General features: G+C 41.8%; 43 protein-coding genes (1 of these 43 running past the window's edge). 23 read left to right on the plus strand and 20 right to left on the minus strand.

Annotation, left to right across the window (positions count from 1 at the left end):
• Positions 1-126: 126 nt before the first annotated feature.
• The 3 genes from phoU to HWQ23_RS26250 are packed head-to-tail and all read right to left on the minus strand — an operon-like array spanning position 127 to position 2,949.
• Positions 127-795 carry a phosphate signaling complex protein PhoU gene (gene phoU, locus HWQ23_RS26240; protein ID WP_292834984.1) on the minus strand — a complete coding sequence of 223 codons (669 nt, stop codon included), beginning with the start codon at positions 793-795 and terminating at the stop codon, positions 127-129.
• Between the two features lie 28 nt (positions 796-823).
• Positions 824-2,143 carry a sensor histidine kinase gene (locus tag HWQ23_RS26245; RefSeq protein WP_292834987.1) on the minus strand — a complete coding sequence of 440 codons (1,320 nt, stop codon included), beginning with the start codon at positions 2,141-2,143 and terminating at the stop codon, positions 824-826.
• Between the two features lie 53 nt (positions 2,144-2,196).
• Complete coding sequence (locus tag HWQ23_RS26250) at positions 2,197-2,949, minus strand: winged helix-turn-helix domain-containing protein (protein WP_292834990.1); 753 nt, start codon at positions 2,947-2,949, stop codon at positions 2,197-2,199.
• A gap of 383 nt (positions 2,950-3,332) precedes the next feature.
• Here HWQ23_RS26250 and HWQ23_RS26255 point away from each other — a divergent pair, with 383 nt between their 5' ends.
• Together HWQ23_RS26255 and HWQ23_RS26260 are read left to right on the plus strand one after the other, a co-directional pair.
• Positions 3,333-4,316, plus strand: a complete 984-nt coding sequence (locus tag HWQ23_RS26255; protein ID WP_292834993.1) for a hypothetical protein — start codon at positions 3,333-3,335, stop codon at positions 4,314-4,316.
• Between the two features lie 53 nt (positions 4,317-4,369).
• A complete protein-coding gene (locus tag HWQ23_RS26260) occupies positions 4,370-5,449 on the plus strand; it encodes a coiled-coil domain-containing protein (RefSeq protein ID WP_292834996.1) in 1,080 nt (359 codons plus the stop codon).
• A gap of 1,006 nt (positions 5,450-6,455) precedes the next feature.
• On the opposite strand, the gene HWQ23_RS26265 is transcribed toward HWQ23_RS26260, so the two are convergent.
• The 7 genes from HWQ23_RS26265 to HWQ23_RS26295 all read right to left on the minus strand — a co-directional run bounded on the left by HWQ23_RS26265 (position 6,456) and on the right by HWQ23_RS26295 (position 18,478).
• A complete protein-coding gene (locus HWQ23_RS26265; RefSeq protein WP_292834999.1) occupies positions 6,456-11,861 on the minus strand; it encodes a trifunctional serine/threonine-protein kinase/ATP-binding protein/sensor histidine kinase in 5,406 nt (1,801 codons plus the stop codon).
• An 89-nt stretch (positions 11,862-11,950) separates the two neighbouring features.
• Entirely contained in the window at positions 11,951-13,594 is a 1,644-nt protein-coding gene (locus tag HWQ23_RS26270) for a sensor histidine kinase (protein WP_292835002.1), read from the minus strand.
• Positions 13,595-14,008: 414 nt separating this feature from the next.
• Positions 14,009-15,157 carry an amidohydrolase family protein gene (locus tag HWQ23_RS26275; RefSeq protein WP_292835005.1) on the minus strand — a complete coding sequence of 383 codons (1,149 nt, stop codon included), beginning with the start codon at positions 15,155-15,157 and terminating at the stop codon, positions 14,009-14,011.
• 18 nt (positions 15,158-15,175) lie between these two features.
• Entirely contained in the window at positions 15,176-16,525 is a 1,350-nt protein-coding gene (locus HWQ23_RS26280) for a glutamine synthetase family protein (protein WP_292835008.1), read from the minus strand.
• A 267-nt stretch (positions 16,526-16,792) separates the two neighbouring features.
• Positions 16,793-17,566 carry a 1-(5-phosphoribosyl)-5-[(5-phosphoribosylamino)methylideneamino]imidazole-4-carboxamide isomerase gene (gene hisA / locus HWQ23_RS26285; protein WP_292835011.1) on the minus strand — a complete coding sequence of 258 codons (774 nt, stop codon included), beginning with the start codon at positions 17,564-17,566 and terminating at the stop codon, positions 16,793-16,795.
• A gap of 280 nt (positions 17,567-17,846) precedes the next feature.
• Positions 17,847-18,146, minus strand: coding sequence for a DUF3593 domain-containing protein (locus HWQ23_RS26290; protein ID WP_292835014.1), 300 nt, complete (start codon positions 18,144-18,146; stop codon positions 17,847-17,849).
• Entirely contained in the window at positions 18,143-18,478 is a 336-nt protein-coding gene (locus HWQ23_RS26295) for a DUF2499 domain-containing protein (protein WP_292835017.1), read from the minus strand. The genes HWQ23_RS26290 and HWQ23_RS26295 overlap by 4 nt, the downstream gene beginning before the upstream one ends.
• A 206-nt stretch (positions 18,479-18,684) precedes the next feature.
• Here HWQ23_RS26295 and csaB point away from each other — a divergent pair, with 206 nt between their 5' ends.
• The 3 genes from csaB to HWQ23_RS26310 all read left to right on the plus strand — a co-directional run bounded on the left by csaB (position 18,685) and on the right by HWQ23_RS26310 (position 22,103).
• Positions 18,685-19,728 (plus strand): polysaccharide pyruvyl transferase CsaB, encoded by a 1,044-nt coding sequence (gene csaB, locus HWQ23_RS26300; protein WP_292835020.1) that lies wholly within the window; start codon positions 18,685-18,687, stop codon positions 19,726-19,728.
• A gap of 363 nt (positions 19,729-20,091) precedes the next feature.
• Positions 20,092-21,567, plus strand: coding sequence for a glycosyltransferase family 87 protein (locus HWQ23_RS26305; RefSeq protein WP_292835023.1), 1,476 nt, complete (start codon positions 20,092-20,094; stop codon positions 21,565-21,567).
• Between the two features lie 83 nt (positions 21,568-21,650).
• A complete protein-coding gene (locus HWQ23_RS26310; RefSeq protein ID WP_292835026.1) occupies positions 21,651-22,103 on the plus strand; it encodes a retroviral-like aspartic protease family protein in 453 nt (150 codons plus the stop codon).
• Positions 22,104-22,363: 260 nt separating this feature from the next.
• Here the strand turns inward: HWQ23_RS26310 and pgeF are convergent, their stop codons facing one another.
• Complete coding sequence (gene pgeF, locus HWQ23_RS26315) at positions 22,364-23,149, minus strand: peptidoglycan editing factor PgeF (RefSeq protein ID WP_292835029.1); 786 nt, start codon at positions 23,147-23,149, stop codon at positions 22,364-22,366.
• Positions 23,150-23,228: 79 nt separating this feature from the next.
• Here pgeF and HWQ23_RS26320 point away from each other — a divergent pair, with 79 nt between their 5' ends.
• Positions 23,229-24,047 (plus strand): biotin--[acetyl-CoA-carboxylase] ligase, encoded by an 819-nt coding sequence (locus tag HWQ23_RS26320; RefSeq protein ID WP_292835032.1) that lies wholly within the window; start codon positions 23,229-23,231, stop codon positions 24,045-24,047.
• A 90-nt stretch (positions 24,048-24,137) separates the two neighbouring features.
• Positions 24,138-25,700 carry a peptidoglycan DD-metalloendopeptidase family protein gene (locus HWQ23_RS26325; RefSeq protein ID WP_292835035.1) on the plus strand — a complete coding sequence of 521 codons (1,563 nt, stop codon included), beginning with the start codon at positions 24,138-24,140 and terminating at the stop codon, positions 25,698-25,700.
• A 62-nt stretch (positions 25,701-25,762) separates the two neighbouring features.
• On the opposite strand, the gene HWQ23_RS26330 is transcribed toward HWQ23_RS26325, so the two are convergent.
• Entirely contained in the window at positions 25,763-26,443 is a 681-nt protein-coding gene (locus HWQ23_RS26330; RefSeq protein WP_292835038.1) for a riboflavin synthase, read from the minus strand.
• Between the two features lie 341 nt (positions 26,444-26,784).
• Here HWQ23_RS26330 and HWQ23_RS26335 point away from each other — a divergent pair, with 341 nt between their 5' ends.
• Together HWQ23_RS26335 and HWQ23_RS26340 are read left to right on the plus strand one after the other, a co-directional pair.
• Positions 26,785-27,282, plus strand: coding sequence for a bifunctional nuclease family protein (locus HWQ23_RS26335; RefSeq protein ID WP_273768592.1), 498 nt, complete (start codon positions 26,785-26,787; stop codon positions 27,280-27,282).
• 107 nt (positions 27,283-27,389) lie between these two features.
• On the plus strand, positions 27,390-28,520 hold the full coding sequence (locus HWQ23_RS26340) for an aldo/keto reductase (RefSeq protein ID WP_292835103.1): 1,131 nt from the start codon (positions 27,390-27,392) through the stop codon (positions 28,518-28,520).
• A gap of 657 nt (positions 28,521-29,177) precedes the next feature.
• On the opposite strand, the gene HWQ23_RS26345 is transcribed toward HWQ23_RS26340, so the two are convergent.
• From HWQ23_RS26345 to HWQ23_RS26355, 3 genes are all read right to left on the minus strand, one after another.
• Entirely contained in the window at positions 29,178-29,510 is a 333-nt protein-coding gene (locus HWQ23_RS26345; protein ID WP_292835047.1) for a DUF5615 family PIN-like protein, read from the minus strand.
• Positions 29,507-29,737, minus strand: coding sequence for a DUF433 domain-containing protein (locus tag HWQ23_RS26350; protein ID WP_190742120.1), 231 nt, complete (start codon positions 29,735-29,737; stop codon positions 29,507-29,509). The genes HWQ23_RS26345 and HWQ23_RS26350 overlap by 4 nt, the downstream gene beginning before the upstream one ends.
• Positions 29,738-30,350: 613 nt before the next feature.
• Positions 30,351-31,394 (minus strand): hypothetical protein, encoded by a 1,044-nt coding sequence (locus tag HWQ23_RS26355; protein WP_292835053.1) that lies wholly within the window; start codon positions 31,392-31,394, stop codon positions 30,351-30,353.
• Between the two features lie 268 nt (positions 31,395-31,662).
• Between HWQ23_RS26355 and HWQ23_RS26360 the strand changes: the two genes are divergently transcribed.
• From HWQ23_RS26360 to HWQ23_RS26370, 3 genes are all read left to right on the plus strand, one after another.
• Positions 31,663-31,941: a tyrosine-type recombinase/integrase gene (locus tag HWQ23_RS26360; protein ID WP_292835105.1), complete on the plus strand. Its 279-nt coding sequence runs from the start codon at positions 31,663-31,665 to the stop codon at positions 31,939-31,941.
• Between the two features lie 246 nt (positions 31,942-32,187).
• Positions 32,188-33,996 carry an ABC transporter ATP-binding protein gene (locus tag HWQ23_RS26365; RefSeq protein ID WP_292835108.1) on the plus strand — a complete coding sequence of 603 codons (1,809 nt, stop codon included), beginning with the start codon at positions 32,188-32,190 and terminating at the stop codon, positions 33,994-33,996.
• A gap of 179 nt (positions 33,997-34,175) precedes the next feature.
• Entirely contained in the window at positions 34,176-34,817 is a 642-nt protein-coding gene (locus tag HWQ23_RS26370) for a Uma2 family endonuclease (protein ID WP_292835056.1), read from the plus strand.
• A gap of 40 nt (positions 34,818-34,857) precedes the next feature.
• Here the strand turns inward: HWQ23_RS26370 and HWQ23_RS26375 are convergent, their stop codons facing one another.
• Positions 34,858-35,088: a type II toxin-antitoxin system HicB family antitoxin gene (locus HWQ23_RS26375; RefSeq protein WP_292835059.1), complete on the minus strand. Its 231-nt coding sequence runs from the start codon at positions 35,086-35,088 to the stop codon at positions 34,858-34,860.
• A 295-nt stretch (positions 35,089-35,383) separates the two neighbouring features.
• Here HWQ23_RS26375 and HWQ23_RS26380 point away from each other — a divergent pair, with 295 nt between their 5' ends.
• From HWQ23_RS26380 to HWQ23_RS26395, 4 genes are all read left to right on the plus strand, one after another.
• The gene (locus HWQ23_RS26380; protein WP_292835062.1) at positions 35,384-37,801 is read left to right on the plus strand and encodes an AAA family ATPase; all 2,418 of its coding nucleotides are present in this window, start codon (positions 35,384-35,386) and stop codon (positions 37,799-37,801) included.
• Between the two features lie 111 nt (positions 37,802-37,912).
• Positions 37,913-40,591 carry a U32 family peptidase gene (locus HWQ23_RS26385; protein ID WP_292835065.1) on the plus strand — a complete coding sequence of 893 codons (2,679 nt, stop codon included), beginning with the start codon at positions 37,913-37,915 and terminating at the stop codon, positions 40,589-40,591.
• 106 nt (positions 40,592-40,697) lie between these two features.
• A complete protein-coding gene (locus HWQ23_RS26390) occupies positions 40,698-41,474 on the plus strand; it encodes a class I SAM-dependent methyltransferase (RefSeq protein WP_292835068.1) in 777 nt (258 codons plus the stop codon).
• Between the two features lie 61 nt (positions 41,475-41,535).
• On the plus strand, positions 41,536-42,081 hold the full coding sequence (locus HWQ23_RS26395) for a hypothetical protein (RefSeq protein ID WP_292835071.1): 546 nt from the start codon (positions 41,536-41,538) through the stop codon (positions 42,079-42,081).
• A 130-nt stretch (positions 42,082-42,211) separates the two neighbouring features.
• Here HWQ23_RS26395 and HWQ23_RS26400 read toward each other — a convergent pair whose 3' ends face one another.
• On the minus strand, positions 42,212-42,583 hold the full coding sequence (locus tag HWQ23_RS26400) for a DUF2237 family protein (protein ID WP_292835074.1): 372 nt from the start codon (positions 42,581-42,583) through the stop codon (positions 42,212-42,214).
• A 1,345-nt stretch (positions 42,584-43,928) separates the two neighbouring features.
• Here HWQ23_RS26400 and psbA point away from each other — a divergent pair.
• The 4 genes from psbA to HWQ23_RS26420 all read left to right on the plus strand — a co-directional run bounded on the left by psbA (position 43,929) and on the right by HWQ23_RS26420 (position 47,863).
• The gene (gene psbA / locus HWQ23_RS26405; protein WP_104905973.1) at positions 43,929-45,011 is read left to right on the plus strand and encodes a photosystem II q(b) protein; all 1,083 of its coding nucleotides are present in this window, start codon (positions 43,929-43,931) and stop codon (positions 45,009-45,011) included.
• Positions 45,012-45,249: 238 nt separating this feature from the next.
• Positions 45,250-46,338 carry a chorismate synthase gene (gene aroC / locus HWQ23_RS26410; RefSeq protein ID WP_292835077.1) on the plus strand — a complete coding sequence of 363 codons (1,089 nt, stop codon included), beginning with the start codon at positions 45,250-45,252 and terminating at the stop codon, positions 46,336-46,338.
• Between the two features lie 97 nt (positions 46,339-46,435).
• Positions 46,436-46,702 (plus strand): hypothetical protein, encoded by a 267-nt coding sequence (locus HWQ23_RS26415; RefSeq protein ID WP_292835080.1) that lies wholly within the window; start codon positions 46,436-46,438, stop codon positions 46,700-46,702.
• Between the two features lie 390 nt (positions 46,703-47,092).
• On the plus strand, positions 47,093-47,863 hold the full coding sequence (locus HWQ23_RS26420) for a DUF928 domain-containing protein (protein WP_292835082.1): 771 nt from the start codon (positions 47,093-47,095) through the stop codon (positions 47,861-47,863).
• Between the two features lie 330 nt (positions 47,864-48,193).
• On the opposite strand, the gene HWQ23_RS26425 is transcribed toward HWQ23_RS26420, so the two are convergent.
• Positions 48,194-50,863 (minus strand): CHAT domain-containing protein, encoded by a 2,670-nt coding sequence (locus HWQ23_RS26425; protein ID WP_292835084.1) that lies wholly within the window; start codon positions 50,861-50,863, stop codon positions 48,194-48,196.
• A 46-nt stretch (positions 50,864-50,909) separates the two neighbouring features.
• Here HWQ23_RS26425 and HWQ23_RS26430 point away from each other — a divergent pair, with 46 nt between their 5' ends.
• Both HWQ23_RS26430 and HWQ23_RS26435 read left to right on the plus strand, forming a co-directional pair.
• Positions 50,910-51,068 (plus strand): hypothetical protein, encoded by a 159-nt coding sequence (locus tag HWQ23_RS26430; RefSeq protein WP_292835086.1) that lies wholly within the window; start codon positions 50,910-50,912, stop codon positions 51,066-51,068.
• A gap of 49 nt (positions 51,069-51,117) precedes the next feature.
• Entirely contained in the window at positions 51,118-51,861 is a 744-nt protein-coding gene (locus tag HWQ23_RS26435) for a chromophore lyase CpcT/CpeT (RefSeq protein WP_292835089.1), read from the plus strand.
• Positions 51,862-51,973: 112 nt separating this feature from the next.
• Here the strand turns inward: HWQ23_RS26435 and HWQ23_RS26440 are convergent, their stop codons facing one another.
• Positions 51,974-53,917 (minus strand): sensor histidine kinase, encoded by a 1,944-nt coding sequence (locus HWQ23_RS26440; protein ID WP_292835092.1) that lies wholly within the window; start codon positions 53,915-53,917, stop codon positions 51,974-51,976.
• Between the two features lie 53 nt (positions 53,918-53,970).
• Entirely contained in the window at positions 53,971-54,639 is a 669-nt protein-coding gene (locus HWQ23_RS26445) for a response regulator transcription factor (RefSeq protein ID WP_292835095.1), read from the minus strand.
• Between the two features lie 261 nt (positions 54,640-54,900).
• On the opposite strand from HWQ23_RS26445, the gene HWQ23_RS26450 reads away from it, so the two are divergent.
• Positions 54,901-57,671, plus strand: the 5' portion of a protein-coding gene (locus tag HWQ23_RS26450) for a two-partner secretion domain-containing protein (RefSeq protein WP_292835098.1). Its footprint extends 268 nt past the window's final position; 2,771 of the gene's 3,039 nt are visible here — the first part of the coding sequence; it begins with the start codon at positions 54,901-54,903; its stop codon lies beyond the right edge, outside the window.

Genomic DNA, 57,671 nt, shown 5'->3' on the forward strand with positions numbered 1-57,671 from the left:
CTTATAACTTTATCTTGGAAGCTCTATTCTATGCAGCTTCATATTAAATTGGTATAAGTAAGTATGTAGGTGCAAATAATTATGAAGATAATAGGGGAATGGCGCTTACTAAATCGCTGGATTTATTTAAGAGCGTTGACCGGTGACAATATATGCTACCCTTTGACCGATATTAGTGGCATGATCTGCCATGCGTTCCAGACAACGAATTGCCAGTGCCAGCAGCACAATTGGCTCGACGACACCTGGGACATCGCGTTGTTGGGCTAAAGTCTGATAAACGCGATCGTAGGCATCATCTACAGTATCATCTAGGTGCTTTAAACGGCGTCCGCCGGCTTCATCAAAATCTCCCAAAGCCTTCAAGCTAGTTGCTAGCATCGCCTGCGCGTGAAGGGACATAGCTTCAATGTCGGGCATTGACGTATGAGGCGGATAAGGAAAAATTTTAATCGCAATCTCACCTAAATCCTCAGCATAATCGCCAATGCGCTCTAAGTCTCGCACCAGCTGCATAAAGGCACTCAAGCAGCGCAAATCTTGAGCCGTAGGCGCTTGCAGCGTCATAATCGCCGTACACTCTGATTCTATTTGTCTATAGAAGCGATCAATCTTTTTATCTAATCGGGGAAGTTCCTCAGCTGCTGTTAAGTTACGGGCAAATAACGCTTGGTGGCTGAGGCGAAATGATTGTTCGACTAAAGCACCCATGCGTAATACATCCCGTTCTAAACGCCTAATGGCGCGTGCGAGTTGAGGTCTTTGAGGATTGGGACTATAATCGATAGCTTTCACACTTGTTGTCTCAAAGGTGAAGATATTACTAACTATAGTCTTGGCTTAGGAAGTTTGCCATAACTTCACGAAATTGGAGTTGCATCCACGCACCACCAGTTTCTGGATGGTTCATTGCTTTGATTGAACCACCGTGGGCGATCAGAATTTGCTCAACGATCGCTAAACCTAACCCATTTCCAACGATCGCCCCTATGGAGTTACCATCTTGGGGGGAATGCGATCGCGCTTTATCTCCTCGATAAAATCGCTCAAAAACGTGGGGTAAATCTGCCTCAGAAAACCCGACTCCAGAATCAATAAGATTTATTTCGACAATTGGGGAAGCAGTATCATCCCCATTATTGGTTGATAGAATTTTCGCTTCGACTTGAATGCTTGTATAAGGTGGACTGTACTTAATGCTATTGTCTAGCAAGTTCAGAAAAACTTGGTAAATACGGGCTTTATCTGCCTTAATCCACAGATTTTCTGGGCCAGAATAAGAAAAAGACAGATGTTGGCGCCCTGCCAAGGGTTCTAGTGTTTCCCAAACAGATGCAATCAGCGATCGCAATTCTACAGCTTTGGTTTGCAATTGGATGTTTGGGTTTGCTTCGATTTGGGTAAGTTCTAACCAGCTTTGCACCAAGTTAATCAGCCGATCAACTTCTTGCATTAGGCGGTTAACCCAGCGATTTAAAGGTGGTTCCAAACGGTTTTGTAAGGTTTCCACAACTAAGCGAATCGAAGTCAGGGGCGTTCTGAGTTCGTGTGCTAGATCAGAAAAAGAGCGATCGCGTACTTGATTTATATCTAATAGGGGTTGACGATTTTCTAAAAAGACTCCCACTTGTCCATTGGGTAAAGGCAAGCTAGATGCCCGCAAAGCCAGAGATTTTATTGTTGGCATCTCTGCGGCATCCTCACAAGATGGATGAAATACCCATTCTCCCGTCTGTGGTTTTTGCCGATCACGAGTTTGTTCAATTAGATGGTCAAGTTCGTAAGACCGTACCAACTCTAGTAACAAACGCACCTGTTCTGGTTGCCAATGCAGATACAAAATTTCCTGCGCCTGCCGATTACACCACAGCAGTTGATTTTCCTCATCCACCTGCAAATATCCCACTGGTGCAAAATCTAGCAGGTTTTGGTAAGTTTGCAACGACTGCTGCAAATCTTGCCGTTGCTGTTTCACCATCGCTATTTCCTGCCGCAACCCAGGAATCAGCAGCAGTCGCATCTTGTAAAAATGCGAGGTTAACGGTCGAAGTAAGCGCCCCAGGTAGCGGTTAAGTTGAACCTGTTGCCAAACCCAAAACCCAATGCCTACCGCTAAACCCAGAAAAAATCCCAATAAGAGCATTTGAGTTGTTAGTTTCTTGGTGACTACTAAAAACTAACAACTATCTAAACTAATTATCCAAACCTATAGCCAAAACCTCGTACAGTCACAATATATTCAGGATGACTGGGGTCTTGCTCTAATTTTTCGCGCAACCAGCGAATGTGAACGTCTACAGTTTTACTATCGCCCACGAAATCTGGCCCCCAAACCTGATCGAGCAATTGTTCCCGTGACCATACCCTACGGGCATAACTCATAAACAATTCCAGCAGGCGGAACTCTTTAGGGGAAAGGCTCACCTCTTGACCACGAACTAGCACACGACATTCTTGGGGATTCAAGGTAACATCTTTGAATTTTAATACTGGTACTGGGGGTAAATTACTTAGGCGTTGGCGGCGGAGTAAAGCGCGACAGCGAGCCACTAACTCGCGCATACTAAATGGTTTGGTCAGGTAGTCATCTGCTCCCACCTCTAAGCCCAGAACGCGGTCAGTTTCAGTACCCTTAGCACTGAGCATTAAAATAGGTACTGGGTTTCCTTGATGACGCAACAAACGGCAAATATCTAGCCCATTGATTTGAGGCAGCATCAAATCAAGAATGATCAGATCAAAGGGAAGTTCCCCTGAGTTGGTTTCAAAACTTTTGAGATACTCTAGAGCAGACCGCCCATCGGGTGCAGTTATCACCCCATAACCTTCCTCTTCCAAGGCTACAGCTAGCATTTCCTGGATTAATTCTTCATCTTCTACTACTAGAATACGGCTGGTTTGTCCAATGTCCGTTCTGGCAGAATATTTGGTCGATTCACTGGTATACATTGATATCACAAAAGTCTAGGACTGTGCTTGTATCAATTAAGATGATTGAATCTATTATCTAGCCTTACTGTAACCACGCTTCTACTAGGGTTAATTCTTTTCGGTTTTCTTTACAAAAATTAATATATACGACAGCAGATGCTCCCCTTGACAAGAGCAGATGAAGTTGAGTATATTTACTTTAGTACACATTTACTATAAAGTAAAAACACAATGACACTTGTGTGGAAAAATCGTTCCCAATTAAGTGTGAGATGGGGAAAATTTCAGTATTACCACTGAGCTAAAAATGTTGATTCAAAGGCTACTCTGATGTCTGCATGGGTAGTATTTGGTATGGCTTGCTACCCAATAAATCATTGCTTATAGAAGGGGGTTGGAAGATGACTATAGTTGGAGTCAAGGACACCAAACAACAACTACTGCAAGCATTTCAACAAATTATTATCCAAAGAAAAAAGCTGGAGTCTAAAATAGCAACCAAACAAGAGGAAGCAGAAAAGGCAAAAAGTCAAGAAATTCTGCAAGCAGCTTCTGCATATACAGTTGATAGTATTGTCAAAGGTTTAGCTGATTTACAATTGGAGTTTGGCAGTATTCTCAATGCATTATCTGAAAAACTAGCTCAAGAAAATTCCAAGTTAGATGAATTGAGCCGAGCTATAGAAATTGAAACTCAACGCTTACAAGAGTTTCAAGAAATCAGAGTTGTAGCGGATACTCTAGACATTTTAAGTCAAGAACACCAAGAAAAATTAAAAACCCTAGAACAAGATACTATCAGCAAAAGGGAAGCACTAGAGAAAGAAATTACAATCAGGCGGAAAGAATGGCAAAAAGAGCAAGCAGAATATGCGGAAGAACTCCAAGCATATAACGATTTATTAGTCAAAGATCGCCAGCAAGAACAAGAAGAATCTCAGTATAAGTTAGAAACTACTCGTAAACTCAATACAGACAGCTACGAAGGGATAAAACGTCAACAAGAAAGGGAAATACAAGAAAAATCTGCAAATAAAGAAAAAGATTGGACAGAACGAGAAAAGATATTCGCCGAACGTCAACCACTCTTTGCAGACTATCAAGAACAAGTAGCTACATTTCCTAACGAATTGGAAGAAGCCGTTAAGAAAGCTAGGGAAGAGGCAATTAAAGAAACAAGTCAAAAAGCTAAAATTGAGGCTGATTTATTTGATAAAGAGTGGGAAGCTAATAAACAGAGCTATGAACTAAAAATTCAATCTCTGGAAGAAACAATTAAGAAACAATCTGAGCAGATAGAAGGTATTTCTGATCAATTGCAAACTGCATTAAAACAATCACAAGACTTAGCGATGAGAGCTTTTGGTAGTTCTAATCCTAAATAGTTGTGATTCTGGAGAATCTTAATCATTTTTAATTCCTGAAGATGAGGTTTATTGTGGTGGTAAAAAAACCGACTGATAAGAATACTAAAGTAGAAATTCTTCAGGCGTATGAGGAGTTAGCTAAAGAAAAAGTAGCGCTGAAATTGCAACTCGATGAAGTTGCCAAAGAAAACCAGTCTCTAACTAAAGAACAGCCTAAATTAGAACAAAAAACAGCTATGAATCAGCTTTCTAGTGTCCAAGAAAAGATGAGCAATACAATTGGAAGCTTGGCGAAGATTCAATTAGGTTTTGGCAGCGCTGCTAATGAATTATCAGAGCAGCTAACCACAAAAGCCTCTAAATTAAAAGAAATTAGGCGAACTTTAGAAGAAGAAATCCAACAATTAACACAGATGCACAATTTGGAAATTTCTGATGATATCTTGGATACTCTCATCCAAGCTTATGAAGATAATACTAAAGCTTATCAGGAAGAATATAGCCAGCGTTCTGAAGTGTTATTCCAAGAAATATTAGAGCGAAGGAATACTTGGGGAAAAGAACAAGAGGAACAGCAACGCGCGATAAAAGAACGGAATGAAAACTTGGATAAAACTCGGCAACGGGATGCCTCAGAGTATAAGTATAATTTAGAACTCCAGCGACAACTGGCAAGTGGCGAATACGAACAAGAGCAGAAAGCACTATATAAGCAACTCGAAGAATTACTACAAGAAACAGATAAACAGTGGGCTGAACGAGAGAAAGCAATTTCTGAGAGAGAGAAACAATTTGAAGAATTAAAAGCCAAGGTAGAGGCTTTTCCGAAAGATAAAGAAGCAGCTATAAAAAAAGCTACAGAAGAGGGCAAAGGCATCGCCCACTACCAAGCTAAAGTAAAATCAGATTTATATTCTAAGGAAGTGGAAGGGCAAAAGCGTTTCTATGAACTAAGACTGCAATCTCTAGAACAAACTATTAGTAATCAAGAGATGCGGATTCAAAATCTTTCTAAACAACTTGAATCGGCTCTCAAACAAGTTCAGGATTTGGCAGTTAAAGCTATTGAAGGTAATTCAAATGTTAATTCATATCAGGCAATTAAAGAAATAGCTTTAGAACAAGCAAAAACTCAAGTTAAAAATAAATAAGCTGATTTCGTCAGAATTCAGGAGTCAGAATAGTTAAAGAATCAGGATAACATTTGATGAATCAATATACCAATTATACTGGATTCCTTCTAAATTCTGACTTCTGACCAGAAATACAAAGGTACAGAGCAAGTAAATTTATTTATGGGGTTCAAAATTTTTGACTTTTGAATGCGTGACTTTTCACTTCCCCGTTCGCGCAGCGTCCCGTAGGGAAGGGGCTGACTCCTGCGTGCTGAATTCTTATCTGATTTCTTTTTGATCACAATTGTAGAGATTTCAAATTAATTGAAGTCTCTACAATCAACTATAAAGCTTTTTAGTCAGTTTTCTCTGGTTTTTTGATGTCTTGTGGAGGTTGTATTTTCTTCTTCTTTGTTCCGCTAGCTTGTGTTTGCTTAAATCCTTTGTTGGAATTTTGTTCTTGACTGGACATAATAGTAAATTTTAAGGTCTAATACAATTTAATCTACATTACGGGTATTGTCGATTACTGAAATATCTCAGAGAAAATTTAAGTAAATAGATCAGGCGGTGGGATAGCACATCTGTCATGGGTGTCAGCTTAACGTGAAAGCCAGTCTATAAGCAGCTTTTAAGATTGTCTCGAAAAGAAGTCTCCGACTGGGAATGCGTATTGGGGGGCTGCCGCCTCAAGACTTGCGGCAGAGCAGCAATTGAAGAGCATTTCCAGCCAGAGGCTGTTAACGAGGTTTGAAAAGGGTTTTGGCTTAAGTTGACACCAATGCACATCTGTGCTGTAGCTTACGACAGATGTGGTTCAAATACATGGAAACTGCTGTAAGCTAATTGGCATTTAAGTTGCTCCCATTAGGGCGGGCTTTCCGGCCCACCCCACAAGATTTTGATGAAATCGAAATATGCTTTCTTAGATATGTTTTAGCTTAATTGCATGGAATACAGACCTAACAAGAACAGCCCCTTAAGAGCTAGCGTTGGGGAGTAAGTCTCAAATCCGTACTTCTTTAAATCGAAGTAGTAGCCATTAAGATACTGGAATCTCAATGATAAATTCTGTTCCTTCGCCAAGCACAGAATTGCAACTCAACCGCCCATCGTGGGTTTCCTCGACAATTTGACGAGCGATCGCTAATCCTAATCCTGTTCCTTTCCCCACCTCTTTAGTTGTAAACAGGTGGTCAAAGATCCGCGATCTAATCTCCTCTGGCATACCCTGACCGTTATCTTTAATACGAATTGTTACCGTGCGTTGGTCACTGGATACTTCGGTGTGAATCAGTATTTGTTGATGATCGGCTCTGACTTGGGCAAAAGAACGCCCTTGAATGGATGTATCGAAGGCATCAATTGCATTAGCGAGGATGTTCATAAATACTTGATTTAGCTGTCCTAAAAAGCACTCGACAGGCGGTAAATTTCCATATTCGGTGATGACTTCGATCGCTGGACGTTTTTCGTAAGCTTTAAGGCGATACTTCAAAATCAACAGCGTACTCTCAATCCCTTCATGGAGATTACAAGCAACTTTTTCGGCTGTATCGGCTCTGGAGAAAGTGCGGAGACTGTTACTAATGTCTTCAATGCGATCGCTTGCCATCTTCATGGAAGTTAATAGCTTTGGTAAGTCTTCAGTTAAGAATTCTAGATCAATTTTTTCGCCATGCTTAATGACTGCGATCGCACCAGTGGGATAATGTTGTTTAAGCAATTGGATATGGGCGAGTAAGTCTTCAGTATAGTCTTCGGCATTGTCGATGCTGCCTTTGAGAAATCCGATGGGATTATTAATTTCATGTGCTACACCTGCAACCAAATTGCCCAAGGTTGCCATTTTTTCATTTTGCACCATTTGTAGTTGGGCTTGCTCAAGTTCTTGCAGCGATCGCTCTAACTGTTGTCCATAATTTTGAGATTCTTGATAAAGACGGGCATTTTCTAGAGAGATGGCGGCTTGGGCGCATAGTAGTTGGATAACTTCAATGCGATCGCTCGTAAATGCACCAATTGTCAGCGTATTTTCTAGATATAGCAGCCCAATGATTTTACCCTGATTTAATATCGGCGTACACAACACACTCTTAGGTTGTTGCTGCATGAAATATGGGTCGGCGATAAAATCAGTTTGTGCTGTTACATCATCGAACACAACAGTTTTTAAGCTGCGTTTGACAGAGTTTACCAGTGTAATCGGAATGCCTTCACTGGTTGACAATGGTACAGATACCAGCGTCACTCCTTGATTAATAGTGGCTACAGCTTCAACCACTAAGTTGTCTTGTTGGAGTACAAGCAGGGCAGCTTTTTGTGCGCCAGCATTTTCGATCACCACTTGCAAAAGGGTAGTGAGTAATTGCTCTAATTGAATTTCACTGGAGAGAGCTTGTGAGGCTTTAAAGATGGTGGCAAAATCGAAGCCTTCAGAAATATTGCTGCTCGAGAGGTTTGTGTGAATGGTTTGATATAATGTATCGATATTTGAACTCAGTTGAAAGCCATTAAATTGCCCTTGTAAGATGGGAGCTAGGAGTTGGGGATAGCGTTTTTCTAAGTCCTCGATTTTGGCTTTAGCGCCCCAACGGGCATAGCAGTAATAAGCTTCTTGCATGTAAGCTTGGGCGATTTTTTCTTTGCCCCAGTCGAGGTAGAACTTGGCAGCTAGTTCATTGCTCAAAGCTTCTTCTTGGATGTATTTGTTTTCTTTAGCAAGAGAAATGGCGCGATCGTAGAATTCCATTGCTTTGTTTTTTTGCAGCAAAACCCGATGCCGTTCTGCTTCGACTAAGTAAAATTTGTGTTGATGATTCATTGGGGTATGATGCGCCCATTTTTTCAGCTTTTTCTGATGAGATGTTACTTTTTTAAGAATCTGTTTTTGCTCAGTAAGCGTTGCTGTTGGATAGAGAATCAGTTGAGTTAGTGCCTGATAAAAATAAACTATTGGTACAACTGCCGCCGATGTTACCCCGTCTAAATAGGTTATTGCCTTAATTGATGCCTCAGATGCTCCGGTATAATTTTCAAACAGGTAGCAAAGTATCAGTTCATTGGTGTAGCTAAAGCACAATCCAGTGCGATCGCCTGCTTGTTCTTGTAATGGGCGAATAGTTTGTGCATCATAAACAGCACCCGATAAGTAACTGGGATTTGTAGACGGTTCCAACAAATTCAAGATAGCTTGACGAAATGAATTAGTATAGGTCAGAGGTTTTTCTTGTCTAAAATTGCTGTAGACTTCAGCATAGCCACCCATCTGTTTTTCTAACTCCGCCAATTCCTGCCCGATAAAGTATCCATGAAAACTACAGACAAAGCTAGCCCAAGCAGCATATTCAATATCTCCTGTTTCTAACCCCACTTGATAGGCTTCGATTAACGGTGCAATTGTATCTTGAAGGGGTTCATGCCAGTGATTAATAAATGTTTGAACAATGAAGACGGTTCTAGCTTTGAATTCCTTGCTATGGAATTTTTCCAGAATTTGTAATGCTAATTGACCAAATTCATAACCTGTCTGAATATTTCCCAGCATCCCACATTCGATCAATCCATACCAGGCATAGCCAAATGCAGATGCTGCCGCATTCCCGTACTGCATGGATAAATTGACTTCGCTCAAGATTATTTGTGGCAGTAAATCTGGACGACCAATATAAGCCGTTGAATTCGTACTAGCTAGAATTCGGATTGCTGCCAGTTGTTTGTCCCCCATCATGTCAGGTAAATCAATCAAATTTAAAGGAGATTTACCTAAAAGTCGTAATTTTGTTTGGGCTAAAGTAAGGAATGTTTGGGTTTGATTTGCTTGATCAGATAGTTTGACACCTAAGAGATTTAGTAGTGCGATCGCAGTCCGAATCGAATCATCAAAACGACTCTGAGCTAAATAAGATTGGATTTGGATCTCAATCGATTTCACTTTATCTAGTAAGACGTTAGTATGGTCTTGCACTTGCTTAACAAACTCTTCTACCTGGTCAAATTGACCCATGAAATAGGCTGCCGAAGCAGCTTCTTCATACAAGGCTAATGTGAGTGAATATTGTTGTTGCCAGCTATCTGTTCTCAATAGCTGAATCCCGCAACTGATATATTCCACTGTATTCGCATAAGCAGTAGATAGTTTGGCTTTTTGCCCAGCCAGCAAATTTAACTGTGCTAATTGTTCTTTGTCAGACTGCTGAGTGATTAGTTTTACACCAATATTCAACTGATTAACAATCTCAAAAATTCTCTCTTCCTGCTTTTTAATCGGTATTTTGCTTAATAATAGTTGGCCAATTTGCAGATGGATGGATTGCTTTTTTGACTCTGGGATTAACGCATAAGCCGCTTGTTGAACGCGATCGTGTAAAAATTTATAGTTTACAGTTAGCGAACTTTCTACTAAATCCTGTGTTTCCCGCCCGACATAGAATTTGTAAACTTCGCTTTGCGGCAGGATTAATCCCTCTTGTAATGCTTTCCAGAGGTATATTGCTGTTTCGGTTTCGGAATTTTCCGAAACAATTGCCAATGTTGCCAAATCAAATTGATTCCCAATACAAGCCGCTAATTTCAAAACATCTTGCGTTGATTCTGGCAGTTTTCGCAACTGTAACACCATAAAATCAACCACATCATCTGTTAAGGCTAACGTCTTCAAATGGGCAATATTACACTGCCAGCTTCCGCTATCTAAATCAAATTTAATTAGCTGGTCTTGATGCAGCGCTTTGAAAAACTGTGTACTAAAAAATGGATTTCCCTTGGTTTTTTGATAAACTAATTGTGTGAGTATTTCTGTAGTTTTTAGTGAACAATTTAGGGTGTCAGCAACCAGTTGATTTAAACTTGCTTCACTCAGAGGAGATAATGTAATTTTGTTAATCCTAAAATTAGCTTTGGCAATTTCATCTAATGTCAACATCAATGGATGAGCAGCAGAAACTTCATTATCCCGATAAGCTCCAATTAAAAGTAAAGCTCCACTTCCTGACTCGTTTATGAGCAACTGCATCAATTTGAGTGATGTAGAATCAGCCCACTGCAAATCATCGAGGAAAATTACTAATGGATGTTCTTTTGTGGTGAATATCTGAATGAACTTTTGGAAGAGTAAATTAAACCGATTCTGGGCTGCATTGGGTGAAAGTTGCGTTGCTGGTAGTTGTTGACCAATAATTTGTTCTAGTTCGGGAATTACCTCAAGAATGACTTGCCCCTGATCACCCAGCACTTGTAAAATTTTATTTTTCCAAGTTGACAATTGTTCATCACTTTCACTCAGCAATTGCCCCATTAAATCTCGAAACGCCTGCACAAAAGCAAAGAAGGGAATATTACGATTAAATTGGTCAAATTTGCCTTTGATGAAGTAGCCCCTTTGCCGGACAATGGGTTTATGAACCTCATTGACCAAAGCAGTTTTACCAATACCAGAAAAACCAGCCACCAGCATTAGTTCCGTCTGATTGTTGGTAACGCGGTCAAATGCTTTTAGCAGAGTTTCAACTTCATGCTCACGACCATAGAGTTTTTCTGGGATAATAAAGCGATCGCACACATCCCGTTGAGCAATTGGGAAACTTGCAATTTTCCCCGTTTCTTTTAGCTGATGTAAACAAATTTCTAAATCATCTTTCAGCCCAAATGCACTCTGATAGCGGTCTTCGGCATTTTTCGCCATCAATTTGCTGACAATAGATGAGAGTACAGGCGCAATTTGCGGATTAATCTCATTTACTAAACGCGGAAGTTTGGCAATATGACAATGTACCAATTCCATCGGATCGTGCGATTGAAATGGTAATTCCCCTGTTAGTAACTCGTAAAAAGTTACACCCACAGAATAAAAATCAGTCCGGTAATCAATTCCTCGATTCATTCGTCCAGTTTGCTCTGGAGATAAATAGCCGAGTGTCCCTTCTAGCACATTAGGACTCATCAATATTTGAGTTTCCCGTGGCAGCAAAGATGCAATACTAAAGTCAATTAACTTAACTTCTTTAGTTTCTGGATTAATTAAAATATTGGCGGGTTTAATATCTTTGTGAATGATCCGATTACGAATTAGAATATCTAATGAATTACACACAGCGATCGCAATTCGTAAAAACTCAATAAGACTTTGTGCTGTTCCCCCCATTCCCCCATTCTCTCCTCTCCCTTGCCATTGGTTGAGAGAAATTCCTCCAAAGTCCTCCATCACTAACGCATAGCCATTCTGATAGGGTTCCAGGCTGTAGGTTTGGATGATTCCAGGTAGATTTAGATTTTTGGCGATCGTGAACTGGTTGCGAAACTGTACCAATTCACTGAAGTTGGGATAAGCAGTTTTCATCAGCTTTATCACCACAGATTTTTGGTCAGTTTCTCGATTAGCGCGATAAACTAAAGTTCGAGAACCGTTGTATAGTTCTTCGCTAACGTGATATCCAGGAATGCTGACCATACGGCTTAATTTTTGAGACCTTACTATCTAGGGTTCCCAAAAAGAGGGCAGGATTTACAACTATAATTTAGTGATACCAAGTAGCTGCGTCATCTCGCCATTGATTCAGGTTGATGAACTGGTATCTCAATCATAAATTTGGTACCCTCTCCTAATGTGGAATCACACCACATCTTGCCATGATGTTTTTCTATGACTATTTTGTAGGTGATGGATAAGCCCAAGCCAGTGCCTTTACCGACGGGTTTGGTGGTGAAAAAAGGATCGAAAATGCGCGACCGCACTATTTCAGGTATCCCGGAGCCATTGTCGGCGATCGCAATCTGCACCCGATTATCAGCCGTAACTTGAGTAGAAATCCAAATTTTACCGGGTTGTGTTTGTTGAGCAGATTCCTCCAGCGCATCGATCGCATTCGCCAGTATGTTCATAAATGCCTGATTTAGTTGTCCGGGATAGCACTCAACCAATGGCAACTGACTGTAATCTTTAACAACTTCAATTGCCGGAGACTCTGGTATTGCCTTGAGGCGATGTTGCAAAATCAGCAGCGTATTGTCAATCCCCTCATGAAGATCAACAGCTTTGAATTCGGATTCATCCAGGCGGGAGAAGTTACGAAGAGATAAAACAATTTCCCGAATCCGTTGAGTGCCAACTTTCATTGATTGCAGTATCTTGGGCAGGTCTTGATTCAGAAAGTCGAGATCCACGTCATCCAAAGTTGCCTGGAGCGTTTGGGGCGGATTGGGGTAGTGCGCCTGATACGCCTGAACCAATTTCAGTAGGTCTTTACTGTAGCTATTAATATAAGTAATGTTGCCATGAATAAAATTGACAGGGTTGTTGATTTCGTGAGCAACTCCAGCGACGAGTTGCCCCAGACTCGACATCTTTTCAGTTTGAACAAGTTGCTGTTGAGTACTGTGAAGCTGAGTTAAAGCTTGCTGAAGTTCTGTTGAACGTTGTTCTTTTTCAGTCAGCAGTGTTTTCACGCGTTCGATCAAATGGTTGAATGCAGTCGCTAAAATACCGATTTCATCCTTGGTCGTCACGGGGGCTTGCAGGTCAAAGTTGGACTCTTGGGTGACTTGCCGCGCCACCTCTGTCACGGATTGCAGTGGTTTAGCAATGCTGCTCGAAATTCTCAATCCGATGATCAATGCCAAAATAACACAGCCTAAACTGGTGATACTAATCACAATCATTGTCGGTCTGGCTTGGGCGATCGCGTTGTCATACAGCGATGACCACTCTAGAATCACAGCACCAGTCACCTGTTTTTGATTGTTTGTCAAGGGAATGACAATTAATTTAATTCCTTGAGGATAATCAACGCTCTTTTCCAAAAAACTTCTGAGGTTATTATCCTGCATCGTTTTCTGGATTTCATTGCCCTTGTCATGATCAAAAATCGTGCCGACATTTTCGGGAACAGCGTCCGCTACAATCAGCTTTTGCCGATTGACCACCACAATGTCACGCTTTTGCACATCATGCAGCGAATTGGCGAAGTGTTGCAGTTCCTCCGAACGTTGAACAGAAATCGATTCGTGATCATCAGAGATATGGTGGACGATTGAAATAGCAAGCACTTGGGCAACATTTTCAGCTTCTGCGATCGCCAGAGTTTCAGCAATTTTCTGGTTTTGGGCGATCGCAACCGCACCAACAAGGCTTGTTAATAAGGAAATACCAACAAAACTTCCAAGCAGTTTGTGAGAAATTTTCATTGCGATAAATCAGCCATAACCATGTCAACCTAAAGTTAGTATTCCCAGATATTTGAACCACAAAGTTTTGAAAACTGGATGATCTTGGTAAAACTGGTAAAATTTCTCTACTGTAGGCTTTTAATTTGGCGAAGGTATTGCAGATATCGCGGGTTAAGCTCAACGTAAGGGATCTTACGGGGAGGCAAAAAGGGCTAGTACAGCACGGCGTAAATAAACCACCCATTCAAAATCAATGAAACGCTTACTCTGTATTCATTTTGAATTTTGAATTTTGAATTTTGAATTCCGCCTTGCGGTACTAGTAGTCTGTCCCATTAATTCTGATAGGTGAATCAAATTTCAATTTCTCTTCTTTCCTTCTTCCTTTGCGCTCTTTGCGACCTTTGCGGTTCGTTCTCTTATCCCTCAGATTTAATCGGACAGACCACTAGTATCTATTTCGGGGATTGATTGGTAGAGAACTAAGGCATTTTCGCGTAAAATTGCGACAGCGATCGCCTCTGCTTCAGCCACAGTAATGTCAGAATCTGCAATTGCTTGCTCTAGCACTTCCCCTAAAAGCTGGCGACCCCATTTTGCACCCAAATAGTACAATTCTGGAATTGAGTGTGCATCAGAAGAATACATTAATTTAGTAGTGGGAGTTAATTCTAACAGCTGCCTAATTACTTCCCGCATCCCGGACACGCTTAAAAAAGGTATTGCCAAACCGAAATCTAAATAAACTTGGGGATATACAGAAGCCAAATAACCAGCCTGCTGCATATAAGGATAGGAAGCGTGTAGCAATACTAATGGTACACGGCGGTACTGGGGTAACTCTAGTAAATATCGCAGATTTAGGGGATTCGCCAATCGTAAATCCAAGTCTGGATCACCATAGCCAGTATGGAATTGCACTGGTAGGCGATATTTCGCTGCTACTAATAACGCCTGTTGTAACAGAAAATCAATCAGGGATTTATCAGTCAGTCGCAGAGGTTGATTTTGCAGTTGTTGTTTGAGTAGGTCAAAGTGAGCCGCCGCCACCTCGTCAGCTACAGGTTGAATATCCAAGCCACTCCGGTAACAGGCAATACTTTTAAAAGCCACCACTCCAAACGGTGGTGGATCAAGTTCGCTGTTGAATCTTGCTAAGAATTGTGCAAAATCTTCTGATTGCGGAATTAGCTGTTCTGCTAATATTTCTAATCTCAGAATTCGTCGCACAGAAATAAACCTTTCATGCCACGATATCGGTAGGATAGTTTCTGGCTGCAAACCATCATCTAAGTAAATCGCCTCCAGGTTAGCGGCTCGAAAATAAATCTGCGTCAGTTCTTCTAACCCTAAACTTTCCCGCCGTGCCAAAATTGCTGCTTCTTCAGGTTCGCAGTTTAATAAAGCTGCAATCTCGCGTAAACTACGCCGATAAAAGAACGTATGACGCGCATGGTAGTTGATAATTTCTGGATCAGAGCTTTCAGTGAAGGCAGCCGCGTAAGGGTACTGGGCAAAAACTTCTGGTCTTAAGATGTTGTGGGCGTGTTGGTCAATTAAAGGAATGTCAGCTAGATTCATTGGTAATTAATGATATCGCTAGTATTTCTCTAATAAGGTTTTCACTTCTGCCGTTAATTCCCAATCTTTCATTGCTAGCCACTCTGCTTGACGCACTGCTAAGAAAGCTTTCGCTAACTGGGGATTTAAAGCTGTTAATAGGATATCGTCTTGCTGAAGGTGAGCGATCGCTTGCCCCAGATTATCTGGTAATCGGTCTATTTGATTAGCATTGCGTTCTGCAATTGATAAATATCCAGGGTCTTGATTCACCGGGTTTCCAGGTGTTAGACCACGCTGCACACCATCAAGTCCGGCGGCAATCACTGCTCCTAAAGCTAAGTAAGGATTAGCTGAGGCATCCACAGTTTTCAATTCCAAGTTGCTCGGACAGCCTAAACCAGGGTCACTGGGGACTCTCACGGCTGCCTCTCGATTATCTAATCCCCAACAGCGAAAAGCACCACTCCAACTATGAGGAAGAAGGCGGCGGTAAGAATTAGTACTTGGGGTAGTTAGTGCCATCAGTGCCGGAAGATGGTGTAAAATGCCAGCAATAAATTGTAATGCTACCTCAGAAAGACCACAGATTCCCTGTGGGTCAGGTAACAAGTTTTTCTCGCCATGCCAAAGGCTCAGATGGATATGACAACCACTACCAGCCGCATCCGGGAAGATTTTGGGTAAGAAGGAAGCGATCAGGTTGTGCTTGTAGGCGATCGCTCTGACGGTTTCTCGAAAAGCAATTTGCCAATCAGCTGCTTGCAAAGCATCGGTATAGCGGATGGAAATTTCCTGCTGACCGGGGCCCGCTTCAGGATAATACTGTTCTACAGGTATGCCTTGAGCGATCAGTGCATCTGCGATCGCATCAATTACTTCTCGGTTAATATCCATTGCCTGAGTTGAGGCAAAAACTGTGGAGTCAGCAGGAATGATTCCATCAGGTGTTTGCCGAAGTAAGTAAAACTCATTTTCAAATGCTGCCCGAACTTCCCAGCCATTAGATTCGGCTGCCGCAATCATCCGCTTCAAGAAATTTCGCGGGCATAATGGCCAAGCAGAACCATCTAATACCATATTGCCCATAACACGAGCATGACCAGGAGCATAAGGTAAAAGCTTGAGGCTAGACCAATCTGGTACTAAGCGAATTTCACCTACTGGCCCTAAACCAGTTTCTGGTACAACTGCATCATACATCACAGGAATTCCCTGCTGCCCTACAGAAATACCCACCCCATGCTCAAAGTAGTGATCTAGCATCCCCAGATGTACGGCTTTGCCACGGATAATGTTGGCATTATCGCACCAAAGAACTCGCACGAATTTTACACCAGTTTCTTCAAAAGATTTACGTGTTTTTTTCCAGTTATTTTTTTCGACCATTGCTAGTTATTTTCTCTGCATTTAGGTCTAAAGTTGAGATATTAGGGACTAATACGGTTGGGTTAAGGCTTAACTCTTTGTCAAAGTAAATTTTTTTAACGAACCGCGAAGGACGCGAAGGAAGAGAAGAAAGAAATGCTTAGGGACTTCCAAATAAAAAAATATCCCAAAACTGACGCAAAAATCCTCTCTATTTCTCTTCTCTCTGTGTTCTCTGTGTCTCTGTGGTTCGTTTCTTTGGATTTATTTCTTGGAAGTCCCTTAATCTCAAGCAAAAGTAGAAAAACCTAGATTTGGTGGAATATCCTGAATCCGCCCAGGCCCGATCGCTCGTAATGCTTCTTTGAGTAAAATATCCCCAGTATACAAAGCACGTCCGACAATTACGCCAGTCACGCCTTGAGGTTCTAACGCCAACAAACTCAACAAATCGGTGAGAGAACTTACCCCGCCTGAAGCAATTATCGGGATGGAAATTACTGCTGCAAGTTCTCGCAAAGCTTCTAAATTGGGGCCTGTGAGCGTACCATCACGGTGGATATCTGTATAAATTATGGCGGCTACACCCAATTCTTGCATTTGTACAGCCAGTTGGGTTGCTAAAACTTCTGAGGTTTCTAACCAACCGCGAGTTGCTACGCGTCCGTTACGGGCATCAATGCCAATAATAATCTGTCCAGGAAATTCTTCACACAGTTGTTGCACTAGCTGAGGCTGTTCTACGGCGATGGTGCCGAGAATTGCCCAGTGTACGCCTAGATTAAATACTTGTTGCACGCTGGTGCGATCGCGCAATCCTCCACCAATTTCAATCGGCACTGACACTGCTTGAGCGATCGCTTCAATTGCCCCCAAGTTTACTACTTTACCTGCTTTGGCACCATCTAAATCAACTATATGCAATCTGGTAGCACCTTGATCTACCCACTGTTTGGCAACATCAGCAGGATTTTCGCTAAAAACTTGTGAGCGATCGTAGTCTCCCTGATACAGTCGCACACAGTGACCTTCTAGTAAATCAATCGCTGGAATTACATCCATTTACCTTTACCTCATAACTTAATAGAATCAAACACTAGTAGGACTTACGCAAAACTACACGCCGTAGGGGCAATTCATGAATTGCCCCTACCTGAAAATCGGGGTTTCGGCTATTGTTTGCGTAAGTCCTGACTAGCTATAGCTGAATACTATTTTTATATTAGACAAGAAAGCAAAAATCCCTAACACTCCACCCCCAACCCCTCCTCGCTTGCGGGGAGGGGAGACAAAGCGTAGCTTTGGCGGGGTGGAGTTCTTATTTTTGATTTATGTAAGAGGTCTATTTTTCATTTTTCATTTTTAATTGCCTTACAGCTTGTCCAAAACCCAGCACAAGCAAAATATTAGAAAGCGTCAAAAATACTTCTGCACCACCGTGCAACCAATCTACATTGGCCAAAGACTCGCCATAATGCAGTTGGGCGTAAATTCCGGCTGGGATGGTGATGGCAACAAAGACGAGAGTGCCGTAAAATCCATACAGCGCTAAACGCGGCATTTGCGGACTGCGGCTAATAAACCACAAGAAACCCAAATAGGGAAACAGTGAAAGTGCAAACAGGGTTTCTTTAGAAATCATTGCTCTAATTTGATCGGTTTTGGTTCAACAATGTTAGGAGATTTCGTAGAACGCCAAATCAAAAACGCCGCTCCCCAAAGCGTAAAATTACCAACTAAGGTCATGGTAGCTTGAAGCGTCACCAGCCATTCCAGAGATTCGGCGTTGTCGAAATAATGCCAGGTACAAGCACACATGGCGCTGACTAAAGCTGGTAACATGGCAAGGGATAATCCCCACCAACTGCGGTTATTAGTGAGTTCGCCATAAGTCCAAATTAACCAAATGGCGACAATCCACTCAATAACGCTAGAAATATGAATAATCCAGGTGGGAATCGATAGGGCTTGCATAAGAAAGTTAGAGACGCGATTAATCGCGTCTGTACAGGATTTGGGAGAGACGCGATTAATCGCGTCTGTACAGGATTTGGGAGTCCTTTTTATCTTCCTTTGTTACGAAGTTTGAAAATAGAATTTGTGAATGAGTCTAGTATCTGTAGTAATCACAGATATTCTGTATAAAAAAAGTTGTTAATCTAAAATCCAAAATGGTCAAAATGCGGGCATTATTGTCTGGATATTACGGTAAAGGTAACGGTGGTGACGAAGCTTTGTTGGCAACGCTTTTGCAAATGTTACCATCTCACGTAACGCCTGTGGTGCTTTCTGGTAATCCAGAGGAAACGCGCGATCGCTACAATGTAGAAACCTACGATCGCATGGCTCCCTTACTTGTGCTGCAAGCTTTACGCTCAAGTGATGCCTTGATTTGGGGCGGCGGGAGTCTCATTCAAGATGTTACCAGTACTATCAGCCCATTTTATTATGGGGGACTGATGGCATTGGCGCAGAAAATGGGTTTGAAAACCATTGCTTGGGCGCAGGGTATTGGCCCTTTGGTGCGTCCGCAAACTCGCTGGTTAGCACGGCAAACCTTTGGTAATTGTACCAAAATTAGTGTCCGCGATCGCGCCAGCGCTGCTTTATTATCTGATTGGCAAATTCCTTGTATTATAGCTCCTGATCCGGTTTGGGCATTGGAATCTAAACCAGTACCAGGACTTTGGGATTTACCGGCACCGAGAGTTGCGGTAACGTTGCGATCGCACCCCCTACTTACAGAAACACGTCTGGCAAACTTGACTCGTGCTTTGGTGGACTTTCAAAAAGCTACGCAGGCTTTTATTTTACTACTGCCGTTTCAAAAAAGTGAAGATTTAAGTATTGCCGAAGCTATTCAACCCCAACTTAAAGATGTCAGCAAGATTTTATGTCTAGAAGATCCGCAACTTTTAAAAGGTGTGTTTCGCGGTGTCGAGATGGCAATTGGGATGCGTCTACACAGCTTGATTATGGCTGCGGCTGTTGGTTGTCGCTGCTTTGCTCTTAGTTATGATCCGAAAATAAATCGGCTCATGGAAGATTTGGAAATGCCTGGGTGGGATTTGGCGAGTTTACCAGATGACCCCAATTTGATTAGTCTGGCTTGGATGGAGCATTACGCCAATGGCGAGCCGTTATCACCAGAGAAAATCCAATATTTGGTGGATAGGGCATTAATACACCGCGAGTTATTGAGCCAAGCTTTATGTAATAATTAAGACCAAAAAATCTAGCCCGAAGAAAATACAAAACTTCATTTATTTACTATTTGGATAAAATCGACCGGACAATGGTGGCTCATGTCCCTGAGGGACTGACAAATAAAACAATACTCAACTACTTCTTGTGGGGTGGGCGTCTCGCCCGCCCGTATACGTATACAAAGGCGGGCAAGATGCCCACCCCACAAGATTGGGTAATTTATTTGTTGTCAGTCCCTGAGAGCAAGCTTGGTTATGGCCGGAAGGGAGTAATTGTCAAAGTTTTGTAAATTGAGAATGAAAATACTTAAGTATCGTTTATAACGACTGTTTAGGCGATATTATTTACGATATCCAGAAATAATTCTTGAGATAATTACGATGATAAGCTTTGGCTTTTGGAACCTACTTATAGTAATTGTAGTTGCTTTAGTTCTGAAAAATAATTGGCAATTAGATGATGAAAAGGCAGCCTGGAAAAATTCTTTATTCTTAAAATCTTTGGTGATCCAACGGTTGATACAATTTTTTCGTCAACCAATTGTTAACTTTCTCGTCCAAGCAGGTGTTGTATTAATCGTTACAAGATTACTCTGTTATACAGGTTGGCTAGTTTATTTCCTAAATCAACCAAATCCACCTTTCTGGGATTTTAAGTGGTATTATGTGGCGAGTAAATTGGCTCATCAGCATTTGAGTCCTTTTAATGTCGAGATTTTTAACCAAAGTTTCTGTACCCTAACTAAGGTCTGTGGATTTATTCCACCGTTTGTCTATCCACCTAATATTATTCCTCTCATCTGGTTTCTCGATTATTTTTCGATCAATACTGCATTTACAATCTGGGTTGTAATGCATATATTAGCAATCGCTTTGGTTTTATGGGGAGCGAATATTCTCTTGAAGTCGAGATCACTAGCTCTAAGAACTATTTGCACAATCTCAGCAGCCTTGATTTATGGCTTAGTTTACGATCTTCAAGTTGGTAATGTTGCCATTTTCATTGCAGCTCTAATCTTATGGATGTTTATCTTGGCTAGAAAACATCAGGATATTCTAGCAGGAGTTTGCTTGGGGCTTGCCCTTTGTAAACCAACATTAGCTGCATTATTCGTTCTATATTTTCTACTAAAAAGACGGTTTTCTCTAGTTTTTGTATCTCTGATCACAGTTACTTCTCTAGTATTTTTAGGTCTAGCCTTGACGGGTAATTCTTTGACACAATTCATGTCGGATGCAGCTCGGGGATTTTCACTGTGGCTAAATGATCCATCAGTTAGCCCCGATATTTCGATTAGTCGCCTCGATTTGATGGTTGTGGGGCCGAGATTATTACCCAATAACCCATTCTTTGCCAAGCTTTTGTCAGACTTAATTGTTCTGATACTTATTGGTTGGGCGGGTTGGTATTGGTATCTACAACAATCTCTCACAGCCTGGTCAAAGAAAATCTACTTAGCAGAAATGGTTCTAATTTCTTGCTTAAGCATTGGCATCAACTATTCGCAGGAAACTAGTTCTGTGATGTTAGTACCTGCTGTTGTTTTTTTACTAAATGATTTGCTCTATCAGATTAGGCATTGTACATTCTCTATGAAAAGAATGTCTGTTTGGTTAGCAGGAGTTTGCTTTCTTGCAGTGCAAACAGCAGTTATTCATGGCTGGCTCATCGGTTCTCTAGCAAAACGATGGAATGTGAAAGCAGGGGAATTGCCCTACATTATGAAAGTAACTATCTTCGCCCTACCGAGTTATGCGATTTTAGGAATTACCGTGAGTATTTTAGTCTTAGCAATTAGTTCCCTGCGTCAAAAACAGGTTATGAAATTGGAACCTTTGAGTCGGGTGTCAAATTAGAACATCAGGAGTCATAAGTAAGTACTTGGGAAACACAGGATACTCTAGAAGCAGATTAAAGAATTTTCCCAAACATACAGATTATGGTAAATCTCAATCGTTACAATCTTGCCAGCAATCAACCTATGGGTGCAGTTCGAGTCAAAGTCAAACTCACTAATGCCATTGATGAAGCGCTTGTTAGCCGAGGAATGCTCAATCCAAATATGCTGCGGGTATATGAAACTGAAGCATTAGTAGACACTGGGGCAGTACGTACTGTACTACCGATGTCGATTGCCCTGCAACTTGGTTTGAGAATTCGAGGACAGCAAATTGCTCAATACGCTAACGGTAGTGAAGAATCTATAGGCGTGACTGAACCCGTAATTATTGAATTGACAGGACGGGAAACTACTGAAGCCACATTAGTTACAGGTGATATAGTCTTGATTGGACAAACGGTGCTTGAGACGCTGGATTTACTAGTGGACTGTAGAAATCAGCGACTTATTCCGAATCCTGATCATCCTAACTATCCTGTAATGAGAATATAGCCCAATACGCTTGGGTTAAGGATAATTGTAAGGTTGGGTTGAACGTTCGCCAACAGCGTCCCGTAGGGAAGTGAAACCCAACAAACTCTTGATAATGTTGGGTTACCCTGCGGGAGGAAAGCTCCGTTCCTCAAACGCCACTTGCTTCTCCTGTCGGAGACACACAATTTCCAAGTCGGGAAACCGCACCTGTAGCAGTGGCTCCCCAACCTACGCAGTTTAAGGTTTTTGGCTCTAACCCAAGCGTATTGGAATATAGCCTAGTGATTCTTTTTGCTGCTAACAATTCCTGACCACTGAACTTTTTTCTCTTTCTCTCGGCGGTAAGAAAAGAAATGCTCTGGAGTTTGGAAAGTACAATAAGGTGCGATCGCAATTTGTTCTGCACTAATTCCCATATTTTCCAGTTGTAAGGTATTCACTCGCCTGACATCCAGCCGTACCTTACCTGCATTTGGGTCTTCTAGCAAAGGTGAATTTGGTAGCTGATGTAATGCAGTTATAATTTTTTGTTCGTCATCATCTGGTATAATACTAGCCCCGATTTCGGCAGCTACATCGATAGAGACTTGGTAAACCTCACCAGCGATCGCCGGGCCCATCGCAATGCGTAAATCATCGAGTTTGCTGCCTTGAGATTGTAATCGAGCGATCGCCAGGGGCACAATCTTTTTAGCAGTCCCCCGCCAGCCTGCGTGTAATGCTGCCACCTGTCCAGTTTTCACATCCCCAATCAGCACAGGTGTACAATCTGCACTAGCCACCCAAACAGCTTGTAGAGGCTGTTCGCTAATTAAACCATCTGCCAATGCTAAATCCTGATCATCAGTGCTTAAGAGGCTGTCAATTTCTTGAGGGGTGAGAACAGTATTGCCATGAACCTGCTTTAAGCGATAGACTGATGCCTCTGGTTGCAATACTTCTGTGATAACTTGTGGCGATCGCGGCCAAAACTGCTGGGTAAAGAAGCCGTGCTCCCAACGTTCCAGAATACTACAAGTTAGATAGGGCAGTCCTTGCCAATTGCGCCAGTACCAAGTGTGCATCTTCAACCAAACCTAAACGGAAAATCACTTCATCAGCCAATCAATGCTAACTTGAACAACGGAATTTGGGTTAACTGCTGTGGAATTTAATCTGCAAAACTTGGAAGCAGCCTTGAAAACAGGGCGTAAGTATACACATATACCATTTTCCCTCCACTTTTTTGAAAGCGTCTCCTCAACTAACCAAACCCTCTGGAACTTACTCAACCAAGGAGCTATTTCAGGAACAGTAGTAATCGCAACTGTGCAATCTGCTGGGCGGGGACAATGGGGACGGCAGTGGATTTCTGCTGTTGGGGGATTATATCTTTCCGTGGCGATTTCTTTCGACCACAAAATAGAAGCTACTGACAGCTACCAGCTAACTTTTGCTACTGCTTGGGGAATTGCCTCTCAATTGCGCCAATGCGGTGTTGATGTTGGGATAAAATGGCCCAACGATTTAGTTTTAAATGGCCGCAAACTAGGCGGCATTTTGACAGAAACCAAAGTAAACAAAGGACAAATCACCCAAGCAGTAATTGGTGTTGGTATTAACTGGACAAACCCAGTACCGGAAACTGGAATCAATCTGGAATCGTGGCAAGCTTCTCAAGATTTCAAACCAATTTCTTGTCTGGAAATGCTAACCTCTAAAGTCTTGCTGGGAATAGAATCCGGTATGGAGTGCCTTTGCCAAGAAGGAGTAAAGGTACTCTTGTCTCGCTATTTAGATTTGCTTATAAACATGGGCGATCGGGTCTACGTCAACAATCTTTCAGGTAAAGTAGTTGGGGTGACTTCTCAAGGAAATTTACGAGTTGATTTGGAAACAGATGATACAAAGGAACTAAATACACCGGAAATTTATATTCAACCCGGTACAATCAGTTTGGGGTACCATAAATCTTCCGTTTAAATTTGAGGTTTGTTCAAAATTCCGCTCTTTGGGCAAGACAAACCACTAGCATCATCTCTTTAGACTAATTACACACAACTGAGAGAACAAATGACGCAGCGCAATAATTCTGCCCCTCATCGTTTGCATTACTTATGGCAACAAGGTCTGACAAAAAAACGCTTTGCCTCGACGCTACCAGCTCAGAGCCTCTGTTGGCTGAGTAGCATCAGCCTCCTTAGCGGCGGCTTTGTGTTTGCCCAAACGGAAACACAAATAGACAACATCGTTCCCACTGTTGAAAGTTCCCAACCAACAGCAGTTACAAATCCAGTTAAAAAACAGGCTATTGCGCCCGAAGCAGCCCAAGCGCAACCGGAATTTTCCCAACGGCGAGCCAGACTCAGAAAGAGATTAGGCAAGCCAGAGGTTGCTCAATCAAAAGAGCCAGTTAGGCAGTCTACACCCAAAATCGAAGCTGCCCAACCTGTTGTGATTATCAGACAGTCTTCAAACCCCAAAGTAGAAGCCTCTCAGGTTACTCCTGCAAGGGCGAGACAGGAAAAACCCAATACCCCTGCCCGCTATGCACCTGAAAAATTAAGAGAAGTTGCTCAACCATCAAATAACTCCAACAGTACTGTCAGTGCAACGGCACAGAAAACCAAGGATTATAATAACGCCTATATTGATCCTAATAGTTATGACAGTGGTGCCACAGCTACTTATCAAGCACCAAATTCCGTAATTCTCACAGACCGTTCCAGTGGTTGTCGAGCTATCTTGCCGTCAGGGCAAAGTCTATTAGGCGGCGTTTGCGCCAAAGTACCCCAAAGGAATGTAGCTGATTCTAATGGTAAACCAGCACCTACTTGGCTCAGAAGAAGTCAAAATGCACAATTAGCAGTAGTTCCACCCGTGCGGCAGATTGCATCTTCTACTGGCAACACCAGCAGATGGCGTCCTACTCAAAGTGGTTCTAGCGGTGTCACCAAGAACGCATTGCGCCCTAATCGGTTTATCCCCAATCCTGGCGAGTTCAGCCCCACAAGAGTGAGTGCAACTCCGATTGCGCCGAGTGGCGGTACTTTACCTCCACCAATGGCAGATGGCAACATTGCACCCCGCCCCAGCAGCGTAGCTTACGACTTCTCACTGGCATCAGTATTGCCGCAAATCCCCTACACTGGGGCGGTCGCCTATAGTGGTACGGGAATGATGTATCCACTGTCTATTCCCGCTCCCATTACCTCGTTGTTTGGTTGGCGAGTTCATCCAATCACAGGAAACCAACGCTTCCATGCTGGTACAGACTTAGGTGCGCCTACGGGAACACCAGTTTTGGCAGCTGCTGCTGGTCAAGTGGAAACTGCTAACTGGGTGGGTGGTTATGGTTTAACCGTTATCCTAAATCACAAATCCGCCGAACAAACTCTCTACGGTCACATGTCAGAAATCCTTGTTCAACCTGGTCAGTGGGTACAACCTGGAACTGTCATCGGGCTAGTTGGTAGCACCGGGAACTCCACAGGCCCTCACCTGCACTTTGAAGTCCGTCACCTGTCACAAGATGGGTGGGTTGCTACCGACCCAGGTGTGGAATTACAAAGTGCCCTCAGCCAGTTAGTGCGAGGCTTGCAGACCGCCCAGGTAAGCCAACAACCAGGCAGCTAAATTGAAAATTTTGGATTTTGGATTTTAAATTAATCTAAAATCCAAAATCTAAAATCTAAAATTCAGAGATACCCGTGTTCTGCTAAGAATCCGGGTGTAATGCCATCTATACTATTATTATCAGGGGCTGTGGTGTGTGGGTTCCCAGAGTAAAGGAATTTTTCCACGTATTTGCCGAGAATATCCCCTTCTAGATTCACTAAACTCCCAGGAACCAAATAGCGAAGATTTGTCTCGGCATAGGTGAGGGGAATTACTGCCACCTTGAATTGGGAAAGTTCTGGCTCATATGCGGCTACTGTGAGGCTGATGCCATTGACAGCAATGCTACCTTTAGGGACAATGTAGCGTGCGATCGCCTCGGATGCAATAAAGGTCATTTCCCAAGAAGTAGCCGTTTGTTCTGTCACTAGCAATCGACCGATGCCGTCTACATGACCCATCACAAAATGACCGCCAACTTTGCTGCCCACCCTTAGCGACGCTTCTAAGTTGACATATCTCTGTTGCGTTTGCTCACCTCCCAAAGTCGTGCGGCGTAGTGTTTCCGGTGAAGCAGTGGCGATAAACCCGTCTTTTAAAACTTTTTCCACTGTCAGGCAAACACCATCTACAGCAACACTGTCACCATAAGCCAAATCTTGCCTAATTACTTCACCCGACTGGCTTACACAAGTAATTTGCCAAGAATCGCCCCCTAAGGGTTCCATCGTTCCTAATGTCTGGATTAATCCTGTAAACACGGCTTTTTTGTCAAACTAACTCTATTTATTGCCTACTTTTGCCTGAAATCAATTGGTAATTGTCACAGAAATCTAGAACATCCAAGTATATTTTCTGACTTTTTTTTCGTATGGGGATATTAACACATTAGCATCCTTCACAAGGCATACTTGGGTAAGAAGGTTATTCTCTAAGAAGACCAATTTGACTTACTCTGGTTTTCACCACAAGTTCGGAGTTTAATAGAAGCAATTATAGAGAACAAATGCTTATGTTTATTACTGTCACTCAACCGCCTAAAAAGGGGTACTATTTGTTACACAGCATCCAAGGCTCTCGAAGCATTGTAGAGGCTTAGGCAATGATTGAAATGAAAGTCGCTGGCATAGCATTAGATGCCATAACCCGCAGCCCGATCGTACTTTTGAAAGATTCTTCAGATCGGCGGGCTTTGCCAATTTACATCGGTCAGGAACAGGCAAGGGCAATTATGGGTGCGCTGGAGAATCAAAAGCCTCCCAGACCCTTAACCCACGACCTGATTGTGAATCTTCTAGAGACTTGGAACATGACTCTAGAAAAGGTAATTATTCATTCCCTGCAAAAGGATACATTTTATGCAGCTTTAATTGTCCAGCAAGGTGATGTTAAAAAAGAAATTGACGCACGTCCTAGCGATGCGATCGCCATTGCCCTCCGTACAAATACCCCCATCTGGGTAATGGAAGAAGTGATTGCCGATGCTTCTATCCCTGTTGACCGCGATGCAGATGAAGCTGAACAGCAAGCCTTCCGTGAATTTATTTCCAATCTCCGTCCTGAAGATTTGATTAAGCGCTTTGGTAATGGCGACAGCTAGGCAATTTTAGATTTTGAATTTTGGATTTTAGATTAAAGGAAAAATCTAAAATCTAAAATCTAAAATCTAAAATCTAAAATTGAATGACTTCTAACTCTTTGTTAAAGATGCAATACCGACGCTTTGGGAAAACGAATCTGCGCCTCTCGGTTTTTTCTCTGGGAACAATGCGCTATTTGGCTGATTTTGAAAATGCTTACCAGACTATCGAACAAGCCTTAGCGCTAGGAATTAATCATCTAGAAACTGCCAGAGGTTATGGTAAAAGTGAGGAGTATCTTGGTAGGGCGCTAAAAGCTGGGTTGTCACTACCCCGAACGAAGCTTCACGTCACTACCAAAATCTCACCCACAGCAGATGCTGACACCATGCGTCGGTGCATCGACGAATCCCTAGAACGTTTACAGCTAGATTATTTAGATTGCTTAGGCGTTCATGGTTTGAACACTTGGCAACATTTAGAGTGGGTGCAAGCCAAAAATGGCTGTATGCAAGCCGTAGAGGAAGCTGTTGCTGATGGTCGAGTGCGACACGTTGGTTTTTCTACCCACGGGCCATTAGAGGTAATTCAGGCAGCAATAAATACAGATTTTTTTGAATTTGTCAATCTGCATTATTACTATTTTTTCCAAAGAAACGCACCAGCGATTCAGCTAGCAGATGAGAAAGATATGGGCGTTTTCATAATTTCTCCTGCTGATAAGGGAGGACGCCTCTACACGCCACCCCAAACTCTAAAAGACCTATGTCACCCGTATTCACCCTTAAAATTAAGTTATCGATTTTTACTTGCTGACAACCGTATTACTACTTTGAGTATAGGGCCAGCCAACCCAGATGAATTAATGGAACCTTTGCGAGTTGCTGACCATGATGGAGAGTTAACATCAGCAGAAATTTCTGCTTTTCAGCAATTAGAAAATCACCAAAAAATTGCTTTGGAAACTGATAATTGTAGCCAGTGTTATGCTTGTTTGCCTTGTCCAGAAAATATCAATATTCCAGAGGTATTGCGGTTACGTAATCTCGCAGTCGCATACGACATGAAAGACTATGGCCAATATCGTTACGGAATGTTTGAAAATGCCGGTCACTGGTTCCCTGGAATGAAAGGCAACCGTTGTACAGAATGCGGTGACTGTTTGCCTCGCTGTCCAGAAAAGTTAGATATTCCAGCTTTGTTGGAAGATACTCACGAAAGATTAAATGGGAAAGTAGGTAGGAGATTGTGGGGTTGACACTCTCCGGTCTAAAGACTTACTGTGTACACACAAGTCGGAAAACCTCATCCACATTGGCTTGAATCTGGTAGGGTGCGTTATGGACATTAGTCCTAATGCACGGAAAATCTGAGATGGTGCATTAGTAGGGTGTTGACTTTGTAGAAAATGCGCTAAAAAAAATTCATGCAATTTTTGTGTCATCATCCCAGCCTGAAAACACAGTTCTTCTTTGCGATAGTATGGACTGACCAAAAACTTGGGATGACCATGCTTTCAGATCAAGGTATCGAACAGTTTCTAGTGCTTGCTTAACTACAGAAGTTGTTAGGGATTTTGATTTGTTCCAAAAATATTCAATTAATTTTGCTCAGGTACTTAATGATTAGGGCATGTTCAAGAGAACGCGAAAATGAGTGTTTATGCCTAATCCAGGGTCAAATTCGCTATCAGTCCCTCTTCTGTGCAACTACTTTGACCTGTGCAATTGCACCCTCTGGAGCTATATGTATAACGACGTATAACATTGCCCATCACCCGACGCAGATAACCTATCAATTCCAACAAATAACTTCTCGGTGGTTGGCGTGCATGGGCGTTGTTATGCAGCGATAAATAACCATTATGTTTTCTCTATTTCAAAAAACCTGGAAGAGATCCAAAATCATCGGCGCATTATGATAAAGCAAGCAGCGATAAGTTCTCATCTTCATAAAATAATTTGCTCGCGTCAAAATTCTGACGCAGCAAATTCTCAACCTGTGATGTCGAACAGTTGCCAAGGCGAAGCCAAATAACTTTCGGTGGATTCCCAAATACTAAGCTTAGGTCGTGCATATCTGCATCTTTCGAGACAATCATCAAATTATTGTCCTTTGCATAATCCCAAACGATTGGGTCGATCGTTGCCTTCATACCCACATCTCGAACGTGAAATGAATTTGGGAAAAGATCGCTCAAACAGTTTGGCAACTTGGGCGACAAGTTTTCGTCAAAGAGCAACTTCATGCGGATAATGGAGCGGTCATAAACCGACGCTCACGGTCGGCAGCGTAAGCAATACAAGCTTTTAAATCTTCTCGCGTTAGATCAGGAAAATCGTCGAGAATTTCTGCTTCGGTCATCTCGGAAGCCAGGTACTCAAGCACTTCATAAACCGTAATTCGCAAGCCACGGACACAAGGCTTACCACCACGTTTATTGGGTTCGATCGTGATGTGATTTCGGTAGTTCATACGTTGAAAGTATCTGAATATTAATCAAATTATAGCTTTGCAGCGGCGATTGATTCACCCTTCACTTTAGATGATTCAGTTTCCACTCTACCCACTGCATATAAGTTTGAACCTCTGCGGGCGCATCCAAAACCTCAAATTGCGACTCTGGATCGGTCAGCAAGTCCAAAACCAATTCCTCATACTCCTCTGGTGTAATCTCAAAGGGTTTCCATGAACAACCCCCACTCTCCCAGCATCATATTGAACTTTCCCGTTTGGCAACAGGCCGTCAGGGAAAAACTCATTAGGCACACCGTGCTGCAATAAGTAACTCAATACATGGAAAGGTGGAATAAATCTGTGTAATACGTAAGGCATCGCAAGTAGCAAATTCTTCAGCGTTCCTCTTGTCCAAATTCCACCCACACAATGCATCACATAACGTTTGAAACGCAATTCTCTCATCAAGCGATCGCCCTCTCATTTTAGCCTCGCGATTGCATCCACGGTTGCAGCTTAAAGTGCAATCTGGCTTCTGGTTAGTACTGCCAGAGAAAAGTGATGCTGGGTTTCCTGTTGTAAACCCAGCCTACGGCGATAGGCGATCTCAATTTAAACTATCTTGTTGTGCTTAAAATTTGATTCCGCGCTTTTTCAATAAAACGTTTATGGAATCATCTTTAATTGCAAAATCATATAGCTCCTGATTGTAGCAATTTATTTCATTTGTAAATTCAATTGCATCTTCAAAATAATTTTGCATTACATTTTGATTTGGAATGAGATTATTGAAATATATTTTCAAAATGCCTAAAACATTGTTCAAAATTTCTTGAGGATCAATGTTTAGCTTCGGGAAGTCACCTTTAATATTGTCGTAGAAGTATTCAACCATATTATATATCCTCACTAAAGGATGAGGATGTGAGTATTGCTTTATATAAAAATCTTGCTTATCAATAGTACATTCTGAATTGATTGGATTCGTAACTCCAAAATAAAATAGATTTTTTGTAATGACTATGCTTGCTAAGGCAATGTACAACATACATTTAAGTTTTTCGTTGTCTTTATACTTTAGGCTTCTATACACACTGAATGTATACTTAAGTACCTCATAAGATGCCATCCTATCTGCATCAAATTCCCATGCATGGTTTTTCAAGGTAAAATCACTTTTGTCCAAATTTTCGGAGTACAAGAAATTCTTGCATATTTTGGAGCTATTGAACTGTAATATATGTTGAAATTCATGACTAAAAGTATACTGAATTGAGCAGTTCAGCATGAACTCATTAAACTTAAAGTTCTGATCTTTATGGAGATCAACATAAGCATCTGAAATAGATTTTTCGTTAATAAAGCCAACACATATAATGTTCGAGAAGTATTTGTCATCAAACTTATCTTTCATTAAGACAGGGTATCCATTCGTAATCCCTATAATGTTATAATGCTCGATTCTTCCTGCAAAACCATTGCACCTATAGTAGTCTTCGCTTATGTAGAAAACACAATTATCCAAACAGAATATATCAGCGTAAGATTGATATAACTCTTTGAATTTTTCTTCAAAATATTTATAAGTAATTATCAAATTTGCATCTAGCCCTTGATAGTCAAAGGCACTTTTAATTATTCCTTTCCTAATAGGAATTCCCTTAATGTCTTTCACGTGCTCTTGCGTTTAATTTTGCAGTATAACTATTTATTATACGGACAAATTATTGTGCGTGACACAAAGGGAAATGAAAGTCGGGTGACGATGTTACCTGAAAGTATTGCTGAAGAATTAAAAATTTATTTGTAAGGTGTAAAAATTTATACGCCAACAAGATTTAGAAAAAGGTTATGGTTCGGTTTATTTACCTTTTGCATTAGAAAGAAAATACCCCAGAGCCAAGTATGATTGGATTTGGCAGTTTGTTTTTCCTTCTGGAAGCATCTCTAAAGACCCCCGTAATGGTGAAGTTCGTCGTCATCACCTTCACGAAACTAGTTTACAAAAAGCGTTAAAACAAGGGGTTCGCGAAGCTGGTATTCAAAAAAAAGTGGGTTGTCATACGTTTTGCCACAGTTTTGCTACCCATTTATTACAAAATGGCTACGACGACATCCGCACAGTGCAGGAATTACTCGGACACAAGGATGTAAAAACCACGATCATTTACACCCATGTACTTAATAGGGGTGGTAAAGCTGTTCGTAGTCCGCTTGATTAGAACTACTGGCATATATATATTTTGCATGAGTTTTGAACACCTAAAATGGTAGAAAGTTAACACCCTAGTGCGTTAGCCTACGGCATAACACACCCTACAAAACTAGTTTTTAGGTTTCAACTTTGGGGTTTTCAGCCAACATTCTGATAAAAATGTAAAATTTATAAAGATTAATATAGAGTTAGGTAGATCCGCCCAAGCTGGGGTATCTCGCGCAAAAAAGATGAAAATTAAAAAAAAAGAAATATCCTACGCCAATCACTGACGGTTTTCCGCTACAGTGGACGGGCTGTAAACCTAGTATGGACTACTAGCCGATCGCTGACTATTCTTCTGGCTAGTTTAACAATAGTTGCTGGTCTTTTACCGGGGGCGATATCCTACATCAGTAAGCTAATTGTTGATGCGGTGGTATTTGCCTCTCAAGTTAACTCAGACAGCAATGGTTTTGTGAATATTTCTCACCCTTTGTTGTATGTAGGATTTGAAGCGATCGCTGTCATTTTACTAGCAGGCAGTCAGCGCGGACTCACTATTTGTCAGTCGTTATTGCGGGCGCTAATGGGTCAGCGTGTGAATGTCCTGATCTTAGAAAAGGCGCTGACACTCGATCTTAGGCAGTTTGAAGACTCAGAATTTTATGACAAATTGACCAATGCCCGACGAGAAGCATCAGTTCGTCCGCTTTCTTTAGTAAGCCGCACCTTTGGGTTAGTGCAAAATGCTCTTTCCCTGTTCACCTACGGTATTTTGCTAGTAAATTTCTCAGTTTGGGCGGTGGTGGTGCTGATTTTGGCTGCCATACCTGTATTTATTGCAGAAACAAAGTTTGCTGGGGAAGGCTTTCGCTTGTTTAGTTGGCGTGCGCCAGAAACTCGTCAACAGAACTACTTAGAAAATCTGCTAGCAAGAGAAGATTTTGTCACAGAAGTTAAACTCTACCAGTTGGGAGAGATGCTGCTAGGACGTTACCGCAACCTGTTTGAGCAACTTTATGGCGAAGACCGCGATTTGACTCTCCGGCGAGGATTTTGGGGGTATCTCCTGGGTTTAGTCAGTACTGGTGCTTTTTACGTAGCTTATGCTTGGATTGTGTTGGAAACAGTGCTAGGTAAGATTTCTTTGGGAGATATGACAATGTATCTCACTGTGTTTCGCCAAGGACAGTCTACTTTCTCCAATGCTCTTACTTCTATTGGAGGGATGTATGAGGACAACCTATATCTATCAAATCTCTATGATTTCCTGGAAGAGGAAGTACCAAAGTCTTGGGGTAAAGCAACCATTGGTTTAAATTCCCAAGATGGTATTCGTTTTGAGAACGTATCATTTACTTATCCAGGAAGTTCCAAGCCAGCGTTGACAAACATTTCGCTGCATTTGAAACCCACTGAGAAACTGGCAATTGTCGGTGAAAACGGTTCCGGTAAAACTACCTTAATCAAACTACTTACCCGACTGTACACGCCAGACTCTGGGCGAATTTTCTTAGATGGCTTGGACTTGCAGGAATGGGATGTGGATGTGCTGCGGCGTCGTATTGGTGTGATTTTTCAGAACTTTGTCCGCTACCAGTTCACAGTGGGGGAGAATATTGGCGTGGGTGATGTAGAACATCTCGAAAACAAAACCCGTTGGCAAATTGCTGCCCAAAAAGGCATGTCCCAATCTTTTATCGACCAATTACCCCAAAGCTTCCAGACTCAACTTGGTCGTTGGTTTAAGGGAGGACAGGAACTTTCGGGGGGACAGTGGCAGAAAATTGCTTTGTCTCGTGCTTTTATGCGATCGCAAGCAGATATCTTGGTGTTAGATGAACCAACATCAGCAATAGATGCCCAAGCTGAGTTTGAGATTTTCAATCATTTTCGCACTGTTACTCAAAATCAGATGGTACTTTTGATTTCCCATCGCTTCTCAACGGTACGAATGGCTGACAAAATCTTAGTTATAGAAAACGGGGAAGTTATAGAACAGGGAACTCACGAAGAATTGTTACAGCTAGGGGGACGTTATGCCAAGTTGTTTTTGTTACAAGCAGCCGGTTATCAATAGGATGTGAGCTATTTTGTGAATTTAGATAGCGATGCCTACGGCGGGCTGCGCCTACGCACACTTTGTAGAAAGCACATAGCAGCTCTATCAAACCATGTTAACCTGTTCGGTAAACATGGGTAAAATCTCTTTAGTGCCTAGACGCTCCGTATCGTTAAACATTGTTACCCGATAGAACTATGCAAATAACACAACAGCGATACTATACCCCAGAGGAATATTTAGAGCTAGAAGAAGCTGCTGACTACAAAAGTGAATACATTGACGGGCAAATAATTTCTATGGCGGGTGGAACAGCAAATCACAATCGTATAGCTGGTAATTTCTATGCTGTGTTAAACTTCGCGTTCAGACAACAAGAATACGAAGTGTTTAATAGCGATATGCGTCTGTGGATACACCAAAAGCGTATCTACACGTATCCAGATGTGACAGTAATAGTCGGTGAACCAGAATTTTTCAACAACCGTACAGATATTATTACAAATCCCCAAGTTATTGTTGAGGTTTTGTCTAAATCTACTAAAAACTACGATTCTCCTGCGGAGACGCTATGCGAACGCGAAGATAAATTTCAGGCTTACCGAACTATTTCTACCTTCCAAGAATATTTATTAATTGACCAAACTCGGATTCATGTAGATCAATTTTCTAAAACTGGGAAAAAGCAATGGACGCTTCGTGAATATGATGAAGAAGATGATGCGATCGCACTTGTAACCGTACCCTTTGAGATTTCCCTACAGGATTTATACAACAAAGTTAAGTTTGAGCCTGTTGAGTCCGAAGGGGAAAGTGCTGATGTTGAGGGATTGGGGTAAGGTGCGATCGCATGACTTATGCAAAGCATCTTAAAAAGATTTAAGCCACTTTTAACGGTTTTTGAGGAAAAGTAATTGGCTCTGGCAGAGCTTTTCCTCTCTCTTTATACCATTCAATCAGAGACTCAATCACCTCTTGGCCATTTTTAGCGGCTTCTTCATAAGTCTTGCCATGAGTGTGGAATTGCTGCCAAGGGAATTCCGGTAAGTGTACTAAGTAGCAATTATCCTCATCTGACCATTGAATTACCATACTGTAGCGATCGCTCATTATTCCTACGCCATATAATTATTGTTGCCTATAAAGTTGATAGGGCGATTGCCTAATTCATCTTTACTGACTAAGGTGATCATCTGATTTAATTGAGCGATTACTTTGCTTATCCAAAGCAGATAGTGGATATTTCGTAAACTCTCCTACCTATCAAATAGGGTTAGTAACAATAAAAGTTAAGGTATCATCCACGACTAGAGAATAAGAATTATTTTTTACTCTAAATTATATTAGTATAAATATACTATTAGCAGCCTCAAGCCGCTAATCTGTAGTATCTGCAAAGGATTAGATGTTAATGAATATTGATCAAGCAAAAGAAAAATTTAACTCACTATATACAGAATTAACACAAAGCTGCATAAAAATTGAGACTGAACAGGATGCACGGTTCCAAGTTATTGACCGCATTTTGACAGAAGTTTTGGGATGGCAGAGAGAAGAAATTCTTACAGAGCCTCATACAGACAGTGGCTATATTGATTACCTAATAACGTCTAGAGGACGCAGCAGGCTTGTAGTGGAGGCGAAGCGAACATCAAAGCTACTGATTGATACTCGTCAACCACGTATGGCTTGGTACAAAGTTGGTGGTTCTGCGCTTGAGTCAGCAGCAGATGGATTAAATCAAGCAAAACGCTATTGTACTGACAAAGCTGTGTTGTTTTGTGCTTTGACAACAGGTTTTGAGTGGATTGGCTTCTGGGCCCTTCGTACTGACGGTACGCCTCCAAGTGAGGGTAAAGCAATTGTATTCCCTAACCTTGAATCTATTCAACAGAATTTTGCTACCTTCTACGACGTGTTCTCACGAGAGGGAATCTTAGAAGATTTATACAAAACGTACATATATGAGGCGGAAGGATTAAAAATTAGTCATAATGAATCTCTTTATTCAGTACTTGAGAATTCTGATAGATATTTACTTACAAAGTCTGCATTATTCAAAGATATTGAGAATGTCTACCACAGCTTTTTCAGTAGTATGTCAGGGGAAGACGATCCTGATATGCTTGCCAAATGTTTTGTGGAATCAAAAGAAAGTAGAGAAGCCGATGAAAATTTACAAAAAATAACACGAAACTTATTGAATAGAATTGATATTGTTAATTCAGCGAAGGGTATTGAGCTACAAAATCAAATCCGTAATTCTGTAGAATTACAGAAAGGAGAATTTGTTTTAATAATAGGTAATAAAGGAGCTGGTAAAACTACATTTATCGATAGATTTTTTCGTTTAATATTAGACAAGAGTCTTAGAGAAAATTGTTTATTAATTAGGGTTGATTTAGCTGATTCTAATGGGGAACAAGCTACTATTACTAGTTGGCTAACAGAGCAACTAAAAATTGAGTTAGAAAATGGCTTATTTAAGGATGAATATCCATCATATAGCGAACTTCAAGGAGTATTTTATCAAGAATATAAAAGATGGAGATGTGGTGAGCGTAAGCCTTTGTATGAAAGGAACAAAAATGAATTTAAGGAAAAATTTGGAGAATATATTGCAGATTTTACTGAAAAACATCCAGATGATTATGTAATGAAATTAATTAAAGATGCTACTAAAGCAAGAAGATTAATGCCATGTATAGTTTTTGATAACACTGATCATTTCCCACAGATATTCCAAGAAGCAGTGTTTCAATATGCACAATCTATATATAGAAAAGTTTTTTCATTTATTATTTGTCCAATAACAGATCGAACGATTTGGCAGTTGTCAAAGTCAGGCCCACTACAGTCATATGAAAATCAAGCTTTTTATCTTCCTGTACCGTCTACAAAAGACGTTTTAGCTAAACGGATAGAATTTATAAAAGAAAAAGCAATAGAAGGTTCAGAAGGGAGTAAAAAATACTTTACTAAAAAAGGTATTCGCTTATCAATTCCTAACATTAGCGCTTTTGCTTTTGCTGTAGAAGATATATTTATTAATGAAGATTACATAGGACGCGTAGTAGGGTGGCTCTCTAATCATGATATCAGAAGAAGTTTACAAATTGCTCGAAGAATTATCACTTCACCTATCACTGATATTTCTTTACTTGTAAATGCTTATGTAATTGGTAAAAAGTCTCACATTAGTCATTGGCAAATCAAAAAAGCACTATTAGTTGGAGATTATAATCACTTTTATCAAAAAGATAGCAATTTTATTTTAAACCTTTTTGAAGTTCAACCTAGCAGTATTACAAGCCCACTACTGAGGTTATCTATACTACGCTTATTATCTGACACATATTCTGAGAACTCAGATACAGAAAAGAATTATCTGTATATTGATGATATTCTAAATTATTTTGAGCCTGTGACAATCAACAGGATTCTAGTTAAGGAACACTTAAAGGCTCTTCTGGATTATCGCCTCATTGAAACCTATGACCCAACTGATGCAAATATTTACGAATCACAAAGAGTTAAAATTACTCCTTGCGGACGTATACATTACGAATTTGCTGTTGAAGAAAAAGAAGGAATTTATATAGGTCAAATGGCTTTAAATACGCCTATCGCTAGTCAAAGTTATCTTATGCGTGTGCGTGATTTTCTTAAAAAGAAAAGAACTCGACAAGATTGGGTAGTTATTATTAAATTATTTGTTGAATATTGCTTGCAACAAGATAGTCTATATATTTCTTTACCTCAAAAACAAATTTATGATAGCCAAAGAAAATTACGAGAACGCATCAGTCAACGTTGGACTTAAGTAAAAATTCATTATCAGGATGCTAAATAACCAAACCTCACCCTATGCTTTCCCCACCATTTCCCACCAACTTAGATAAAATCACTATGGTGCTACTTAACCCTAAATCTGATGAAAAGCGATATCTCCGATGGGCTACGCCTACGCCCCCCTTCCCAACCCTCCCTTCAACGTCCAGAACTACTCGCGCCAGCAGGTAATTGGGACTGTGCTAAAGCTGCTGTGGAAAATGGGGCAGATGCGATTTACTTCGGTTTGGATCGCTTCAACGCCAGAATGCGGGCACAAAACTTTACTGAGGCAGACTTACCCCAATTGATGACATTTCTGCACCGTCGCGGCGTAAAGGGTTATGTTACTGTCAACACACTAATATTTCCCAAAGAACTAGCAGAAGCACAGCAATATCTCCGCACAATTATTGCAGCAGGTGTGGATGCGGTCATTGTCCAGGATGTCGGAATTTGCCGTCTCATTCGTCACCTGTCGCCCGATTTTCCCATCCATGCTTCCACCCAAATGACAATCACTAGTGCGGCTGGGGTGGAATTTGCCAAGTCCCTCGGCTGTCAATTGGTGGTGCTGGCGCGTGAGTGTTCTCTTCAGGAAATCAATAAAATTCAGCAGCAGATTGCCCAACAGGAAACTTCGCTGCCCTTGGAAGTCTTTGTTCACGGTGCTTTATGCGTAGCGTATTCCGGTCAGTGTTTGACTAGCGAGGCTTTAGGCGGACGTTCTGCAAACAGAGGTGAATGTGCCCAAGCTTGCCGGATGCCCTACGATTTAATCGCTGATGGCGAAGTTGTAAATTTAAAAGAACGCAAATATTTACTCAGTCCTCAAGACCTAGCAGGCTTAAATGTTTTGCCAGATTTGGTGAAATCAGGAGTAACTTGTCTCAAGATTGAAGGTCGTTTGAAAGCCCCAGAGTATGTTGCTAATGTCACCCGTGTTTATCGGCAAGCTTTGGATAGCGTGATGACGGAATTGGAAAGACCTAACCCCCTAACCCCCTTCCCTACCAGCGTTGGGGGAATAAAGACCCCCCTCTCCGTTTCGGAGAGGGGCTGGGGGAGAGGTCAATCAGATCAAGAACACTACAACCTAGAAATGGCATTTTCTCGCGGACTCTACACGGGTTGGTTTGGCGGGATTAATAATCAGGAACTAGTTCACGCCCACTTTGGTAAAAAACGTGGGGTTTATTTGGGTGAAGTCAGCCGCATTCACAACGAACAGGTAACAGTTAAACTGGAAGCGCCTGTAAAACCAGGAGATGGAATTGTATTTGACTGCGGTCATCCAGAGGCGAAGGAAGAAGGCGGCCGGGTTTATGCTGTGGTGTCCAAAGGTAAAGAAACCATGCTAACCTTTGGTCGAAATGACTTGAACCTGCGCCGAGTGCATATAGGCGATCGCATTTGGAAAACCAGTGATCCAGAACTCGATAAGCAACTGCGGCAGAGTTTTGCTGGCGAGAACCCACAATTTCAGCGTCCGATTAATATAGAAATTTATGGAGAAGTTGGTCAGGCGTTGATTGCGATCGCTCGTGATCAACTCGGTAATATTGTACAGGTCGAGTCTGCAATTTCATTGGTGAAAGCACACACCAAACCCCTAGATACAGACCGTTTGCAAGAACAATTCGGTCGTCTCGGTAACACACCTTTCTGTTTGGGAACGCTAACCAACCACCTCAGTGGTATCTTTATGCTACCCGTAAGTGAATTGAACCGGATGCGGCGGGAAATTGTCGTGCAGTTGGAAGAATTGCGAAGTCAACCCAAACGCTGGCAATTACGTTCTGATGTCTCTTTCCAAGACCTACTCCCCTCCTCATCTCCCACCCTGCGGTCAGCTAAAGCTACATCTCCCTCACTCATCGTCTTAGTACGAAACCTCAAGCAACTCCAAGCTGCCCTGAAAGCTGGTATTGAAACCCTATACTGTGAATTTGAAGACCCCCGCGCCTACCGAGAAGCCGTTCAAATGGTGCGCCAACAAAAGCAAAAAAACAAAGCAGACAATTCTTCACTCCTAACTCCTAACTCCCAACTCCCCACTCCCCACTCCCAACTCCCCACAATTTGGGTTGCACCTCCCCGAATTACCAAACCGGGGGAAAATTGGATTTTGCAGCAAGTACGTGCCTGTGAAGCAGATGGCTATCTAATACGCAACTATGACCAATTGCAATTCTTTGCTCAAGACCGTTGTATTGGAGATTTTTCGCTCAACGTTGCTAATCCCTTAACAGCAGACTACTTTCAGCAACACTTTGGTTTAGAAAGGCTGACGGCATCCTACGATCTGAATATTACCCAACTACAAGACCTGCTTACCAGTTGCCCACCCCAGTGGTTTGAGGTGACAATCCATCAACACATGCCGATGTTTCACATGGAACATTGTGTATTTTGTGCCTTTCTATCAACGGGTACAGACTACACTAACTGTGGACGTCCTTGTGAAAAGCAGGAAGTAAAATTGCGCGATCGCGTTGGTAGCGAACATGTCCTCAAAGCCGATGTAGGTTGTCGCAATACTGTATTTAACGGCACTGCTCAAACCGGAGCCGAGTACGTACAACGCCTCATAGAACTGGGATTACGTCGCTTTCGCATCGAGTTTGTGAATGAGACACCAGAGCAAGTGAGTAAAACAATACATTGCTATAGTCAACTACTGCAAGGCGAGATTACAGGTTCTCAACTATGGCGCGAGTTGAAGTTGCAAAATCAATTGGGCGTAACTCGTGGCCCTATGGGAGTATCTGCATTAGGATAATAAGCTAAAAGTGAAAACATATATTGGACATAATTAAAAATCTTTTCTACTGTGATGATCAGGCGGTCATCAATCCGCAAATTAACACACTGTAATTTCACTACTTATGAATAATCTTTCAATACCTAAAAATTATTGGGATGCTGCTCTTTACGAAGATAAACACGCTTTTGTCTGGCAGTATGGTGAGGACTTACTAAAATTCCTCAACCCTCAGCCAGGAGAATCCATTTTGGATCTTGGCTGTGGTACGGGACAACTCACAGAAAAAATTGCCCAAGCTGGTGCTGATGTATGGGGAATTGATAGCGCACCTGCGATGATTGAAAAGGCAAGAGAAAACTATCCCGATATCCGGTTTGATGTTGCGAATGCGGCAAATTTTCAAGTAGGCAAGCCATTGGATGCTGTGTTTTCCAACGCTGTACTACATTGGGTGAAAGAAGCAGATAGTGCGATCGCTTCCATACATCAATCCCTAAAACCCGGAGGGCGTTTTGTCGCAGAATTTGGGGGTAAAGGGAATATAAAGGCGATCGCCACAGCTTTGGAAAGCGCCTTAGAAGCAGTTAATATTCCCGCACAAGCCCTAAATCCTTGGTATTTTCCTAGTATTGCTGAATATGCCAGCCTATTAGAACAGCAAGGCTTTGATGTCATCTATGCCATGCTTTTTGCTCGTCCAACTCCTTTAGCAGACGGTGAAGCAGGTATGGCAAACTGGATTGGGATGTTCGCCAGTACTTTTTTAGCAGGACTTTCTAGTGAGCAACAAATACAAGTAATTCGCGTCATCGAGGAATATCTTAAGCCAACACTGTATCGACAAGGAACTTGGATAGCAGACTATCGAAGAATTCGTATAGTTGCCATTAAACTTTAAATTGTGCGAGTTCTGACTTATGCCTTAATTACAAATTACGAATTACGAATTAGCATCAGCTATGCATATACTCAAATTGTGCGATCGCCCTTGGCGCAGCCATCGCCAGGCATCCTTTTTATTACTACTAACCATCACCCTCACAGCTTTACCAGTTGCGCCCTCACTAGCGCAAATGCGCCTAATACCGTCGCCTTCTACTGCGCCTCTGGAACTAGACTTATTGACAAAGCCAAAAGACTATGTAATCACAGCTAACACCATTCATCCAGAAGGATTAACCGTTCCCAGCTTATGGTGGGCACAACAAAACTCTGAGAAAAAGCTATTGGATAATTGGATAGCATATCCAGCTTCTGAAAAAGAACCTGCACGAGTAGACTTGATCGTGAATCAGCAAATTTGGAGCTTACTAGAGTATGTAGAGCGCTACGACTTCGTAAATCGCTTGGGTAGCGCTGCACGGAACTTTGGTTACAATGTCCGGGTATTTAATTATCAAAAAGAACCCTTGGCAACCTATACTTGCAACTTTAGTACAAGTCCAGCTTCATGCACTATCCAAACGACTATTAACAACAAGATAGGGTTACAGCGTTCTTTGTAGAAAAGGGAGTGGGGAGTGGGGGAGTAGTGCTGTTAGCTTTCTTCTCTTGCGTTTAGGCCGTGCTGAGTCAAGAGTGGGGAGTAGGAAGCAGGGGAAGCAGGAGAAGAACCAACCAATGCCCAATGCCGAATCAAGACGAAGTTAAGGCATGTTTTTTCAGTTCGTCTAGGGAAACCACTTCCAAAGCTCTAGCATGGGTTGCTGAAAGTATGACGGGTGGAGCAACGCCAGCATCGAGAGCTTCTTGCCAACGAGAAGCACATAAACACCAGCGATCGCCAGGCTTCAGTCCAGGAAAATTAAAATCAGGAACAGGTGTACTCAGGTCGTTCCCCCGCAATTTGGTGAACTCCAGGAATTCTGATGTCACTTCGGCACATATGACATGCGACCCGAAATCCTGACCACCTGTGCGGCAAAAACCGTCGCGGTAAAACCCAGTTATGGGAGAAGTGCAGCAGGCTTCTAGGTTTCCATCGATTACGTTTTTAGCTTCTGTCATCGTTAATTCGTTGCGCTTTATTTTTTCATTTCTATATAAGCCTATATTGACACTTCTTTAGTTGAATTAAAATCGCTATCCCTAATTAATTCGGAAAAGCAGGGAATTTTAGGATCACTACTCATATATTGCTTTGAGTGGTAGAAGTGCGATAAGCTATCGCACTTGTTAACCCTGGTAACAAGTATCTTTTTACCGAAATACCGCGATTGAGGCTAAAGCGAAAAACCCCAATCATTAAACAGGCCGTGCCTGATATTTATGGAGTATATTTACTTCAGGTTTTGAGAGAAGAAAATCGGCTACTCCAAAAAGATTTAGTACCTATTTTTAAAACAGAATCTATTATATCGGCCATATTGAAAAAGCGGCGTAAATTAACAACTAGACATATTGAAGAACTAGCAGAATTTTTTCATATTTCACCTGCTGCTTTCTGACCAAATTATCTTGAATAACTCCTTATTAGTTGAGTGTAAAAGTGCAATCGCTTACGGTGGGCGGGTACGTCATCACACTTGTTAAACCTGGTAACAGTTTATTCTACCGGGAATTTAACATAGGGCACTGCTGAAAAGACAATCCGCGCTCATTTCATTCCGTTTAGTGATCTAGTAAGTCACTTACCCCGCGATCGCACCTTCAACAAATTAAAAGTGGATAAGCAGGACGCCTGCCTATCTACTCTTAGGTTTTACGGCTATTTACTTACCTCGATTATCAGATTTTCCTGGTAGTCGAAAATAGCAAGACACAAGTTTTGCTGCGTTTGTGGAAGATATTGCTAGGAAGATGAGTTGTACTTTCCTGAAACCGTACAATGTGGCTTATCTACACCTTGCAAGATTTCAGGAAGCGAAAATTTTTTTAGAGTTCCACAATTACTAAAGTAAAAATCCAATAAAAACCCCTGGCAAACTGCCAGGGGTAATGCAAGTCAGTACTTTCGCATGGAATGTATCCTACTCAAATACCATAGCAACCGTCTAATTTAGAGATATGCCATTTTGCCAAACAAAAAAAGCCCCCAGTGGTAAGCCGAGGGTTAATTTTTTTTGGAATAGCGGTAATCTACAAAGCTATTATTCCCAGTCCAGTAGGCAATAGAACCAAAATAGAATAAGAATTTCTCCAACCATCATATATATAGATGTCATATAAACAAAAGAGAACTTTGGCGTATCCTAACCTCGTTGTTTACCTTTAAATAAGTAAAGCTAATAGGTTATATCAGGTTTACTGAAGTAATAAAACTTGATAAAAAATTGTAAAGCATTGTAAAGTATATTCACAGGCAAAAACAAAACCGCCTGATTCATAAATAACTAACCGCACTTATAAAACCATGACAACAACCTTACAACGTCGCGAAAGCGCCAACGTATGGGATCGGTTCTGCGAGTGGATCACCAGCACCAACAACCGTATTTACATCGGTTGGTTCGGCGTAGTCATGATCCCCACCCTGCTAGCCGCCACTGCTTGCTTCGTAATCGCCTTCATCGCCGCACCTCCAGTAGACATCGATGGAATCCGTGAACCTGTTGCAGGTTCCTTAATCTACGGAAACAACATCATCTCTGGTGCAGTAGTACCTTCCTCCAACGCTATCGGCTTGCACTTCTACCCAATTTGGGAAGCAGCTTCTCTAGATGAGTGGTTGTACAACGGCGGCCCTTACCAATTGGTAATTTTCCACTTCCTGATTGGCATATTCTGCTACATGGGTCGTGAATGGGAACTATCCTACCGCTTAGGAATGCGTCCTTGGATTGCGATCGCCTACTCAGCACCAGTAGCAGCAGCAAGTGCAGTATTCTTGGTATACCCCATCGGACAAGGTTCTTTCTCTGATGGTATGCCCTTGGGTATTTCTGGAACATTCAACTTCATGATCGTGTTCCAAGCAGAACACAACATCTTAATGCACCCCTTCCACCAATTAGGTGTAGCAGGTGTATTCGGCGGAAGTTTGTTCTCTGCAATGCACGGTTCTCTTGTTACTTCTTCCTTAGTTCGTGAAACTACCGAAACTGAGTCCCTTAACTACGGTTACAAGTTCGGTCAAGAAGAAGAAACCTACAACATCGTTGCAGCCCACGGCTACTTCGGTCGCTTAATCTTCCAATACGCTTCCTTCAACAACAGCCGCAGCTTGCACTTCTTCTTAGCAGCGTGGCCTGTAATCGGCATCTGGTTTACCGCCTTGGGTGTAAGCACAATGGCGTTCAACTTGAACGGTTTCAACTTTAACCAATCAATCATTGATTCTGAAGGTCGTGTGATTGCAACTTGGGCAGATGTAATCAACCGGGCTAACCTGGGTATGGAAGTAATGCACGAGCGCAACGCTCACAACTTCCCCCTAGATTTGGCTGCTGGTGATTTTGCTCCTGTAGCTCTAACTGCTCCTGCTATCAACGGTTAAATAGTAAAGTTTAGCTATTCCCAAAAAGCGCTCTCCCAGATTGGGAGGGCGCTTTTTGATTTAAGTTAGCAACAAATGAGGTATTTACCAATATTATAGATAGTTGGATAAAAACTCAAAGATTCTGTTGCATAAATGTTAAAAAATAGCGGAAAGTTCTACAAAGATTCAGAGCAAAAATAAACTTTTGCAATAACTCTAGGTAAAATACATAAGCCTCACCTTTTTCCTCAACATCATGGGCAACACTTTTGGTCATCTATTTCGGATAACTACTTTTGGCGAGTCTCACGGCGGCGGTGTGGGGGTTGTGATTGATGGTTGTCCTCCACAACTAGAAATTTCAGCAGAAGAAATTCAAGTAGAGCTAGATAGAAGGCGTCCCGGACAAAGTAAAATTACGACCCCTCGCAAAGAAGCGGATACCTGCGAGATTTTATCCGGGGTATTTGAGGGCAAAACTCTGGGAACGCCGATAGCAATTTTGGTGCGGAACAAAGATACTCGTCCCCAAGACTACGACGAGATGTCCGAGAAATATCGGCCTTCTCACGCAGATGCAACTTATGATGCCAAATATGGCATTCGCAATTGGCAAGGTGGGGGTAGGTCATCAGCGCGTGAGACAATCGGAAGAGTAGCAGCAGGTGCGATCGCTAAAAAAATTCTCCGTCAAGTCGCCAATGTCGAAGTTATCGCTTACGTTAAGCGCATTAAAGACTTGGAAGGTATCGTTGATCCAAATACTGTCACCTTAGAACAAGTGGAAAGCAATATCGTCCGTTGTCCCGATGCTGAATGCAGCGATCGCATGATTGAATTAATTGAGCAAACTGGTAGACAAGGGGATTCTATCGGCGGTGTCGTAGAATGTGTGGCGCGAAATGTGCCCAAAGCTTTGGGCGAACCAGTATTTGATAAATTGGAAGCTGATATCGCTAAGGGTGTAATGTCTCTCCCTGCTAGCAAAGGCTTTGAAATTGGTTCCGGTTTTGGGGGAACCCTGCTAACGGGAATTGAGCATAACGACGAATTTTATATTGATCAAAATGGTGAAATCCGCACACTAACAAACCGTTCTGGTGGTATTCAAGGGGGGATTTCCAACGGGGAAAATATCATTTTGCGAGTTGCATTTAAGCCGACAGCAACAATTAGGAAAGAGCAGAAGACTGTAACTCGTGAGGGCGAAGAAACGCTATTAGCAGCGAAAGGACGCCATGATCCTTGTGTATTACCGCGTGCAGTTCCAATGGTTGAGGCAATGGTAGCGTTGGTTCTGTGTGACCATTTGTTACGGCATCATGGGCAGTGTAAGGTCTTGTAGGCACTACAAGGTGAGCATTTCAATGAGTGCAAATATACCTGGCAATTAGAAATCGCGGGTATACAAACTCTCGTTCGCCTGCGCTTATTCAAAGAACTTGAAACCCACGTCCGTGGGTTTAGTCTGTATAGCCAAGCCAGTGCAACAGGTGCGGTTTCCCGACTTGGAAATTGCGCGTCTTCCCAACTCTTCTCTACGAGAGGCTGCGCCAAGGAGACGCTACTTCGCGTTGGGAGAAGCAACTGGCGTGCGAATTCCATTCGCTAGGTTCAGGGATATTTTTACATTCATTGAGATGCACCAGCTAGAAGCAGCCCATGTTCGACATATTAGCACTGTGGAAGATGTCTGTTACCGCAAATAAGCGCTACGAGGATGCGGCAATTTAATTTTTATCACTAACTGCATATATTGATTCGCTCACACCCATAATATATATAAGTAAAGTTTCAGATCATCAAGGCAATACCTTCGCTTTCTTTAGGAGTATTGGCATAGAGCAAGCCTAGATCATACACGCTTGTTTTTGCTATCAGACAAAAAACTCAGCCAATAAAATCCTCTATGGTTTTTGTGTAAAGAATTTATACTGTCCTATGCATCTGGACTGGGATTTGACGTTTTGCCTTACGAGTATTGCACGCTCTTGTGTTGGGCTATTTCGGCAAAAGCTAGACTAACTCTTTTTTTGGCGAAGGTATTGTTAACCAGATATGTTCTTAAGACTTATCCTAGCAACTTATCGAGGTAGAACATGGCTCAGATATTACGCCCTTCCCAGAAATGTTTGAGGAAAAGCCTTTTTACATCCATTGATATTGGCTTGAGCTTATTGTTATTGATGCCTACAACAGCCTTAGCTGATGGTAACAACGATCCCCCACCTCAGACTACGGGAACTTCAGGTGGCTCTAGAGGATGCGAAACTCAGCCCAAGCCATCTTCAATTAGCATTCCAGCCCTGATTTTGCTTGCACCTTCCCAAATTTATGGGCAAACTTCGGCAACCCGTCCTACATTTGCTTGGTTTATCAGCAATTCTGACTCCTGGCAAATGGAGTTTCGGCTTTATGAGTATGACCAAGCTAGCAAACAATCTAAGTTGGTAAAAGAGATTAAAGACGAAAGTTTTAAAAGTTTACCAGGAATTATGATGCTATCTCTGTCCAATCTAGAATTGTTAGTTGGCCAAAGATATCTTTGGCAAGTCGAATTAGTCTGCGACGCTAATCGCCCGTCAGGCAATCCCTTTGCTACAGTTGCGATGAAAGTAGTTTCAGTTAAACCAGATTTGGAAAAGCAACTCTCTCAGAGCAATGATATTTTAATTAAGGCAAATCTCTATAACCAAGCTGATTTGTGGTACAACACTTTAGAAATCGCTTTAACCTCAAAGGATCAGCCGAAGCTGAGAGAATTAAAGATATCTCTTTTAGAACAGATAGCAAATGAATTTGAAACCGGACTGAAAGAAGAAATTAAAGTAGAACTTACAAAAAGCACAATTCATCAATTGCAGCGCTAGTATAAACGTTTGAATTTCAACCAAAAAACACTGAAAAATTTCGGTTCTATCGCTCCCTTTGTACTGTGGGATTAAAATTCAGGTTTTATTGGGAAGCTTTAAAACCTGAAAACCCAGTCAATCTAATAACACAGTCTATAAGACCAGTTTATTTATTATTAGATTCCATAAAAGGAGCGATAGAGCCAAAATTTCAAATTTAAGACAGTGATTAACTAGACATAGGCGTGAAAAAGAATATAGAGACGTAGCACTGCTACGTCTCTACAAGGGTTCTGGGTAACGCATATTTAATTTCACGCTTATGTCTACTGTTGACTGTTCACTGATTTACAGCCAGTTACCAATAAGAATGAATGGTGCCCAATATCCAGGGTGACTTTCGAGTTGGTGCTGATGCGTTTGTAGCCAAGCTATTTGAGTCGCCTGTAAAGCTTTGGCCTTACTTAATCCACTGTGCCAGCTTTGATAAAATTTGGCAATCAGTTGCACTGTTGCTGTATCATCAACTTTCCACAGAGAGGCCATAGCACTTTTAGATCCGGCTTGGATGGCGATTCCAGCTAGACCTAGAGTTTCACGATCGCTACCTACTGCTGTTTCACAAGCTGTCAAGGTCAATAACTCTATCGGATGATTGCGATCGCGAGTATTACTAATTAGTTGATAAAGATCGGTTATTGTCAACTTTTCATTATAAGTCTCAGTTCTGCCAGATTTTTGATTATTTGCTTCAACTTTTTTACCTGTCACCAAGAAAGTTTCTCTATCATCAATACCAAACTTGCCATGTGTTGCTAGATGAATTACTGAGTAAGTATTTTTTTCTAACTCTTGTTGCAAGCGCTCAGGTGTAAAGTCTTGATCCAGTAAGCCCTTACTTTTAGGTAAACTCGTTGTAATGGTTTTAAGCTCTAATTTCACTTGACTAAGCGGCTCAAAATATTTTGCACCCGCATCCGTTTCAATGGTAGCTGCCTGTGTCAAGCCGAAAGCCAATATTTTTAATTCTTCAGGGTTATAGCGTATTGGATTGCTTAGAGTCAGTGCTGGAGCAGTGGCGATCGCATACTTTTCAATCAAGAATTGCTTGCCGTCAAACAGCGCCCCCATCGGGATACTCCGAAGAATTCCATCTTGGATAAACACTAAAGTTTCGATTTTATCTATTTCTAAATCTTTGATAAAAGGACGAATCAACCAGTCGTACACTTGTTGAGCTTTGGCTTTATAACTGTTTTCCAAATCGGAGCGTTTTTCTAGTTTTACTCGCAGGCCATTGATTACATCTTTGACTTCTTGACTCTTAGCAGGTACCCAAAAAAATCGTGATTTAAATTTTTGATGCTCGTCAGCCAAGGTCAGAATGATCGCCAGCCGCTCTTTCAAGATAATCGAACTCAAGACAGCAGTGTTTTTTCCGATTAATGGCACTGGTTGCTGAATCAGTGCTAAAGCACAATCATTACCTAAATAATTTTGTAGTTCTGCTAGCCTTAACTGATCTATTCCTAGAAGGGCAAATTGTAAATTCTGTTGAATATCAGATTCTTGAACAAGATGCTCAGTTTGCTCTAAGCGTAACTCAAGCAACTCGCGGTAAACTGGTTCAACATTGTCTCGAAAGTCAAATTGAAAATCTCGCTGTTCTAAGGTCAGGTCGCGGCGGATACTTTTGAGGCTGTCAACAGATTGTTCATAAAAATTAATCGCTTCTTTCACCCGACCTGTGGCTTTAGATAGGCGTGCCGCCTGCCACGCCCACAAGTAAAGGCTCTCGTTTGCGATCGCACCAATCAGCGCTTGTTGAGTTAAATTTATCGCTTGTTGATAATCATGGCGACATTCGTAAATATGTCCTAATCGACCTTTGGCAAAGGATTCTCCCTCCCGATCTTGTATTTTTTGAGTGATTTTTACAGCTTTGTTGAGTAGTTCAATAGACGGGAGTAACGATTCTGACTCTAAGCATTGGGTTGCTGCATCAGTAGTGAACGACTCGCTCTTTTGGTTAACCAGTTGTAAAAGATTAGCGAGTTGAATCGCCGCATAGACTTTCTCACGAGAGTCTGGTAATTGTTCCAATACAACGATCGCTTGCTGTAATGTATTGTTAACTATGGCTTTATCCTGACGATGTTGGCGATCGTAAAGCCTAACTAGACTTAGTAGCGATCGCAATTCGTTTACTCTGTCGTTCTGGCTACGAGCTAGATTCAGGCTTTGTTCAAAATATTGTACAGCTTGGTTCTCATTGCCAATAGTGTGTTGGTGGAATTTTTGGGCAGCTTTGTTATCGCCTACCTCGCTAGCGAATTCAGCACGACGCTCATTCCCCTTAGCCAGATAAAAGTAAGTATTGGCTAAACCATTTAAGCTAGACGCTATATAAGTTTGATTATTGATACGCTTGGCGATTTCATCGCTATGTTCAAAATCTTGAATAGCTTGCTCGTACTTACCTTGGAGACGATGAGCATTTCCTAAACTTCCCCAAGCGGCTATTTCACCGAGATGATCTGATTGGCGGCGGGCAATTTCTAGGGCACTATCCTGAGTACATGGCAAATTGATTTGATTTTGACCGCACAAAATGGCAACTGCCCGTCGGTGCTGTCCCAAGCTACTGTAGAGTTGAGCCTGTTCTGTCAGCATCCGTCCTACTTTTATCGGCTCGTTTGTTTGACGATAGTAAGCAATAACTTGTTTTAATTGGGCGATCGCTTCAGGTATTTGACCTACTTGTTGATATGCTCTAACTAAGTATGTAAAAATACTTATTCTCTCAGCAGAATTGCTGCTAGACTCTTGAGAAGAAGAGAGAGCTTTTTGCCAAGACTTGATTGCTCCTTGAATATCGCCAGTTTGATATAGCTCAAGTCCTTGCTGCACTAGCTCTGTTAAAGCCGACGATTTAGCTGTTGCTATCTCTGCGATTCCCTTATACCCAATTGTTAGAGAGGGATGTGCTAACCACAAGCATAAGGTTAGGGTTGTCATAAAGAGAACTCCCCAAACGCGACGAATACGGTATGGCAAGCGTTGCATGATAGCACAAAGTAATACTTTACTTAATGGGCGATCGCTTTCGGCAATGCACAGTCTTGGTGTTGCGATCGCATCACTAAATACAGTATTTCATAAATCCGTTAGAAATTACCCCAGAAATAAATTTATTGGCGGCAAATCGGGCTTAATAGTGTAAATTATTTATCATCTGTCTGTAATCTGCTCTTGTTGAAGTCAGAACTTATATGCATTTTCTCAAAGTATCAATTTTGACAGTATTACTCACAACATTTTCATTTCTTCAACAAAGCCGTGCTGACACCATCGCCCCACCAATTAAGACACAGGTGAAGGAAGTAGCACAGTGGTTCACTGGTTTTTTTGATAATGCTCAACAGGTTGCTAATAGCGCTTCTGTGCCATTAATTACGATCTCAAATTGTAGTGTGCAACTGGATAATACTAATCCTCTGGCTGACACACAGAACGTTTATCTGGAACAAGAAAGTCCAGGTTTTGAACGCCTACGCCTTTATTCTTTTAGTGAAGATAATTCGGCTGTGAATCTCAGTATTAGCAGCTTTTTGAATGAAAATACTGTACGCGGGTTATGCAATCATTCTCAGTCTACGCGAACTGTTAGTATTAACAATGTTGTTGAGAAGAACACCTGTAATTTGCAATTATTTTGGGAGCCGAACAGCTATATTGGGAATAACGCTCCCAATGGCTGTATAACAAGTGATGGCTTCAAAGTGGTTTCCAACGTAACTATTGAGCCGAGTAGGATCGACTCCCTAGACAGGATTTTTGATCCTAAAGGTAATTTGCTTATCGCCACACCCATCGAATTCCGTCGAGTTGACTCTGTTCCAGAACCCTCTGTCACATTCGGGTTGTTGGCTTTAGGAATTTGGAGTACAAAAAACGTAATTTCAGATAACCTAAAACAGAAATTAAAAAAGAATAAAACTTCTGTTTCAAGTTAGCTATTTATCCAACACAACAGTTAACTTCATACCTCCGGTTTTCCTCAAATTTCAGCATAATTCCTAATTGACAAAAGTAATGTTATCTTAATCTCTCACGAATGGTGCTTTCTTAAATTACATCAGTGCGGGTAGAGAAAAATTTCCAATTGCCTGGATACAAAAATCGTTGTCGCCAAGTTCTTGCTACAGGCCAACTCAACTCGCAGACAGTGCCTTGGGGAGAGTGAGGAAATCGTCGAAACTTACCTCTCAATTTTCGGGCTAAATCTTGAGCTTGATCTGTTCCTCGCCCGCCACTTTGATAGTTAGATTTGGATATAATTCCAGATCCATTATCAATTATTTGCAAGCAATACTCGGTTGCCGATCGCGTACAAATAACATCAAGACGGGTAGCTGCTTGCGAATGTTTGCCGACATTACATAAAGCTTCTTGCAAAAATAAGTACAAGCCTCGCTTTTGTTCTGCATTTAAGTAGCAATCTTCTAGTGGCTCAAAATTGGGAGGAATAAAACTTTGAATTGTTTTAAATCCTTGAAAGTTTCTTTGTAAGGTACTGTCGTAAATATGATAAAGTAACTCAGCAATTGGAGTTTGCAGATCGAGAACCTCATTTCCGTCCAAATAGAGACTGTCATTACCACTAAGCATTTCTTGACCGAGATAATCAGGGATACTTCGTAATTCCCGATTCACTTGTTCAAGTTGCGATCGCAATTTCTCACATTCTATGTTTTCTTCGCCAAGACTCCTTAAAATTACAGCCAGCGTTTGCAGAGGCCCATTATGGATTGTCTCAAAACAGCGCTTGAGAGTTAGATTGCGTTGTTCGAGTAATGTTCTTAAATCTCGGTCGAAAAAAAATGTTGTCAGCCCTGCGCTTGTTAGAGCTAACAAGGTTGGTACTAAAGGAATCCACCAACCCACAACTAGGAAAATATAACAAATTCCCACAAGTCCGATGCTAGCTAACCCAAGGCTCAACAATGTTTTTGCAGGAGATTGCAGAATTAAACCCAGAATTATGCCAAGTAAACCCCAAGCTAAAATCCATAAATATTCCCAAAATTTAGGCCACACTTTTAACAGTGTTCGTCTGTCTAAAACATTACTAATAATTTGGCTGGTGGCATGGGCATGAATCTCTACACCATAAATCCATTGATACTGATTAGCAGAATTTTCAAATCCTAAATCTTTAGTATAAAATGTACGTTTGACTGCTGAAGTGATAAATCTATCTTTAATACTTGAGGCAGTCATGCCGACAATCACGACGCGATCGCTAATCCAATTGGGATCAATTTTTTTAGTGAGGACATCTCTCAAAGATAAGATGCGAAAAGGTTCAGGATCAGAGCGAAAGTTTAATAATATCTGAAAGCCATTAGCATCAGTTCCCACATATCCGCCAGAATTGGGGAGAAACCGGACTAGCTGACTCGAACTAAACCCGATAGGATCGTAAGAATGACTGCCATGATGAAATACAATTCCTTGTTCGCGCAAATAGAGTTGTGCTAAACGCAGAGGTAAGGAGTATTTAAGTTTTCCCGTGTAAGTCTTGCTTGCCATTAAGCTGCGGCGTAACTTGCCATCAGGGTCAACTATTACATCTGCAAAGCCGACTCGTTCGGGAGGTAACTCCGGCGGTGGCTTAACATTAAAAGTTCGTTTCTGATTTAATGCAACTTCAACTCCAATGATATTTGCATTTTCTCTTAAGGCAAGTGCGAAGTCTGCACGATCAGAATTACTATCTTTATCCTTAAAAATATCCAGACCGATGACTCTAGGTTTGTAAGTATGTAGAATCCTCAACATTTTAGCAATGTCTTTATCCGGTATGGGATAGGTTCCTACATAGTTAATATCCTCTTCATCAATGCCTACAATTACCACCCGTGGATCGATAGCTTCATTAGGCCGCATCCGTAGCAATTGATCGAATACAAGCCACTCTTGCGATTGCAATAATCCTGTTGAGCGAGCAACCACGATTAACAGGATTATTGAGAGTCCTGGCAGAACTACTTCTCGCCAGGGTTTCAATTGTTTATAAACTTTTTTCCAGAAATTGTTTTTTATAGGAAGCGTGAACTTCATCAATTAATTAATCCGATTTTTCTAGCTGCGATCTCAATTTGAATTCTCAATTCTTTACCAGGTTCGTCATAGACACCCAGAGAATCTTGCAGTCTAATCCAGTAATTTCTAACAGTGCGATCGCTCAACTTCATTTTTTGAGCGATCGCTTTATCTGTTAAGCTTTCTTGATATTTCAGCGTCAGTACCTCGATCCATTTTCGGTCAAATTCTGGGCGCGATCGCAATTCTGAAGATAAATAAATAGAGCCGCGCAATGCCAAGTCAACTAACTTTAACATTTCGCGGATCGGCAAAGACTTATCCATAGCGGCAAAGCCACCTTCATAAGCATTAATTATCGGTTTGAGACGTACCAACGGTTTGACATTGGTACTTAGCACCACTAAGTTAGGGGCAAGAGGGCTTTCCATCAAAGTTTTGCTCAGTTGCATACCAACTTCAACCTGAGCTGGAGCTTGAGGCTTTTCTGGCAGACATAAATCCACAATTACCAAGTCTGGGTGGTGGCGTTCAAATAGCTGATACGCCGTTTGGGCATCCTGAGCTGCGAAGATTTCCGCTTCTGGATATTTCTCCTTTAGCGCTGGAATTGTACCTTGAAGAATTGCTTCGTGGTCGTCAACAACTAAAAACTTTTGCAAAGTTTGCTTTGGCTCTCGGTTCATAACTGGTTTACTTTTTAATATATTTATCAAACCTACCAAAACTATCGGAGGTCTAACTTTTGTGGTGAGAAATTAACTTGCCATTTAAGTAAAACTTATCGTTCAAGACTAGGATACAAATAATCAGCTGACTCTGTGTTGCAGTTTGAGGAATTTAGTTTTCCAAAATTGGAAAATCAGCACCTTAGTTAAGGAATATGACAAATTGTGAAACTTGATGACATAGTATGACTAACTGGTTGTGAGGAGTCTATAAGTATTGTGAAAGCTAAATTAAGGTGTTATCGAAGCTGGGAATCGCTACTATTTGGTTCTGGGGCGATAACTATAACGGGATGCTGTGCTTTTGTAATCACTAGCCCCGTCTACGCCCAAATTATTCCTGATAATACACTTGAGGTAAATTCCAGTGTCGCACCGGGATGTACAGCTTGCACAATTGAAGGTGGAACAGTTCGAGGTAGCAACCTGTTCCACAGTTTTAGCGAGTTTTCCGTACCTACAGGCGGGGAGGCATATTTTAATAATGCGACGCAGATTCAGAACATCTTCACTCGCGTCACAGGTAACTCAGCCTCAAATATTGATGGGTTGATTCGGGCAAATGGCACAGCAAATTTATTTTTAATCAATCCGAATGGAATTGTCTTTAACTCCAATGCCTCCCTGAATATTGGCGGTTCGTTTATTGCAAGTACAGCTAATAGTCTTAATTTTAGTGATGGGATTAAATTCAGTGCTGTAAATTCTCAAACTCCACCTTTACTGACTATGAATGTACCCATTGGCTTACAATTTGGAAGAAATCCGAGAAAGATTCAGCTACAAGGTTCCAATTTAAAAGTTAATCCGGGTCAGACCTTAGCACTTGTAGGCGGTAATGTGGAGCTTAAGGGTGGTCAACTCCTAGCTTCGGGTGGAAATGTGGAGTTGGGAGGTATGGCAGACATTGGTACAGTTGGTTTGAGTATTAATGGCTCATACCTTGATTTAAGTTTTCCTAATGGCGTTGAACGAGCTGATGTATATCTCAGCAATGGTACTGATGTCAATGTACTCGCTGGTGGTGGGGGTAGTATTGCGATCAATGCCCGTTCCTTGGATATGACTGGAGAAAGTACACAGCTACAATCAGGGATACCATCAGAGTTGGGTTCTGTTGACTCACAGGCGGGAGATATTGAAATTAATGCAGCACAGACAATAAACCTGAATGGAAGTAGTATCTCTAATACGGTGCAATCAACAGCTGTAGGTAACAGTGGCGACATCAATATAACGACCGGATCGCTTTATGCAAGAAATGGCGGTCTACTGAATACCGAAACCTCTGGACAGGGGAAGGCTGGCAGTATAAACATAGTTGCCCGTGATACCGTTTCCTTTGATGCCAGTTATGCATCCAGTGCTCTACGAGCAACAGGCGTAGGCAAAGGTGGCAACATCAACATTACAACTGGGTCACTCTCTGTTACGAATGGTGGTGAGCTGGTTGCTACCAACTATGGTGGAAAGGGGGATGCAGGTAAGGTAGATATCGTTGCCCGCGATACCGTTACCTTTGATGGGATAGGTAGCGATGGATATCCGAGTGGAGCATTCAGCAATGTGTTCCCAAACGGGGTGGGCAACGGTGTCGAAATCAATATTACCACTGGGTCACTTGATCTAAAAAATGGCGCTGTATTGAATGCCAGAACCGCAGGGGAAGGAAATGCAGGCAGTGTGAATATATTTGCCCGCGATACAGTTTCCTTGGATGGCAATGGCATAAATGTCAGCTCGATACTTAGCGGAGTGCGGAGAGGAGCCGAAGGTCAGGGAGGCAACATCAAGATTACCACTGGGTCACTTTATCTAAAAAATGGCGCTGAATTGAATGCCAGAGTCGATGGGAAAGGAGATGCAGGCAGTGTGAATATATTTGCTCAAGATACAGTCTCCTTGGATGGGGTAAGTACCAATGGCAGAAATGTAACTTGGGTACTCAGTGGAGTAGGGGAAAAAGCCGAAGGTCAGGGAGGCAATATCAATATTACCACTGGGTCACTCTTTGTTACAAATGGTGGTGAGCTGGTTGCTACCAACTATGGTGGAAAGGGGGATGCAGGCAGTGTGAATATTACTGCCGGGGATACCGTTACCTTTGATGGGATAGGTAGCAATGGATTTCCGAGTGGAGCATTCAGCAATATGTTCCCAAATGCGGTGGGCAAGGGTGCTGACATCAAGATTACCACTGGGTCACTTGATCTGAAAAATGGGGCTGTATTGAATGCCAGAACCGCAGGGGAAGGAAATGCAGGCAATATAAATATATTTGCTCAAGATAGAGTCTCGTTGGAAGGGACGGGCAACAATGGAAGCCACAGTGGAATACTCAGTACTGTGGAATTGACAGGCGTAGGCAAGGGAGGCGATATTAACATTACAACCGGGAGGCTGTCTTTAAAGGATAAAGCCCAAGTAACGGTGAGCAGTGAGCAAGGGTCAGGAATTGCAGGCTCATTAATAGTTGAAGCTAACTCTATCGATCTTGACAACAAAGCAACAATCAGTGCTGATACAACAAATGGAGGACAAGGAAATATTAATTTGCGATCGCGCGACTTGTTGCTCCTACGCCGAGGTAGTAGCATTACTACCAACGCTACTGGTAATGCCACTGGTGGCAATATTACGATTGATACCGATAACCTAGTCGCTGTTCCAGAAGAAAATAGCGACATCAGTGCCAATGCTGAAGATAGCTTTGGTGGTCGAGTAATTGTCAATGCTTCGGGCATCTTTGGCACTCAGTTTCGTCTACAACCCACGCCATTAAGTGACATTACAGCTAATTCTGCTCGTGGTTCTGAGTTTAATGGCGTAGTGCAACTTAACACGCTTGATGTTAACCCTAGTCAAGGCTTAACTGCTCTGCCCACAAACATCATCGATACTTCACAGTTGATTGCCAATAGTTGCATTGCACGGAGTAAACGACCAGAAGGGAAATTCATCATCACGGGTAACGGAGGTTTGCCAGTAAT

Origin of the sequence: Nostoc sp. JL33, assembly GCF_017114985.1 — a bacterium.
Classification (GTDB): Bacteria; Cyanobacteriota; Cyanobacteriia; order Cyanobacteriales; family Nostocaceae; genus Nostoc.

Excerpts from the sequence above, each read along its gene's own strand:
- HWQ23_RS26245 (WP_292834987.1), bottom strand. The coding sequence starts at position 2,143 with ATGCTCTTATTGGGATTTTTTCTGGGTTTAGCGGTAGGCATTGGGTTT.
- HWQ23_RS26250 (WP_292834990.1), bottom strand. The coding sequence starts at position 2,949 with ATGTATACCAGTGAATCGACCAAATATTCTGCCAGAACGGACATTGGA.
- HWQ23_RS26255 (WP_292834993.1), top strand. The coding sequence starts at position 3,333 with ATGACTATAGTTGGAGTCAAGGACACCAAACAACAACTACTGCAAGCA.
- HWQ23_RS26265 (WP_292834999.1), bottom strand. The coding sequence starts at position 11,861 with ATGGTCAGCATTCCTGGATATCACGTTAGCGAAGAACTATACAACGGT.
- HWQ23_RS26270 (WP_292835002.1), bottom strand. The coding sequence starts at position 13,594 with ATGAAAATTTCTCACAAACTGCTTGGAAGTTTTGTTGGTATTTCCTTA.
- HWQ23_RS26275 (WP_292835005.1), bottom strand. The coding sequence starts at position 15,157 with ATGAATCTAGCTGACATTCCTTTAATTGACCAACACGCCCACAACATC.
- HWQ23_RS26280 (WP_292835008.1), bottom strand. The coding sequence starts at position 16,525 with ATGGTCGAAAAAAATAACTGGAAAAAAACACGTAAATCTTTTGAAGAA.
- hisA (WP_292835011.1), bottom strand. The coding sequence starts at position 17,566 with ATGGATGTAATTCCAGCGATTGATTTACTAGAAGGTCACTGTGTGCGA.
- HWQ23_RS26290 (WP_292835014.1), bottom strand. The coding sequence starts at position 18,146 with ATGATTTCTAAAGAAACCCTGTTTGCACTTTCACTGTTTCCCTATTTG.
- HWQ23_RS26295 (WP_292835017.1), bottom strand. The coding sequence starts at position 18,478 with ATGCAAGCCCTATCGATTCCCACCTGGATTATTCATATTTCTAGCGTT.
- csaB (WP_292835020.1), top strand. The coding sequence starts at position 18,685 with ATGCGGGCATTATTGTCTGGATATTACGGTAAAGGTAACGGTGGTGAC.
- HWQ23_RS26305 (WP_292835023.1), top strand. The coding sequence starts at position 20,092 with ATGATAAGCTTTGGCTTTTGGAACCTACTTATAGTAATTGTAGTTGCT.
- HWQ23_RS26310 (WP_292835026.1), top strand. The coding sequence starts at position 21,651 with ATGGTAAATCTCAATCGTTACAATCTTGCCAGCAATCAACCTATGGGT.
- pgeF (WP_292835029.1), bottom strand. The coding sequence starts at position 23,149 with ATGCACACTTGGTACTGGCGCAATTGGCAAGGACTGCCCTATCTAACT.
- HWQ23_RS26325 (WP_292835035.1), top strand. The coding sequence starts at position 24,138 with ATGACGCAGCGCAATAATTCTGCCCCTCATCGTTTGCATTACTTATGG.
- HWQ23_RS26335 (WP_273768592.1), top strand. The coding sequence starts at position 26,785 with ATGATTGAAATGAAAGTCGCTGGCATAGCATTAGATGCCATAACCCGC.
- HWQ23_RS26340 (WP_292835103.1), top strand. The coding sequence starts at position 27,390 with ATGCAATACCGACGCTTTGGGAAAACGAATCTGCGCCTCTCGGTTTTT.
- HWQ23_RS26345 (WP_292835047.1), bottom strand. The coding sequence starts at position 29,510 with ATGAAGTTGCTCTTTGACGAAAACTTGTCGCCCAAGTTGCCAAACTGT.
- HWQ23_RS26350 (WP_190742120.1), bottom strand. The coding sequence starts at position 29,737 with ATGAACTACCGAAATCACATCACGATCGAACCCAATAAACGTGGTGGT.
- HWQ23_RS26370 (WP_292835056.1), top strand. The coding sequence starts at position 34,176 with ATGCAAATAACACAACAGCGATACTATACCCCAGAGGAATATTTAGAG.
- HWQ23_RS26375 (WP_292835059.1), bottom strand. The coding sequence starts at position 35,088 with ATGAGCGATCGCTACAGTATGGTAATTCAATGGTCAGATGAGGATAAT.
- HWQ23_RS26380 (WP_292835062.1), top strand. The coding sequence starts at position 35,384 with ATGTTAATGAATATTGATCAAGCAAAAGAAAAATTTAACTCACTATAT.
- HWQ23_RS26385 (WP_292835065.1), top strand. The coding sequence starts at position 37,913 with ATGAAAAGCGATATCTCCGATGGGCTACGCCTACGCCCCCCTTCCCAA.
- HWQ23_RS26390 (WP_292835068.1), top strand. The coding sequence starts at position 40,698 with ATGAATAATCTTTCAATACCTAAAAATTATTGGGATGCTGCTCTTTAC.
- HWQ23_RS26395 (WP_292835071.1), top strand. The coding sequence starts at position 41,536 with ATGCATATACTCAAATTGTGCGATCGCCCTTGGCGCAGCCATCGCCAG.
- HWQ23_RS26400 (WP_292835074.1), bottom strand. The coding sequence starts at position 42,583 with ATGACAGAAGCTAAAAACGTAATCGATGGAAACCTAGAAGCCTGCTGC.
- psbA (WP_104905973.1), top strand. The coding sequence starts at position 43,929 with ATGACAACAACCTTACAACGTCGCGAAAGCGCCAACGTATGGGATCGG.
- aroC (WP_292835077.1), top strand. The coding sequence starts at position 45,250 with ATGGGCAACACTTTTGGTCATCTATTTCGGATAACTACTTTTGGCGAG.
- HWQ23_RS26420 (WP_292835082.1), top strand. The coding sequence starts at position 47,093 with ATGGCTCAGATATTACGCCCTTCCCAGAAATGTTTGAGGAAAAGCCTT.
- HWQ23_RS26425 (WP_292835084.1), bottom strand. The coding sequence starts at position 50,863 with ATGACAACCCTAACCTTATGCTTGTGGTTAGCACATCCCTCTCTAACA.
- HWQ23_RS26430 (WP_292835086.1), top strand. The coding sequence starts at position 50,910 with ATGATAGCACAAAGTAATACTTTACTTAATGGGCGATCGCTTTCGGCA.
- HWQ23_RS26435 (WP_292835089.1), top strand. The coding sequence starts at position 51,118 with ATGCATTTTCTCAAAGTATCAATTTTGACAGTATTACTCACAACATTT.
- HWQ23_RS26445 (WP_292835095.1), bottom strand. The coding sequence starts at position 54,639 with ATGAACCGAGAGCCAAAGCAAACTTTGCAAAAGTTTTTAGTTGTTGAC.